Source organism: Solimonas flava DSM 18980, from assembly GCF_000426685.1.
GTDB classification, from domain to species: domain Bacteria; phylum Pseudomonadota; class Gammaproteobacteria; order Nevskiales; family Nevskiaceae; genus Solimonas; species Solimonas flava.
Genome location: NZ_AUFV01000003.1, coordinates 279,600 through 336,911 on the forward strand (window position 1 = coordinate 279,600; position 57,312 = coordinate 336,911).

Sequence of the window (57,312 nt, forward strand, 5' to 3'; positions counted from 1 at the left end):
CGAGGCCCGCCGAGTAGAGGAACGGCTTGAAGCCCGAGCCGGCCTGGCGGCGGGCCTGGATCGCGCGGTTGAACTTGTTGGCATAGAAATCGAAGCCGCCGACCAGCGCCTCGATGGCACCGTCCATCGGGTCCAGACCGACGAATGCAGCCTGCACGGCTGGCACTTCGGCGAGTCGCCAGCGCTCGCCGACGCGCCGCACGCGCACGATGTCGCCGGGTTCGAGCGGTTTCCTGGCGAGGTTGGCCCAGGCGAAATCGGCCTTTTCCAGCGTGACGAGGCCGTCGCGCGTCAGCAGTTTGATTTCATCCGGCGCGAATGACACCACCGCAGCGGCGATCAGCCCCGCGACCGGCGGCCGCGCATCGAGCGCGCGACCGAGTTCGCCGCGGCCGCTCTCGCTCAGCACATCGGCCGGCAGGCGTGCCTCCGGGCCGCGCCAGCCGTGACGTTCGTCGTAGTCGAGCAGGGCCTTGCGCAGCGCCGCGTTGGCGGCGAGCTGCTTGTTCGAATCGATCGTCGTGACGACCGTGTAGCCCTTCGTATAAGCGTCCTCGCCATACTGCTCGACCAGTTGCGCGCGCGCCATTTCGGCGACGTAGGCGGCATCGAGTTCGACCTTGGCCTGATACGGATGCACGGTGACCGGCTCGGCGAGCGCCGCCTCGTAATCGAGGGCCGAGATGTAACCGAGATCGCGCATGCGATGCAGCACGTAGTCGCGCCGTTCGCGGGCTCGCTGCGGATTGGCGACCGGATTGTCGCGCGACGGTGCCTTCGGCAGGCCGGCGATGACGGCAATCTGCGACAGCGACAGCTCGCGAAGGTCCTTGCCGAAGTAGACCAGCGCCGCGGCACCGACGCCGTAGGCACGCTCGCCGAGGAAGATCTTGTTGAGATAGAGCTCGAGGATTTCCTGCTTCGACAGCTCATGCTCGATGCGTGTCGCCAGCACGATCTCCTTGAACTTGCGCGTGAAGGTGCGCTCGTTCGTCAGGAACACGTTGCGGGCCAGCTGCATCGTGATCGTGCTGCCGCCCTGCGCTTTCTCGCCGGAACTGGCGAGCTTGAACGCCGCGCGCGTCAGCCCCTGCCAGTCGAAGCCCGGGTGTTCGAAGAAGCGATCATCCTCGGCCGCAAGGAAGGCGTGGACGACGTTCTGCGGAATGTCCTGGTACTTGAGCAGCGCGCGCCGCTCGGCGCCGAACTCGCCGATCAGCTTGCCGTCGCGGCTGACCACGCGCAACGGAACGGCCAGCTGCAGCTGGCGCAGGCTGTCGACCGAAGGCAGGTCTCGACCGAAATACCGGGCGGCGCCCCAGACCGCGACGGCACCACCGAGCACCAGCGCCGCGAGGGCCAGCGTCGTCGCGAGTATCCACCGTTTCATGCTTCACCTAAGGCCGCCAACGGGCCAGAACGCCCGCGCAGAGCGCGGCAATGTTTACTTAAGCTTCATAGAGTTGCCCGCAGAAGCTTGCGTTGCACCGGAAGAGCTTTCGGCTATAGTACGGTGCCGGGCCGGAAAAGTGTTTCGGGCTCGCGGGGGAAAGTCAACGCGGGTGGTACGAGGCTTTATGGCGATCAGACAATCGCTGTTTGGCGGGGGGGATCAGCACCTGATCGGCCTGGATATCAGTTCCAGCTCGGTGAAGTTGCTGGAACTGGCGCGTAAGGGAGAGCGGTTCCACGTCGAGACGTACGCCGTGGAACCACTGCCGCCGAATGCCGTCTCCGACAAGCAGATCGCGGAACCCAAGCTGGTGGCGGAAGCCATCGGCCGAGCCGTCAATCGCGCCGGCACGCGCACGCGCCAGGCAGCCGTCGCCGTTTCCGGCGCCGCAGTGATCTCCAAGATCATCGAAATGCCGGCGTCGCTTTCCGACGATGAGATGGAAGAGCAGATCCGCGCCGAAGCGGATCAGTACATCCCGTATCCGATCGACGAGGTCAACGTCGATTTCGAAGTCGTCGGCAAGAATGCCAAGAACGTCGAGATGGTCGACGTCCTGCTCGCCGCCTGCCGCAAGGAACAGGTCGACCAGCGCTGCGCCGCCATCGAGCTCGCGGGCCTCAAGCCCAAGGTCGTCGACATCGAGACCTATGCGCTCGAAAACGCCGCGCAGTTCCTCGAACACCAGATGCCCGACGGCGGCAGGGGCCGCACGATCGCGCTCGTCGACATCGGCGCCAACACCATGTCGGTGCTGATCCTGCACGATCGCCACACGATCTACACCCGCGATCAGGCTTTCGGCGGCCGCCAGCTCACCGAAGAAATCATGCGCCATTACGGCATGTCCTTCGAAGAAGCGACCAAGGCCAAGCGCGCCGGCAGCCTGCCGGAGGATTACGCCGCCGAGATCCTGCCGAACTTCATCGTCGACATGGCGATGCAGATCGACCGCTCGCTGCAGTTCTTCTTCTCGGCCGTCACCCAGTACACGCAGATCGACCAGATCATCCTGGCCGGCGGCTGTGCGCAGATCGAAGGCATCGACGCGCAGATCCAGGAGCGGCTGCAGATCCCGACGGTGATCGCCCGTCCGTTCGCGCAGATGAGCGTCGGCGCGCGCGCCAAGCCGGCCAATCTGGCGCGCGACGAAGCGGCGCTGCTGATCGCCTGCGGCCTGGCCTTCCGTGCGTTCGACGAGCCGAAGAAATGACGACCCGCATCAATCTGCTCGACTGGCGCAGGGAACGCCGCGAACGCCGCAAGCGCGAGTTCGCCTCGATGATGGGCCTCGGCCTGATCGCCGCCGTCGCCGTGGTCGGCGCCGCCTACGCGGCGATGACCAGCGCGGTCGACAACCAGAGCCACCGCAACGATCGCCTGCGCGCCGAGATCCGCGAGATGGACCAGAAGATCACGGAGATCCAGGAGCTCGAGAAAGTCCGCAACAACCTGCTGGCGCGCATGCGCGTCATCGAGGAACTGCAGGCCAATCGCGCTGCGACCGTGCATTTCTTCGACGAGATCGTCAACACGCTGCCGGAGGGCGTCAGCCTGACCGCGCTCAAGGAACAGGGTGACCAGGTCAAGATCGAGGGCATCGCCGATTCGAACGGCCGCATCTCGACCTACATGAAGAACCTCGATGCCTCGCCGTGGTTCGCCGATCCGCGGCTCGTCATCATCAAGAGCAGCGACAAGAATCGCCAGCGCAAGTCCGAATTCACGCTGGAAGTCAAAGCTCTCAACCGTCCTGCCGATAAGACCAAAGCCGCCGATGCGGAGGTGAGCGAATGAAGGCGCAGGACGTTTTGCGGCAGCTGCAGACGCTGGACGTCAACAATCCGGGCGCGTGGCCGATCTGGGCGCGTATCGGCGCCGCCGTGCTGCTGGCGATCGTGCTCAGCGCCGCCGGCATCTGGTTTCTGGTGCGACCGGTCAGCGAGGAACTGGACGCCGCGCGTCAGCAGGAGCTGACGCTGCGCAGTGACTTCGAAGCCAAGCAGAAGAAGGTTGCTGGCCTCGACGCTTATCGCGAGCAGCTGGCGGAGATGGAGAAGTCCTTCGGAGCGATGCTCAAGCAGCTGCCGAGCAAGGCCGAAGTGGCCAATCTGCTCAATGACATCTCGCAGACGCGCATCGCCAGCAGCCTCGAGGAAGAGCTGTTCCAGCCCGAGAGCGAGATCCCGAAGGAGTTCTACGCCGAGATCCCGAACAAGATCGTCGTCGTCGGCGATTACCACGAGATGGGCAACTTCGTCAGCGGCGTCGCCGCGCTGCCGCGCATCGTGACGATCGAGGACGTCGAGATCCGGCCGATCAACGCCAAGGCCGCGGGCGCCTCGACGCAGCTGCGCATGACGGCGACGGCCAAGACCTACCGCTATCTCGACGACGAGGAAATCGCCGTCCAGAAGAAGCCGGCGAAGGGGAAGAAGAAATGAGCCGCGCGCTTGCGTCATGTCTGCTCGTGGGCGGCTTGCTGGCGATGGCCGGCTGCGGCGGCGGCTCGTCCGATCTCGACCGCTACATCGCCGAGGTCAAGGCGCGCAAGACCAAGGACATCGAGCCGATTCCGCAGATCAAGCCGTACCAGCCGTTCGAGTACGTTGCCGATGAGCGTCGCGATCCGTTCGTGTTCGTCGAACGCGCTGCCGAGAACGCCAACCCGACAGGCCCGCGACCCGATCTGCGGCGCAACAAGGAACCGCTCGAGGAGTTTCCGCTCGATGCGCTGCGCATGGTCGGCATCATCTCGACGCCGGCGGGCACCTATGCGCTCGTCAAGGCACCGGACGGTGTCGTGCACCGCGTGGCGGTCCACAACCACATGGGCCAGAACTACGGCGAGATCGTCCGCATCAGCGAATCAGAAGTGAGCCTGCTCGAACTCGTGCCGGATGGTTTCGGCGGTTGGACGCAGCGCCCGGCCAGCCTCGCGCTGAGCCAGTAAGGAAATCCAGGGAGTCGTCATGCTGAAGCTCACCGCCCGGTGGTCCAAACAACTCGTCGGCCTGCTGCTGTTGTGCATCGCCGGCACGGCGCCGGCACAGGGCCCCGCCCGCCTGCTGCAAGGTCTCGACTACGCCGCCCAGCAGGGCGATCGCGTGCTGCTGACGCTGACGCTGTCCGACGTCGCACCGCAGCCGGCGGTGTTCACGGTCGACCAGCCGGCGCGCATCTCGATCGATCTGCCCGACACCGGGCTCGCGCTCGCCGATCACTATCGCAAGGTCGGAATCGGCAGCGTCTCGGCGGTGGCCGCGGTCGAGGCCGGCGGCCGCACCCGCATCGTCGTCGAGCTCGCGCAAAGCGCGCCGTACACACTGCGTGCCGACGGCAACAAGCTCTACGTCACGATCGACAACGCACAGCCGGCGTCCGGCACTGCGGCGGCGGCCACGCGCGTCGAGCCTGCCGGCGCCAGCAGCATCAGCAACATCGATTTCCGTCGCGGCGAACAGGGTGAAGGCCGCGTCGTCGTCAGTCTGAGCAACCCGCGCGCCGTCGTCGACGTGCGCGACGACGCCGGCAAGATCGTCGCCGTGTTCAAGAACACCAGCGTGCCCGACAAGCTGATGCGCCGGCTCGACGTGCTCGATTTCGCCACGCCGGTGAAGTACATCGACATCCGCCGCGACGGCGCCAGCACGATCGTCGCGATCACGCCGGTTGCCGGTATCAGCTTCGATCAGGCCGCCTACCAGTCGGCCGGCCAGTTCACCGTCGAGCTGCAGCCGCTGACCCAGGAGAAGATCGAGGCCCGCAAGCGCGACGAGCCGCAGTACAAGGGCGAGCGCATCTCGCTGTCGTTCCAGAGCATCGACGTGCGCGCGCTGCTGCAGATCATCGCCGACGTGGCCGGTACCAACATGGTGATCAGCGACGCGGTCAAGGGCGACATCGCGATGCGCCTGCAGAACGTGCCCTGGGACCAGGCGCTCGACATCATCCTGCGCAGCAAGGGCCTCGGCATGCGCCAGCAGGGCAACGTGATGATGGTGGCGCCGATCGACGAGATCGCGCAGCGCGAGAAGGCGGAGCTGGAGGCGCAGCGGCAGAAGACCGATCTGGCGCCGCTGCGCTCGGAGATCATCCAGGTCAACTACGCCAAGGCCTCGGACATGAAAGCGCTGCTCGGCTCCGACAAGACCTCGCTGCTGACCGATCGCGGCCGCGTCACGGTCGACGAACGCACCAACACCCTGCTGGTGCTGGAGACGCGCGAGAAGATCGACGAGATCCGCGCGCTGGTCGCCAAGCTCGACATTCCGGTGCGCCAGGTGCTGATCGAATCGCGCATCGTCATCGCCAACGAGGACTTCGCGCGCGAGATCGGCACCAAGTTCGGCATCAGCTCGACCGGCACGATCGGCAATACGCGCATCGGCCAGAGCGGCAACAACACCGGCTCGCGCGATGCCGCCAACGGCACGACGCCGTCGGTCGACGATTCGTACATCGTCAATCTGCCGTCCGGGACGACGGGCGCGCCGTCGATCGGCTGGTCGATCCTCGGCACCGATTTCCAGGTCGATCTCGAACTGCAGGCGCTGCAGACCGAAGGTCGCGGCGAGGTCATTTCGTCGCCGCGCGTCGTCACCGCCAACGGCAAGCAGGCCGTCATCGAACAGGGCCAGGAAATCCCGTACCAGACCTCGAGCGGCAACGCCGGCACCAATACGCAGTTCAAGAAGGCCGTGCTGTCGCTGACGGTGTCGCCGCAGATCACGCCGGACAACCGCGTGATCATGGACCTCAACGTGACGAGCGACAGCAAGGGTTCCGACGTCAACACCGGCACCGGCAACACGGCGCCGGCGATCGATACGCGCAAGCTCGATACCCAGGTGCTGATCCGCAGCGGCGACACGGTCGTGCTCGGTGGCGTGTTTCAGCGGACGGTGAACAGCAGCGCCTCCAAGGTGCCGCTGCTCGGCGACATCCCGCTGCTCGGTGTTCTGTTCCGCAACAGCAACAAGGAAGACGCCAAGCGCGAACTGCTGATCTTCGTGACGCCGAAGGTTCTGCAGGAAGGGCTCAAGGTCGAGTGAGCGACATCGCGAAACGGGGGCCGGAAGGCCCCCGTTTCGCGTCGGCGCGCCGATTTACCGGATAATCACGAACCGGCGCTCCGGCGCCGACCGGTTCCGTCCGACGCCCCCGCTTCCGCATGCGTATTGCCAGCTGCCGCAACATCTTTCTGGTCGGCCCGATGGGCGCCGGCAAGACCACGATCGGCCGGCGCCTTGCCGAGCTGCGCCAGCTGCATTTCGTCGACAGCGACCACGAGATCGAATCGCGCACCGGCGTCGACATCCCGTACATCTTCGAAAAGGAAGGCGAGGCCGGCTTTCGCCGCCGCGAAAAGCAGGTGATCGCCGATCTCGTGCTGCAGCAGGACATCGTGCTGTCGACCGGCGGCGGTGCGGTGCTCGATGCCGACAATCGCCGCGCCCTCGCCGCGCACGGCTTCGTCGTCTACCTGCACGCCAGCGTCGAGCAGCAGCTCGCGCGTACCGCACGGGCCGACAACCGCCCGCTGCTGCAGCATGCGGCCGACCGCCGCGCGGTGCTGAGCCAGCTGCTGTCAGTGCGCGATCCGCTATACCGCGAGATCGCCGATCTGGTGCTGCCGACCGACGGGCGCAGCGCCAAGGGCCTCGTGCACGAGATCGTGCAGCAGCTCGATCGGGTTCCCGCACCCATTTGATACGATGCGCGCCGCCGCCAGCCCCGCGAACATGGACACTCTCGACGTCGAACTCGGCCCGCGCCGCTACCCCATTCACATCGGCGCCGGCCTGCTGCGCCAGACCGCGCTGTACGGCGAGGCCGCGCAGCGGCCGCTGCGTCTGATCACCGACGAGCATGTCGCCGCGCACTACCTGCCGGTCGTGCGCGAGACGCTGCGGCTCGATGAAGCGCAGGTGCTCGTGCTGCCGGCCGGCGAAGCGACCAAGACGCTGGCCAGCGTCGAACGTGTCATGGACTGGCTGCTGGCGACGCGGCTGCCGCGCGACGGCTGGCTGGTCGCGCTCGGTGGCGGCGTGGTCGGCGACCTCGCCGGCTTCTGCGCTTCCATCTACCAGCGCGGCGTCGACTTCATCCAGATCCCGACCACGCTGCTGGCGCAGGTCGATTCCTCGGTCGGCGGCAAGACCGGCGTCAATCACCCGCGCGGCAAGAACATGATCGGCGCGTTCCACCAGCCGCGGCTGGTGCTCGCCGACACCGACACGCTGAAGACGCTGCCGCCGCGCGAACTCGGCGCCGGCCTCGCCGAAGTCATCAAGTACGGCATGCTCGGTGACGCCGCGTTCCTCGGCTGGCTCGAAGAAAATCTCGATGCGCTGCGCCGTCTCGACGAGGCCGCGCTGCGCTACGCGATCCGCCGCAGCTGCGAAATGAAGGCGGCGATCGTCGCGCAGGACGAGCGCGAATCGCTGGCCGGCGGCGCCGGGCCGCGCGCGCTGCTCAATCTCGGCCACACCTTCGCGCACGCGATCGAGACCTACACGCACTACACCGAGTGGCTGCACGGCGAGGCGGTCGCCACCGGCCTGTGCATGGCCGCCGATCTGTCGGCGCGGCTCGGCTGGATCGGCGCCGACGACGCGCGGCGCTGCGAACAGCTGATCGCGCGCGCCGGCCTGCCGGTACGGCCGCCGGCCGGCATGCGCGCCGACGACTTCCGTGCGCTGATGAGCCTCGACAAGAAAGTCGCGAGCGGCAAGCTGCGTCTGATCCTGTTGCGCCGGCTCGGCGAGGCGGTGGTCAGCGCCGACTTCGACCCGGCCGCGCTCGACGCGACGCTGGCGCAGTACAGCGCCTGAACGCATGCCGACCGAGCTCGCGCCCTACGCTGCCGACGAGACGCGTTCGCGCGGCCGCCGGCACGATGAAGGCGGCTCCGGCCATCGCAGCCAGTACCAGCGCGATCGCGACCGCATCATTCATTCGGCCGCGTTCCGTCGCCTCGAATACAAGACGCAGGTCTTCGTCAATCACGAGGGCGATCTGTTCCGCACGCGGCTGACGCATTCGGTCGAAGTCGCGCAGATCGCGCGCACGATCGCGCGCAGCCTGCGTCTGCACGAAGATCTGTGCGAGGCGGTGTCGCTCGCGCACGATCTCGGCCACACGCCGTTCGGCCATGCCGGCCAGGACGCGCTCGACGCCTGCATGAAGCCCTACGGCGGCTTCGAGCACAACGCGCAGTCCCTGCGCGTGGTCGACGAGCTCGAGGACAAGTACGCCGAATTCCGCGGCCTGAACCTGATGTTCGAGACGCGCGAGGGCATCCTCAAGCACTGCTCGAAGGCGCGCGCCGCGCAGCTCGGCGAGGTCGCCGAGCGCTTCCTGACCAACCGCCAGACCACGCTCGAAGCGCAGCTCGCCAATCGCGCCGACGAGATCGCGTACAACAACCACGACATCGACGACGGTCTGCGCGCGCGCCTGCTGACGATCGAGCAGCTGCGCAGCGTCTCGCTGTTCCGCCGCCACCACGACGAAGTGCTGGCGCGCTACGGCGCGATCACGCCGAAGCAGCAGCGGCACGAGACGACGCGACGCATCATCAACACCCTGGTCGTCGATCTGATCACGCATACGCAGCGCACGCTCGCCGAAGCGCGCATCGAAACCCTCGACGACGTGCGCGCGCAGCCGCTGCCCTTGATCGGCTTCTCGCCGGCGGTTCGCGCCGAGAACGACGAGCTGAAGCGCTTTCTCTACGAACAGCTGTACCGCCACCATCAGGTCTACCGCATGATGGTGAAAGCCAAGCGCGTCATTCATGCGCTGTTCGAAGCCTTCATCGGCGATCCCAAGCTGCTGCCGCCGGATTTTCACGCCGAAGCGCGCCGCCTCGAGTCCGACGAAGGCGAGCACGGCCGTGCCCGCGTGGTCGCCGACTACATCGCCGGCATGACCGACCGCTACGCGCTCGACGAGCACGAGCGCCTGTTCGATCCGCGGCGCCTGCGCTGAACATCGGCGCAGCGTGCCGGCGCATCCTCGAAGCGCTGGAACGCGTCGCGGCCGCCGCGGCCGCCGCGATCGATGCGCTCGAAGTCGCAGGTGCTGTTCGAGCTTGCGCGGCTAGCGGTCGTGCGCGGACCGCAGCGCGGCGTTTCTCGACGGGTCGAATGCGAGCCTCACGACGTCGTACAAGCGACGCGTCGCGTGCTTCGTCAGGGCGATCGACGGCGCCGCATGAGCAGCGCGCGCCAGAGGCCGCCGCCGAGCAGCACCAACAGCGAGCCGAGCGTCCACGCGCCGCCGCCATCGTCGTCGTACCAGGCATCCCAGTACGCGTCGGTCGAGTTGCGGTAGCCGGTATAGCCGCCGGCGCTGGTATAGGCCTGCACCGTGTAGCTGCGCGCGCTGGCCTGGTCGTAATCGACGACGGTCAGAAAGTAAGTGCCCGGCTGCGGATCGCGGATGTTGACGAACTCGTCGCCGCCGGGCGCGGCGCCGACCTGGGCGTCCGGCACGTCGTAGACGTACGGTCCCGAATCCGCCAGGCCGATGCTGTAGCCGGCCGGCTGGCCGTAGCCGACCAGCAGGTCGAGATCGTTGCTGCCCTGCACGCGCAGCGTCAGCGTGTCCTGGCCCTGCGGCAGTGCGTCCAGCGTGAAGGCGTAGGTGTGGAACTCGTCATAGGCATCACGGCCGATCGTCGCCTGCACCGGCACGCCGTTGGCGAGCGGGCCGAACGGCACCGAGGCGTGGCGCGTCGTTTCGTAGCCGCCGTCGTCGACCAGCTGAAGGTCGAAGTCGAGGCGCCGGTAAGCGCCGAGATCGGCCGGCACCGTCACCGCGAAGTCGGCGCTGCGCCGCTCGCCGGCGGCGAGGTCGCCGAACACGAGCGGCGTGTCGGCGACGACGGGCCCGCTGTCCGTCGACAGCACCCCGCGCACGTTGTGCGCCGCCTGCCACAGGTTCTCGATCGTCACGCGCACGACCGTCGTCTCGCCGGGATCGAGCGCGCCGTTGCCGTCGGGGTCGACCTGGAACGCGCGCAGCAGCAGCGCCGGCCGCGGCGCGAGATCGAGCGCTTTCGGCGCGTCGAGGCGGCCCGAAGCGGTGCGCGCGGCGACGCCGTCGCCGGCATCGGCGCCCTCGACGAGGCGGCCGATGATTTCGCGGTAGTCGGCGTTCGGATGGACCATCCAGGTCAGTGCGGCGAGACCGGCGGCGTGTGCGGCGGCGAACGAGCTGCCGCTGACGCCGGGATCGATCTGGTAGCCGCCGACGGTGGTGCTGGCGATCTGCAGGCCGGGGGCGGCGACCGGGACGCGGGTCGCGCCGTAGCTGCTGAAGCTGGCGATCTGGTCCTGGCGGTTGGTCGCGGCCACGGCCAGCACGTTCGGCAGATCGTAGTTCGCCGGGTATGAGAGCCGTGACTGGTCGAGATCGGCGTCCTCGTTGCCGGCGGCCGTGACCAGCAGGATGCCGGCGTTGCCGAGATCGGCGATCGCGTCGTGCTCGGCCTGCGAGTAGAACGGCGAGGCGAAGCCGGCGTTGATGATGCGCGCGCCGTGCGTGCGTGCGTAATCGAACGCGGCGATCTCGCTGGCGGTGTCGAAGTCGAACTGCAGCGGCATCAGGCCGACGTGCCAGGCGATGCCGGCGACGCCGATGCCGTTGTCGCCGACCGCGCCGATAATGCCGGCGCTGAGCGTGCCGTGGACCTGCCAGGACGCATCCGGATTCGGATCGCTGTCGTTGTTGTCGAAGTCGTAGCCCGGCACCAGATTGGCGGCGAGATCCGGGTGATGGGTATCGACGCCGTCGTCGACGATCGCGACGATCACCGAGCCGTCGCCGGTGCGGTCGGCGCTGCCGTCGCCGTCGTGGTCCCAGGCCGTGCTCAGGCCGAGATCGGCGCCCGGCACGCCGGGGGCACCGCCATCGACCTGGTTCGGCTGGCCGCTGTTGAGCAGTGCCCACTGCTCGGCGAAGTACGGATCCGAAGGCTGCACCGCCTTGCGCCGCTTGAGATAGTTCGGCTCGGCGTAGGCGACCGCCGGGTCGGCGCGCAGCAGCGCCAGCGCGTCCTCGACACGCATCATCGACGGCAGTTGCAGGCTCTCGACGCGGTCGCCGCGCAGGCTGCGCTTGGCCTGCAGGCCGAGACTCTGCAGGCGGCCGCTGCCGGCGGCGGCGGCGGTCTTCCATCCGACGATCACTTCGTCACCGCGATAGTCCGGCGCGAGCGTGGACGGCGGGCGCGCGGCGTAAACCGAGGCGCTGCTGCCGGCGAGCAGCAGCGCGAACACCAGGCCTTGTTTCATCGAGGACTCCCCTGTCGTCACGATCTGCGAGGCGTCCAGATTACGGCGTGCGCCGGGCCTTGCGTGTTGCAGCGTGTATCGCCGCGTGACGCCGCCCGCCTGCCCGCGGCTGCGCCGCGGGCGTCGTCGTCAGTGCCCGTCCTGGCGATGCCCCGAATCCTGCGGTCGTGGCTGCATCGGGTTGCCATGCGGGCGTTGTGGCTCGCTGCGCGGCGTCTGCGGTCGCGGTGCGCTGTCCGGCTGGCGCGGCTGCGCGTCGCGCGAAGGCTCGCGCTGCTGGACCGGCGGCGGGAACGACCGCGTCGGCGCGGTCGTCGGCTGGCGCTGCGGCGTCTCGCGTCCGCGTTCGGGCTGCTCGTCACGCGGAGTCTGCGGCCGGCGCGTGTCGCCGCCGGACGGTTCCGGCCGCTGGTGGTTCTGCCCCGCGGCCGGCTCGCGCGGCAGTCCGCCGCCCTGGACCGGCCGGCCGCCGCGATCGGCCGGCACAGCCGGGTGCGGGTCGCGGCGCGCTTCGCTTTCGTGCCGGCGCTGCTCGGCGGTCGCCTCGACATGGGTCTGGCGGGCATAGGCTTCGTCATCGCGGTTCGGCCGCGCGCGCGTGCCGCCGTCGCCGCCGTTGAAGCTGACGCGGCCGGTCGTGACGCGGTCGAGATCGCCGTCGCGATAGACGTGGCGCACGCGGGTCACGTCGACGCGGTTGACGACCTGGTTGTAGTAGAAGACGTCGCCGCGCCAGTAACCGCCGTAGTAGCCGCTGCCCGGATAGCCGTAGCCATAGTTGATGCCGCCGTAGTAGCCGACGCGCGGGCCCCAGTAACCGGGCGTCCAGGTGTAGTAGCCCTCGCGCCAGACCCAGTAGCCCGGCGTCCACAGCATGCCGACCGGCGCCAGCACCCAGGCGCCGGGCACCCAGTAATAGGCGTCGCCGTTCCAGGCCCAGTAGCCGGGCGTCCACACGTAGCCGGGCCCCGGGCACCAGGGCTGCTCGTAAACCGGCAGCGGTGGCGGGCCGACGTTGACCGAGATGAAGACGGACGTGCCAGCCGTCGCGGCGCGCGGCGCGAACAGGACGGCCGCGAGCAGCAGGGCCAGGAAGCGAAGTCGGGAGGCGGTCATGGCGCGGTCCTCGGAAGTGACCATCGCACGCTATGACAGCGCACTGAATGGCCGATGAAGTACACGCCACAGCTTTACGCGCTTCGCCGCCCCGGCGCACTGATGCCGCTCAAGGTCGGAACCAGTCCTCGACGCGCAGGCCGGCGAGGCCGGCGAAGGCGCTGGCGCTGCGCGTCACCAGCGCCAGCTCATGGGTCGCGGCGATCGCCGCCAGCTGGCCGTCGAGCGAGGACCAGCCGCGGCGCGCGCGTTCGCGTTCGTTGCGCGCCAGCCACAGCGCCGACTCGCCGTCGAACGGCAGCGTCGTCGGCCCGGAGGCCAGCAGCTCGGTCGCGAAGGCCTGCAGCTGCTGGCGCCGCTCGCCGTCGTGCATCAGTTCGAGGCCGCGCAGCAGCGCGTAGCTGGCCGGCGCGGCGATCGCGCACAGCGCCTGGCGCTGTTCGAACAGCGTGAAGACGCGGCGGTTGCCGTTCGGCCGCGTCAGCTCGGCCAGCACCGGCAGGTCGAGCAGATAGGCGAGCTTGGCCATGCGCGGGTGCTCAGATGTCGCGCCAGCGCTCGAGCTCGGCGGCGCTGATGCCCTCGATGCCGGCCGGCAGCTGCTCGCGCCAGTTGCGGGCCCAGGCGGCGAAGTCGACGGCCGCGGCGGCGGCCGCGCGCAGGCGCGCGTATTCGGCTTCCGAGAGCAGGACCGCGACCGGCTGGCCGCGCCGCGTGACCTGCACCGGCTGGCCTTCCTCGGCCTCGTACAGCAGCTCGGTCAGGCGGTTCTTGGCATCGGCGATGGAGACGGCTTTCATGGGCGGCCCTGCGCGTGCACTCGGCAGATGGCTATTTAGATGGCCATTTTATGGCCCGGCAAGTGATTGATTCAAATGGGCACAATTCCTGCTGCCGGTTTCCTCCCGGGTTTTCGCTTGCGAGCGGGGCCGGCGCTCCTTATGGTCCGCTCCCCCGCAACCGTTTGCGGACCGCCGGCGTGCGTGCGCGCCGGACTTCATCCAGGAGCAAGCCTTATGTTCGACAGCCAGCCCGTCGGCCTCTACCGGCCGGAATTCGAGAAGGACAGCTGCGGTTTCGGCCTGATCGCCCACATGGACGACCAGCCTTCGCACAAGCTCGTGCAGACCGCGATCACGGCGCTGGCCCGCATGACGCACCGCGGCGCGGTCGCCGCCGACGGCAAGACCGGCGACGGCTGCGGCCTGCTGATGAAGAAGCCGGACAAGTTCCTGCGCAAGGTCGCCGCCGAACTCGGCCTCGATCTCGGCCCCGGCGACTACTGCGCCGGCAACATCTTCTTCTCGCAGGACGCGGCCCGGCGCGAGCGCGCCCGCGCGATCCTCAAGGAAAGCCTCGAGCTGCAGGGCCTGAAGCTCGTCGGCTTCCGCGTCGTGCCGACCGACAACGCCGCGCTCGGCGAGGAAGCGATGAAGAGCGTGCCGTTCGTCGAGCAGGTGTTCGTCACCGCGCCCGGCGAGCTGCACAAGTTCGCGTTCGAGCTGAAGCTGTACAAGGCCCGCCGCCGCGCCGAGAAGCTGGTCGCCGCCGAGGGCGACGCCGAGTTCTACATCACGCACCTGTCGTGCCGCGTGCTGGTCTACAAGGGCCTGGTGATGCCCGAGTACCTGCCGACCTTCTTTCCGGACCTGGCGAGCCCGGAACTGGAATCGTCGATGTGCGTGTTCCACCAGCGCTTCTCGACCAACACGCTGCCGCAGTGGCGGCTGTGCCATCCGTTCCGTTATCTGGCGCACAACGGCGAGATCAACACCATCTCCGGCAACCGCAAGTGGGCGTTGGCGCGTGCCAAGAAGTTCCAGTGCGAATCGCTGCCGGACATCGAGGAGATCGCGCCGCTGGTGAGCATGTCCGGCTCCGACTCGCAGTCGCTCGACAACATGCTCGAAGTGCTGCTCGCCGGCGGCATGGACATCTTCGCCGCGCTGCGCGCGCTGATCCCGCCGGCCTGGCAGAACGTCGAGGATCTCGATTCCGACGTGCGCGCGTTCTACGAGTACAACTCGGTCAACATGGAGCCGTGGGACGGCCCGGCCGGCGTCGTCATCACCGACGGCCGCTACGCTGCCTGCTGCCTGGACCGCAATGGCCTGCGTCCGGCGCGCTACGTCATCACCACCGACCGCCACATCGTGCTCGCCTCGGAAATCGGCGTGCACGACTTCAAGACCCAGGACGTCGTCGAGAAGGGTCGCCTGCGTCCGGGCGAGATCCTCGCCGTCGACACCGAGTCCGGCGCGCTGCTGCGGCCGGAAGACATCGACAAGATGCTGGCCGCGCGCAAGCCGTACAAGCAGTGGCTGAAGTCGAAGATGAAGCGCGTCGAGGCCTCGCTGTCCGACGATCCGAACTCGCTCGACGTGATGCCGCCGGACACGGTCGCGACCTATCACAAGATGTTCCAGCTGACCTTCGAGGAACGCGACCAGGTGCTGCGTCCGTCCGCCGAGGCCGGCCAGGAAGCGGTCGGCTCGATGGGCGACGACACGCCGTTCGCGGTGCTGTCGGAACGGCCGCGCTCGCTGTACGACTACTTCCGGCAGATGTTCGCGCAGGTCACCAACCCGCCGATCGATCCGCTGCGCGAGCAGATCGTGATGTCGCTCGAATGCCAGCTCGGCGCCGAGAAGGGCATGTTCGAGGAGACGCCGGAACGCGCCGCGCGCCTGCTGATCGACTCGCCGGTGCTGTCGGAAGCCAAGTTCAAGAAGCTGCTGGCGATCGGCAACGAAGACCCGGCGTTCGCGAGCCACATCCTCGACCTCAACTACGACCCGGCGCTCGGCCTCGAAGCGGCCGTCGCCCACCTGTGCGAGGAAGCGGCGGCTGCGGTGCGGGCCGGCAAGGTCGTGCTGGTGCTGTCGGATCGCGCGATCGAGCGCGGCAAGCTGCCGATGCATGCGCTGCTCGCGGTCGGCGCGGTCAACAACTATCTGGTCCACGAAGGCCTGCGCTGCGACTGCAACATCGTCGTCGAGACCGCGACCGCGCGCGATTCGCACCAGTTCGCGTGCCTGATCGGTTACGGCGCCTCGTGCATCTATCCGTACCTCGCCTACGCGACGCTCTATGAAATGGTCCGCTCGGGCCAGATCAAGAACAAGCCGGTCGAGGCGCTCGCGCAGTCGTACCGCAAGGGCATCAACAAGGGCCTCTACAAGATCATCTCGAAGATGGGCATCAGCACCATCTCGAGCTACCGCGGCGCGCAGCTGTTCGAGATCGTCGGCCTGTCCGACGAGGTCGTCGAGCGTTGCTTCGCCGACACCGTGTCGCGCATCCAGGGCGCGCGCTTCGTCGATCTGCAGTCGGAGCAGCAGGAGCTCGCCGACATCGCCTGGAGCGCGCGCAAGCCGATCGAGCAGGGCGGCCTCTACAAGTTCATCTACGGCGGCGAGTACCACGCCTACAACCCGGACGTCATCGCCACGCTGCAGAAGGCGGTGAAGACCGGCGACTACGGCGATTACAAGGTCTACGCGCGCCACGTCAACGAGCGCCCGGTCGCCACGATCCGCGATCTGTTCAAGCTCAAGGACGCGCAGCCGGTGCCGATCGAGGAAGTCGAGTCGGTCGAGTCGATCCTCAAGCGCTTCGACTCCGCCGGCATGTCGCTCGGCGCGCTGTCGCCGGAAGCGCACGAGGCGCTGGCGATCGCCATGAACCGCCTCGGCGGCCGCAGCAACTCGGGCGAAGGCGGCGAAGATCCGGCGCGCTACGGCACCGAACGCATGTCGAAGATCAAGCAGGTGGCGTCCGGCCGCTTCGGCGTCACGCCGGAATACCTGGTCAATGCCGAGGTGCTGCAGATCAAGGTCGCGCAGGGCGCCAAGCCCGGCGAAGGCGGCCAGCTGCCGGGCGACAAGGTCAATGAGCAGATCGCCAAGCTGCGCTACGCGCGGCCGGGCGTCGCGCTGATCTCGCCGCCGCCGCATCACGACATCTACTCGATCGAGGATCTCGCGCAGCTGATCTTCGACTTGAAGCAGGTCAACCCGCAGGCGCTGGTCTCGGTCAAGCTGGTGTCCGGCCCCGGCGTCGGCACCATCGCTGCCGGCGTCGCCAAGGCCTACGCCGACCTGATCACCATCTCCGGTTACGACGGCGGCACCGGCGCCTCGCCGCTGACCTCGGTGAAGTATGCCGGCACGCCGTGGGAACTCGGTCTTTCGGAGACGCACCAGACGCTGCGCATGAACAATCTGCGCGACAAGGTCCGCGTGCAGACCGACGGCGGCCTGAAGACCGGTCTCGATGTCATCAAGGCGGCGATCCTCGGCGCTGAATCGTTCGGCTTCGGCACCGCGCCGATGGTCGCGCTCGGCTGCAAGTACCTGCGCATCTGCCATCTCAACAACTGCGCGACCGGCGTCGCCACGCAGAACCAGACGCTGCGCAGCGAGTTCTTCATCGGCCTGCCGGAAATGGTGATGAACTACTTCCGCTTCGTCGCCGAGGAGACGCGCGAGTGGATGGCGCGGCTCGGCGTGCGCACGATCAAGGAGCTGATCGGCCGCACCGATCTGCTCGAAGTGTCGGAAGCGACGACCGGCAAGGCGCGCAATCTCGACCTGTCGCCGATCCTCGAATCGGCCGGCATGGTGCTGCCGAGCGCGCAGTACTGCATGTTCAACAACGAGCCGTTCGACAAGGGCGAGCTGGCCGAGGCGATGCTGCAGGACTGCCTGCCGGCGATCGAGCACAAGACCGGCGGCATCTTCCACTACTCGGTGTCCAACCGGCACCGCTCGATCGGCGCGCGCCTGTCGGGTGAGATCGCGCGCCGCCACGGCAACCTCGGCATGGCCGACAAGCCGATCACGATCAAGCTCAAGGGCGCGGCCGGCCAGAGCTTCGGCGTCTGGAACGCCGGCGGCCTGCAGCTCGAACTCGAAGGCGACGCCAACGACTACGTCGGCAAGGGCATGGCCGGCGGCCGCATCGTCGTCAAGCCGCCGCGCGGCGCGCGTTACGACACGCGTGAGGCGGCGATCATCGGCAACACCTGCCTGTACGGTGCGACCGGCGGCACCCTGTACGCGGCCGGCATGGCCGGCGAGCGCTTCGCGGTGCGCAACTCCGGCGCGCACGCGGTCATCGAGGGTTGCGGCGATCACGGCTGCGAGTACATGACCGGCGGCACCGTCGTCATCCTCGGTCGCACCGGCGTCAACTTCGGCGCCGGCATGACCGGCGGCTTCGCCTACGTGCTCGACGAGAAGCGCACCTTCGTCGACCGCTACAACCACGAGCTGATCGACATCCATCGCGTCGTCTCCGAATCGATGGAAGCGCACGAGAACTATCTGCGCAAGCTGGTGCAGGACTACGCCAGCGTGACCGGCTCGAAGTGGGCGCAGACCATCCTCGCCGACTGGGCCGACTACGTCGGCAAGTTCTGGCTGGTCAAGCCGAAGGCGGCCGAGATCGGTTCGCTGATCGATTCCGTGCGCGCCGCCGCGTAAACGCACAGCACCCGAACCAGGAAGAACCCAGATGGGCGCCAAGAACGTCAACCAGTTCCTCGACCTGCCGCGGCAGGATCCGAAGAAAGTCCAGGCCGAAGTCCGTATCCACGACTTCCGCGAGATCTACGGTCATTTCCCCGCCGAGCAGGCCAAGAGCCAGGCCGGCCGCTGCCTGTCCTGCGGCAATCCGTACTGCGAGTGGAAGTGCCCGGTGCACAACTACATCCCGAACTGGCTCAAGCTGGTCGAGGAAGGCAATCTGTTTGCCGCCGCCGAGATGTCGCACCGCACCAACTCGCTGCCGGAGATCTGCGGCCGCGTCTGCCCGCAGGACCGCCTCTGCGAAGGCGCCTGCACGCTCAACGACGGCTTCGGCGCGGTGACGATCGGCTCGATCGAAAAGTACATCTCGGATGAAGCCTTCAAGCAGGGCTGGCGTCCGGACATGTCGAAGGTCAAGTGGACCAAGAAGAAGGTCGCGATCATCGGCGCCGGCCCGGCCGGCCTCGGTTGCGCCGACGTGCTGGTGCGCAACGGCGTCAAGCCGGTGGTGTTCGACAAGTACAGCGAGATCGGCGGCCTGCTGACCTTCGGCATTCCGCCGTTCAAGCTCGAAAAGGAAATCGTGCAGCGCCGCCGCCAGATCCTCGAAGGCATGGGCGTCGAGTTCCACCTCAACACCGAGATCGGCAAGGATCTCGCGTTCGACGCGCTGCTCAAGGACTACGACGCGGTGTTCCTCGGCATGGGCACCTACACCTACATGAAGGGCGACTTCCCGGGCGAGGATCTGCCGGGCGTGTTCGAGGCGCTGCCGTTTCTGGTCGCCAACATCAATCGCGTGATGAACCGCGCCAGCGATACCGATCTTGCCTACGACATGAAGGACCAGCGCGTCGTCGTGCTCGGCGGCGGCGACACGGCGATGGACTGCAACCGCACCTCGATCCGTCAGGGTGCGGAGAGCGTGATCTGCGCGTATCGCCGCGACGAGGAGAACATGCCGGGCTCCAAGCGCGAAGTCGCCAATGCCAAGGAAGAGGGCGTCGAGTTCCTGTTCAACCGCCTGCCGGTCGAGATCGTCGGCAAGGACAAGGTCGAGGGCGTCAAGGTCGTCTCGACCCGGCTCGGCGCGCCGGACGCGCGCGGCCGTCGCAAGCCGGAAGTGATCGCCGGTTCCGAAGAGATCATTCCGGCCGATCGCGTCGTCATCGCCTTCGGTTTCCGGCCGAGCCCGGCGCCGTGGTTCGGCGCACACGACATCGCGCTGCACGACGACGGCCGCGTCAAGGTCAACGGCGGTGCGCTCGGCCAGCGCGCCCCGGCGGCCCTGCCGGCCGCTCAGTTCAAGTTCCAGACCGGCAATCCGAAGGTGTTTGCGGGCGGCGACATGGTCCGCGGCTCGGACCTCGTCGTCACCGCCGTCTACGAAGGCCGCGAAGCCGCCGAAGGCATCCTCGATTACCTGAAGGTCTGAGGACGCCGCGGTCCGAAAGCGCGCCGCGGCCCACGTCGCCGCCGATGGCGGCGGGCATCGATGACGGGGTCCGCGGCCCGGGCCTCGTCGTCACCGCCGTCACGTCAGGCCGCGAAGCCGCCGAAGGCATCCTCGACGGTTTGAGGGGCTGGGGTCGTCGGGAGAAAACGCCGCGCACTGCGCGGCGTTTTTCGTTGGCGACGGTTCGGTTCTCAGCTCGCGTGCGAGCAGAACGGCAGGCCGGTCGCGAAGCGGCGGCCGAGTTCGCGCAGCCAGCCTTCGAAGCTGGGATGCCAGTCGAATGCGTGCAGGGTCGCGGCGATCGCGAACGCCAGCAGGGCCGCGGCGAGGTACGGGAAACGGCGCGTGCCGGCCGGGCCGCGCAGCGCGGCGAACGTGGCCAGCGCGCCGCCGCCGAGCAGCAAACCGAACACGATCTCGATCGGCGTGTGCGCGCCGAGCGCGTAGCGCGACCAGGCGATCGCCGCGATTGCCGCGACGCCGAGCAGCGTCAGCAGTCCGCGCCGCCACGCGCTGCCGTCGCGCACCGCGCACAAGGTGATGCCGCCGTACACGAACAGGCTGAAGCCGGCATGCCCGCTGGGGCTGTGCAGGGCCCAGCCCGGCAGCGGGCAGGCGAGGAAATAACCCTTGAGCAGCGAGATCGTGCCGACGCAGAGCAGCAGCGCGCCGGACCAGGCGAGCGCGGCGCGCCGGCTGCCCGCGCGCGCGAGCCACAGCGCGACCAGCAGCGCCAGCAGCGACAGGACGGCGGCGTTGCCGAATTCGGTGAGGCGCTCGAGCATGCGTGCAACACGTGGCGGAGAAGGTCTTGCAGTGTGCAGGATGCGCGCCAGCTCGCACCATGCGCCGCCTCACGCAAGCGGGTCTGCCGCTGCCCTCTCCGGGCCGGCGCCATAGCGGCGGCGCAGCCGCCAGCCGATCACCACCGCCGTCGCCAGCGGACCGAACCAGGCCAGCATCTGCGCCGACCCAGCGTATGCGGGCAGCAGGCGCCCGAGGCCGATACCGAGGAAGGCGATATGCGTCGCCACGCCGGCGCCGAGCATGCCGCTGTAATGCGCATGCAGCCACCAGCGCGGCTGTTCGCCGCGCGCCGCCGCACGCAGCATCTGCACGCCGGCGTACAGGCCGACGGCGGAGAAGCCGGACAGCAGCACGGCGCCGCGCTGCAGCCCGTACGCGAGCAGCGCCACGGCGGCGGCGAGGTTGAGCCAGGCGAGCGCGCGATGCCAGGGCCCGTGGTAGCGGCGCCAGTCGCCGCGCCAGCGGATCGCCAGCCAGGCGTTCAGACAGGCGGTCGCGGTGATCAGGAACAGGTACAGCATGAAGACGCCGAACGCGACATCGCCGGCGGCGAGGCGCAGCAGCGCCATCGGCAGCGCCGTGGCGCCGATGCCGATCATCGCCAGCAGGAAGGTGCGGCCGGCGAGGCGGTGCGTCGTGCCCCCCTTGCGCGCGAGGCCGGCGCTCCAGAACGAGAGCAGGGCGAGGCCGCCGATCACGGCGTGGACGGCGAGCAGGAACGCGTACATGGGGAACTCCGGCTGAGGACGAGGCCAGTGTCGCGATGCCGCGGCGCGCGCGGCAGATGACGAATGTCAGGCGCCGGGGGTGACAAAACTCACCTTCCGCCGCGCCGCGCGCCGATGCGACACTGCGCCCATGCGCGAGCGCTCCCCGATCCATCCGACTGCGTTCCGCGGCGCGCTGTCGCCGCTCAACGTCGCCGCCTACCTGACCTGGGCCGTGCTCGCGTGGAGCGCGGCGCATGCCTTCGTGCGCAGCGGCCGCGCGCTCGACGCGCAGGTCCTGCTCGGCGCCGCCGGTTCGCTGGCGGTGCTGGCGCTGTTCGTCTGGCGCGATCGCAGCGGCGCCTCCGGCGCCGCCCGCGCGGTGCGTCAGCAGCGCCTGATCGTCGCCCAGATTCCCTGCGCGCTGCTCGCCTGCTGGGGCCTGCGCGACGGCCTGCAGCCGATTCTGCTGGTGCTGGTCGCCGCGCAGCTCGCCGCCGTGCGGGGGCCGCGCGCCATCGTCGCCTGGCTGCTGCCGGCCAATCTCGCGCTCGGCGTGATTCTGGCGATGCGCTACGGCTGGCGTGTCGACGTGGCGATCTCGCTGGCGGCGATGGCCGGCTTCCAGGCTTTCGCCGCGCTGTGCGCCGGCTATGCCGCGGCCGCCGAGCGCGCGCGCGACGCCGCGCTGCAGGCGCAGGCGCAGCTGCAGGCGGCGCAGGTCCTGCTCGCCGAGGGCGCGCGCGGCGACGAGCGCCTGCGCCTGTCGCGCGAGCTGCACGACGTCGCCGGCCACAAGCTGACGGCGCTGAAGCTGCATCTGGCGCTGGCGGTGCGCCATCACGCCGGCGACGAAACGCTGCAGCTGTGCCGCCAGCTCGCCGACGAGCTGCTGCAGGAAGTGCGCGCGGTGGTCGGCACGCTGCGCCGCGACGAGGGCATCGACCTGCGCAGCGCGATCGCCGCGCTGGCGCTGCCGCTGGCCGGCGCCGGGCCGCGCATCGAGCTGCGTCTCGACGAGCAGGTCCACGTCGCCGATCTGCAGCGCGCGCAGACGCTGCTGCGCTGCGCGCAGGAAGGCCTGACCAACGCGCTGCGCCACAGCGGCGCGCGGCGCGTGCGCATCGGTCTGCGCGACGACGCCGGCGGGCTCGAACTGTGCGTCGAGGACGACGGCCGCGGCCCCGGCGACGCCGCGCCGGGCCACGGGCTGACCGGCATGCGCGAACGGCTCGCGGCGCTCGGCGGCCGGCTCGACTTCGGCCCCGCCGCGTCCGGCGGCACGCTGCTGCGCGTGCGGGTGCCGCCGCCATGAGGCGCCTGCGCGTCGCGCTCGGCGACGATCAGGCCCTGGTGCTGAGCGGCCTGGCGGCGCTGCTGCAGGAACTCGGCGGCATCGACATCGTCGTGCAGGCGCGCGACGGCGCCGAGCTGCTGCAGGCCTTGCAGCGCGAAGCGGCCGGGCACGGCGGCGTCGATGTCGTCGTCACCGATGTGCGCATGCCGCGCCACTCCGGCATCGAGGTCGTGCGTGCCTTGCGCGCGCGCGGCGACTACACGCCGGTGCTGCTGCTGACGACCTTCGACGAGCCGGCGCTGCTGCAGGGCGCGCGCGCCGCCGGCGCACAGGGTTTCATGCTCAAGGACGCCGCGCCCGAGGAACTGCAGCGGGCGATCGAACGCCTCGCCGCCGGCGACACGCTGCTCGCGCCGGTCAGCACGGCCGGCCTGCCGCTGGCGGCCAGCGACGCGGCGCCGGCGCGTCTGACCGGGCGCGAGATCGCCGTGCTGCGGCTGGTCGCCGGCGGCTACTCGAACAAGGAGATCGGCCGCGCGCTCGGCATTTCCGACGGTACCGTGCGCAATCACCTGAGCGAGATCCTCGCGCGCCTCGACGCGCGCGATCGCACGCATGCGGTGATGAAGGCACTGGCGGCGCGGCTGATCTGAGCCGCGCCGGCGCGGCGGCGCTCAGACGCCGATGCGCGCCAGGGCCTCGGCGATCAGACGATGCGTCAGCACCTCGGCGTCGACGCCGGTCGCGAGCGCGCGGCTCAGCGCCGCCGCCTGCCCGGACCACAGCGGCTGGAAGTCGCCGCTGCCGGCGGCCTCGGCTTTGGCGCGCAGCGGCGCGAGCGCGGCGCCGGCGAGCGGGAACGCCGGCGCATCGGCGCTGAGCGGGCCGAGCTCGCGCATCAGGCGGTTCATCAGGCTGCGCGCCGGCCGGCCGCTGAAGACATTGGTCAGCGCCGTGCCGTCGTCGCGCGCGCCGGCCAGCGCGGCGCGGTGCACGGCGGCGACATGAGCCTGCGGCGTGTAGAGATACGCGGTGCCGATCTGCACGGCCGCCGCGCCGAGCGCGAACGCGGCGGCGATGCCGCGCGCGTCGCCGATGCCGCCGGCGGCGATCACCGGCACCGCGACTGCATCGACGATCTGCGGCAGCAGCGCGAACAGGCCCGGCTGCGTGGCGACGTCGTCGCACAGGAACAGGCCGCGATGGCCGCCGGCCTCGGCGCCCTGCGCGATCACCGCGTCGACGCCGCGCGCCGCCAGCCAGCGCGCCTCGGCGACGGTGGTCGCCGAGGCCAGCACCGTCGCACCGGCGGCGCGCACGCGCGCCAGCAGCGTCGCCTCCGGCAAGCCGAAGTGGAAGCTGACCGCGGACGGCCGCAGCGCCTCGACCAGCGCGCAGGCCTCGGCGTCGAACGGCCGGCGGCTGGCGCCGGCCGCCGCGTCCGGATCGGCGCCGAGCTCGGCGTAATACGGCTGCAGCCGCGCTCGCCAGCGCGCGAGCGCCGCAGTGTCGTCCGGCGGCGGCGTGTGGCAGAAGAAGTTGAGATTCAGCGGCGCGTCCGGCAGCGCCGCGCGAAAGCGCGCGACTTCGTCGCCGATCTGCGCGGCCGACAGCATCGCGCATGGAATTGAGCCGAGCGCGCCGGCACGCGCGACGGCGAGCGCCAGCGCCGCGCCCTGCGCGCCGGCCATCGGCGCCTGGATCAGCGGATGCTCGATGCGCAGCAGCGTCGCGGCGCGACGCTCGGGCCAGTGTCGGTGCATGCGCGGGCTCCCGGCTCAGGCCTGCTGGCGGCGGCGGAACTCGGCGACCTTATGGCGGTTGCCGCAGACCGCCATGCTGCACCAGCGCCGCTTGTGCGACTTGGTGCGGTCGTAGAACCAGAGGATGCAGTCCGGGTGCTCGCAGCGGCGCACGAGCGCGAAGTCGCCCTCGACCAGCAGCTCGGCGGCCTGCTCGGCGAGCGGCGCGAGCCGCGCGCGCGGCGCCGTGCTGGCATAGGTCCAGACCAGGTGCGGCGCCGCGCCGCGGGCCCAGGCGAGCTGCGCGTAACTGCTCGCCTCGCGCAGGAATTCGTTGAGCACCGCCGGATCGCCGCGGCGGCCGGCCTTGCGCTGCTCGACCAGCGCGCGCACCGCCTCGCGCAGCCGGCGCGCCTCGGCGAGCAGCTCGCCGCGCGCATAGCGGGCCGTGCCGCCGCTGGCGCCGGCGCCGTAGCCGGCCTGCTCCAGCCAGCGCTCGACATCGGCGTCGCTCTGCCAGAAATCGACGGTCACGCCCTCGGGCCGCGCGACCGTGTTCAGCAGATCGAGCGCCGGATGGTCGCCGACGAAATAGGGCTGATGGCCGCTGGGCGGGGGAGGCAGGGACGACGGGACCGGCATGACGTTTCTCCGATGGCGCACTGTAACCTGCAATGTGGCTATTGACAAGTTACAAAACCCCGCTACTCTGGGCGCCGCAGTAACCGCTAAAACGCATTTAACAAGTTACAACGGAGCCCGTTCCATGCCTGCCGACAGCGTCGCCGCCGAGTCCGCCGCAGTGTCCGTCCACCATCGCCATGTCGACGCCGACGGCGTGCGCGTCTTCTATCGCGAGGCCGGCCCGGCCGACGCGCCGGTCGTGCTGCTGCTGCACGGCTTTCCCAGCTCCTCGCACATGTTCCGCGGGCTGATTCCGTTCCTGGCGCGGCACTACCGCGTGATCGCGCCGGACCTACCGGGCTTCGGCTTCACCGAAGTGCCGGCGGTGCGCGGCTACGTCTATACGTTCGAGGCGCTGGCGCGGACCGTCGACGCCTTCACCGCGGCGCTCGGGCTGCGCCGCTACGCGCTCTATGTCTTCGATTACGGCGCGCCGACCGGCTACCGCCTCGCGCTCGCCCATCCCGAGCGCGTCAGCGCGATCGTGTCGCAGAACGGCAACGCTTACCTCGACGGTCTCGGCGACGCCTGGGAGCCGATCCGGCGCTACTGGGCCGAACCGAGCGCGGCGCATCGCGAGGGCCTGCGCGAGATCCTGTCGCTGGCCGGCACGCGCTGGCAGTACGAGCACGGCGTGCCGGACGCGAGCCTGATCGCGCCGGAGGCCTATGGGCTCGACGCGCTGCTGATGCAGCGGCCGGGCAATGCCGAGATCCAGCTCGATCTGTTCCTCGACTACGCCAGCAATCTGGCGCTGTACCCGGCGTTCCAGCAGTACTTCCGCGACACGCAGGTGCCGCTGCTGGCGATCTGGGGCCGCCACGACCCGTTCTTCGTGCCGGCCGGCGCCGAGGCCTATCGCCGCGACAACCGCAACGCCGTGGTCGAGCTGCTCGACACCGGCCACTTCGCGCTCGAAACGCATGCCGCGCACATCGCCGCGCGCATCCGCGCCGTGCTCGGCGCCGCGATCGTCTGAATCCCGATTGCCGTTCCCCCCGAAGCAAAAGGAGCATTGCCATGAGCCGTCTCACCATCAGCCCCGTCGCCCAGGCCGCCGGCGACACCGCCGAGCTGTACGCCGGCCTGCAGCGCGCGATCGGCAAGGTGCCGAACCTGTACGCGACGATCGGCACGCACGCGCCGCTGGTGCTCGCGCAGGTGCTGCAGAACGGCGCCGCGCTGAAGCGCGCGTCGCTGACACCGCGCGAGCAGGAAGCGATCAATCTGGCGATCAGCGAGGCGACCGGCTGCGACTACTGCATCGCCGCGCACACGCTCGCCGCCAAACGCGCCGGCTACAGCGACGCGCAGGCGCGCGCGCTGCGCAGCGGCGCCTACGCCGACGACGCCCGCATCGACGCGCTGATCCGCTTCGCGCTGCGCCTGCTGCGCGAGCGCGGCACGCTGGCCGCCGAGCACGTCGAGGCGCTGCGCGCCGCCGGCTACACGGACCGCCAGCTGGTCGAAATCCCGCAGGCCGTCGCCGCGATCCTGTTCACGAACATGGTCAACCGCATCAACGACACGACGCTGGACTTTCCGGTGCCGGCCTGACGGTGCGCGCGTGGCCCGCCGGCGGACGGGCCACGCCCCGCGCGGCGACGCGCTGGGCTACGATGCGGCCCCCGCGCCCTGCCCGCACGCCTCCATGTCCGAAATCCTGCTGAATCCGAACGAGGCGCGCGTCGTCGCCTCGCTCGTCGAGAAGTCGCTGACGACGCCGCAGTACTACCCGATGACGGTCAACGCCATCATGCTGGCCGCCAACCAGAAGAGCTCGCGCAGTCCGGTGATGCAGCTCAGCGAGGGCGAGATCGGCAACGCGCTGAACCAGCTCGAGGAGCTCAAGCTGGTCGGCCGCGACAGCTTCAGCGGCCGCGCCCAGAAGTGGCGCCACCAGTTCCTGCACCAGATGCTGCTCAAGCCGCAGACCCAGGCGGTGCTGGTGACGCTGATGCTGCGCGGCCCGCAGACCATCGCCGAGCTGCGCGCCAACGCGTCCGGCCTCAACGGCCCGGGCGACGACGACGGCGTGCGCGCCGCGCTCGACGACCTCGCCGACCGTGCCCATCCATTGGTGATGCAGCTGCCGCGCGCGTCGGGCCAGTCGGCGGTGCGCTATGCGCATCTTCTGTGCGGCGCCGACGCGGTGCCGGCACCGGAAGCGGGCGCGGCAGCGCCCGAACGGCGCGCCGAGCCGGGCCGGATGGCCGCGCTGGAGGCCCGCATCGAAGCACTCGAAGCGCGGATTGCCGAGCTCGAACAACAGCTTGGCGTCAGCCCGCCGACCGCGGGCAGCGCCGGCTGAAGACCGCGGCCGCCGCCCGGCGGCCTGTGTCCAGATGTCAAACGCGCTGGCAGAGCGCGTGCGTATGAACGGCTGTCGTCCCCGCGCGGGACTCGCTTTGCGATCCGTTCATGGCGCTGTACCAGACCCGCATCGGTACCCGTGGCTACCGCTTCGACGATCTGAAGGCGGTGCTGGCCTGCGCGTCGCCGCGCCGCTCCGGCGACGAGCTGGCGGGCCTGGCCGCCGACAACGACGAGCAGCGCGTCGCCGCGCGCCGCGTACTCGCCGAGCTGCCGCTGCGCCACTTCCTCGACGAAGCGCTGGTGCCGTACGAGGACGACGAAGTCACGCGGCTGATCGTCGACACCCACGACACCGCCGCCTTCGCGCCGGTCGCCGATCTGACGGTCGGTGAATTCCGCGACTGGCTGCTGTCGTACGACGCGACCGGCGCGGCGCTCGGCGCGCTGGCGCCGGGCCTGACGCCGGAAATGGTCGCCGCGGTCAGCAAGCTGATGCGCAACCAGGACCTGATCGCGGTCGCCGCCAAGTGCCGCGTCGTCACCGCGTTTCGCACCACGCTCGGCCTGCCCGGCCGGCTCGGCTCGCGCCTGCAGCCGAACCATCCGACCGACGACCCGATGGGCATCGCCGCCTCGACGCTCGACGGCCTGCTGTTCGGCATCGGCGACGCGGTGATCGGCATCAACCCGGCGAGCGATTCGGTGCCGGACACCATTCGCCTGCTCGACATGCTCGACGAGCTGCGCCAGCGCTTCGAGATTCCGACGCAGTCCTGCGTGCTTGCGCACGTCACCACCAGCCTGCGCGCGATCGAGCGCGGCGCGCCGCTCGATCTCGTGTTCCAGTCGATCGCCGGCAGCGAAGCGGCCAACCGCGGCTTCGGCATCGACCTCGCCGTGCTGCGCGAAGGCCTGGCCGCGGCGCGCTCGCTGAAGCGCGGCACGGTCGGCGACAACGTCATGTATTTCGAGACCGGCCAGGGTTCGGCGCTGTCGGCCGACGCCCATCACGGTGTCGACCAGCAGACCATGGAAGTGCGCGCTTACGCGGTGGCGCGCGCCTTCGAGCCGCTGCTGGTCAACACGGTGGTCGGCTTCATCGGTCCGGAATATCTCTACGACGCCAAGCAGATCATCCGCGCCGGCCTCGAGGACCACTGCTGCGGCAAGCTGCTCGGCCTGCCGATGGGTGTCGACGTCTGCTACACCAACCACGCCGAAGCCGATCAGGACGACATGGACACGCTGATGACGCTGCTGGCGACGGCCGGCGTCAACTTCGTGATCGCCGTCCCCGGCGCCGACGACGTGATGCTCAGCTACCAGAGCCTGTCGTATCACGATGTCCTGGGCCTTCGGCATCTCACCGCGCGCCGGCCGGCGCCGGAGTTCGAAGCCTGGCTGGCCCGCATCGGCCTGCTCGACGCGAACGGCGCGCTGCCGCCGCCGGCGCGCGACGCGCGCGCGCTGCGCCAGCTGCTGGCGCTGAACGGCTGACAGGCGCGATGAACGAACTGCCGCCCGACCCGTCGCCCGACGATCCGCGCCAGGACCCGTTCGCGCGCTGGCGCACGGCGACGCGCGCGCGCATCGGCCTCGGCCGCGCCGGCGACGCCTTGCCGACCGCGGCGCTGCTCGATTTCCAGGCGGCGCACAGCCGCGCCCGCGACGCCGTGCACGGCCGCGTCGATTTCGACGCCATCGCCGCGCAGCTCGCCGGCACGTTCGCGGCGCCGCCGCTGCGCGTGCGCTCGCGCGCCGCCGACCGCGCCGTCTACCTGCGCCGTCCGGATCTCGGCCGCCGCGTGCACGCCGACGATCTTCCGCAGCTGCAGGCTGCGGCCGCCGGCGGCGCGGGTTTCGAGCTGGCGTTCGTGGTCGCCGACGGCCTGTCGGCGGCCGCCGTCAACGCGCACGCCGCGCCGCTGCTCGCGCAGCTCGCGCCGCGGCTCGCCGGCTGGCGGCTGGCGCCGGTGGTGCTCGCCAGCCAGGCACGCGTCGCGCTCGGCGACGAGGTCGCCGAGGCGCTCGGCGCGCGCCTGGTCGCGGTGCTGATCGGCGAGCGTCCGGGCCTGTCGGTCGCCGACAGCCTCGGCATTTACCTGACCTACGCGCCGCGCGTCGGCTGCCTCGACGCCGCGCGCAACTGCATCTCGAACATCCATGCCGACGGGCTCGGCTACGCGCGCGCCGCCGACACGCTGTGCTGGCTGCTCGACGAGGCACGGCGCCTGCGCCTGACCGGCGTCGCGCTCAAGCTCGACGCGCCGCCGGCATCACTGGGCAACAGCGGTACATCCATCACCTCTGGGGACATTGGGAGCAGCAGTCATGAGTGAAGAAACCAAGCCGGCGCTCAAGAAGAGCCTGAGCGGCTGGCATCTGTGGGGCATCGCCGTCGGCCTCGTCATTTCCGGCGAATACTTCGGCTGGAGCTACGGCTGGGCCTCGGCCGGCACGCTCGGCTTCCTGGTCACGACGGCGCTGGTCGCCGTGATGTACGCGACCTTCATCTTCAGCTTCACCGAGCTGACCACGGCGATCCCGCACGCCGGCGGACCGTTCGCGTACAGCTACCGCGCGTTCGGGCCGTTCGGCGGCTTCATCGCCGGCTTCGCGACGCTGATCGAGTTCGTGTTCGCGCCGCCGGCGATCGCGCTGTCGATCGGCGCCTATCTCAACGTGCAGTTTCCGGCGCTCGATCCGAAGCTGGCCGCGGTCGGCGCGTACCTGATCTTCATGACGCTCAACATCGCCGGCGTCACCATCGCCGCGACCTTCGAGCTGTGCGTGACGCTGCTGGCGATCTTCGAGCTGCTGGTGTTCATGGGCGTGGTCTCGCCCGGCTTCTCGTGGAGCAATTTCACCGCCAACGGCTGGGCCGGTGCGTCGACGTTCTCGGGCGCGGCGATCGGCGGCATCTTCGCGGCGATCCCGTTCGCGATCTGGTTCTTCCTCGCGATCGAGGGCGCGGCGATGGCCGCCGAGGAAACCAAGGAGCCGAAGAAGGTCATCCCGAAGGCCTACGTCGGCGGCATCCTGACGCTGGTGGTGCTGGCGTTCGGCGTGATGTTCTTCGCCGGGGGCGTCGGCGACTGGTCGAAGCTGTCGAACATCAACGATCCGCTGCCGCAGGCGATGAAGATCGTCGTCGGCGAATCGAGCGGCTGGCTGCACATGCTGGTGTGGATCGGCCTGTTCGGCCTGATCGCCTCGTTCCACGGCATCATCATGGGCTACTCGCGGCAGATCTTCGCGATGGCGCGCGCCGGCTACCTGCCGGGCTTCTTCGCCACCGTGCACCCGAAGCGCAAGACGCCGCACTGGGCGATCCTCGCCGGCGGCGTGATCGGCATCCTGGCGATCTTCTCGGATACGTTCATCCAGATCGGCGGCCAGCCGCTGACGGCGAACATCGTCACCATGTCGGTGTTCGGCGCGATCCTGCTCTACATCGTCTCGATGCTGAGCCTGTTCAAGCTGCGCCGCTCCGAGGCGACGCTGGAGCGGCCGTTCAGGGCGCCGTTCTATCCGGTCTTTCCGGCGATCGCGCTGGGCCTCGCCGTCGTGTTCCTGGCGACGATGATCTACTTCAACCAGGTCGTCTTCCTGCTGTTCCTCGGCCTGTTCGCGATCAGCCTCGTGTTCTACTTCCTCAGCAAGAACGCGCGCGCCGAAGCGCTGCAGGCCGACGCCATGCTGAGTGCCGCGCCGGGGCCGGCGCAGGGCTGAATCGGGCGCTCCCCGGCCGCTGGGTGAAACTCACCCGCGGCCGCCGCTGCCGGCTTGCACGCTTCTTGCTGAATGCAAGACGGTTGCTCGGGGAGTGCTGTAGCGGTATCGGGGCCGCGACGGGGGTCGCGGCCCCATTTTGCGAGGTGGGCCGATGCCGATCGCCCGGACTGTGGACGCCGCGCCGCCGCGGCACGTGCTGGCTGCCGCCGCGAGCGGCGTGACGCGTTTCATCGCCGCCGAGGGCGGCGATGCCGAGCGCGTGCTCGAACGCGCCGGCGTGCCCGCCGAGCGCATCGCCGATCCGCTGCTGCCGCTCGATCTCGGCGCCTACTGCGCGATGATGGAGCTGGCCGCCGCCGATACCGGCGACGCCAATTTCGGTCTGCGCTTCGGCCAGCAGTTCGAGCCCGAGCAGCTCGGCCTGATCGGCCATATCGCGCTCGCCGCGCCGACGCTCGGCGCCGCGCTCGACGCCTTCGCCGGGTTGTTCCCGTTCCACCAGCAGGTCACCGAAACGTGCTTTGCGCGCAACGGCGACACGCTGCGCCTCGAATACCGCATTCTCGACGGCCGCATCGTCGAGCGCCGCCAGGATGCCGAGCTGACGATGGGCATGTTCGCCAACGTGCTGCGCCGCTGTCTGGGCCGCGACTGGGCGCCGGACGAGGTGCAGTTCGAGCATCCGCAGCCGGGCGACACCCGCGAACACCGCCAGGCCTTCGCCGCGCCGGCGCGCTTCGGTCAGCGCAGCAACGCGCTGCTGTTCCGCTGCCGCGATCTCGAGCGACCGATGCCGGGCCGTGATCCGGCCGCCTTCGTCGCGCTGCGCGAGGAACTGCGCCGCGTCGCCGGCAGCACCGGCGCGCTGGGCTTCATCGACCGCGTGCGCGGCGAAGTGCGCTCGCGGCTGTCCAGCGGCTATCCGCATGTCGACCAGATCGCCGCGGCCCTTGGCCTCGCGCGCTGGACCCTGCAGCGCCGCCTCGCCGAGCACGGCTGCAGCTATGCCGGGCTGGTCGAGGACGTGCGCCGCGAGCTGGCGACGCGCTATCTCGCCGAACGCCATCTGCCGGTCGGCGACATCGCCGGCCTGCTCGGCTATTCCGAACTCAGCGCCTTCACGCGCGCCTTCCTGCGCTGGTTCGGTGTGGCGCCGACGCAGGCGCGCCGCCGGCAGGACGCACCGCTGTAGGCCAGCGCTTCGAATCGCCGGCGAGCGCTCCGGAACCGGCCGATCCTGCTGCGTGGCCGGACCGCTTCGATGAACGCCCTGTCCCGACGAGCGTCGGGAAGACGGAGTCGGTTCGCGCCATGCGCCGCGCCGGCGTTTCCGTCGCCGCTTCGCCCTCGCACTCCGCAGGCGCGCCGCACGGCCGCGATCGTCATTCCGGACGCAGCCCTTGGGCGCGCCCGCGTGCGCATGCCAGAATCCGCGCCGCCGAGTCGCGGCGATGATTCCGGAGCCTTCAGGCCATGCACGCCTTCCTGACCCTGCTGCGCCGTCGGTGGGTGGCTTTGAGCGTGACGGCCGGCGTGCTGCTGCTGTACACGCTGCTCGGCTTCCTGCTGGTGCCGCACGTCGCGCGCTCGGCGCTCGGCGACTACGTCGAGCAGCATCTCGGCCGCCACCTCGCGATCGGCGCGCTGCGCTTCAATCCCTACACCTTCGTGGTTGGCGTCGACGAGCTGAAACTCACCGAGGCGGACGGCACGCCGCTGCTCGGCTTCTCCTCGCTGCGCGTCGATTTCGAGCCGTGGACCTCGCTGTTCACCCGCTCGATCGCCTTCAAGGAACTGACGCTGGCCGGCCCCGACGTCAACGTCATCCTCGGCGCCGACGGCACGCTCAATCTCGCCAGGCTCGCGCCGCCGGCGGAGGAAGCGAAGCCGGCCGCAAGCGAAGCGGCGACGATCCCGCGCATCCGCATCGGCGCACTGACGGTCAGCGACGGCCGTGTCGTCTTCGAGGACCGCAGCCGGCCGCAGCCGTTCCGCACCGAACTCAAGCCGATCCGCTTCGCGCTCACCGATTTCCGCACGATCGCGGACTACCAGAACGTCTACCGCTTCGACGCGGCGAGCGCCGCCGGCGAGCGCTTCGACTGGTCCGGCCGGTTCACCGTGCAGCCGCTCGCCTCGCAGGGCGATTTCGGTGTGCACGGCCTGCTCGCCACGACCATCGCCGACTATCTGCAGGATCAGCTGCCGGTGCAGCTGCGCTCCGGCAGTGTCGATCTGAACGGGCACTACACGTTCGCGCTGCAGCCGGCGCTCGACGTCGGCGTGACGCTGCCGGCGATCACGCTGCGTGACGTCGCCGTCGCCGCGCACGATGCCGGCGACGGCGCGCCGCCGGTCGCCGTCCGGCAGCTCGGCATCGATACGCTGGCCTTCTCGCTCGCGCGTCGCGAGCTGACGATCAAGGCCGTCAACATCGACGGTGCGAAGCTCGACGTGCGTCGCGAGCGCGACGGCAGCCTCAATCTGATGAAGCTCGCCGGCGGCGGCAAACTACCCGCCGCTTCGTCCGCGCCTGCCCCGGCCCCGGGCGCGGCGCCGGCACCTGAGCCCGCCGCCCCCGCCGCCAACGGGGCGACAGCCGCGCCGACCGGCGCGCCGGCGCCGGCGCCGGCGATGCGCATCGCCGTCGCGCGCGTGCAGCTCAACGACGCCGCCGTCGGCTTCGAGGACCGCACGACGCGCCCGGCGGCGCACTTCACGCTGGCGCCGATCACGGCGAGCGTCGACGGCTACCGCAGCGATACGGACGCCACGCTCGATGTCGACGCGAAACTGGGCATCGACGGCCGCTCGCAACTGTCGGTGCACGGTAGGACGCGGCTGCAGCCGCTGAGCGCGCAGCTCGCGCTGCAGCTCGACGGCTTCTCGCTCGCGTCCGTGCAGCCCTACGTCGCGCAGGCGACCAACGCGACCGTGCGCAGTGGCGTGCTGGCCGTCAAAGGCGATCTCGACCTCGCGCAGGCGGCGGACGGCACGATGCCGCTGCGCTTTCGCGGCGGCGTGAAGGTCGACGACTTCCGCGCCAGCGGCAGCGGCAGCGGCGAAGGCAGCAAGGCGCACGACGATTTCGCACGCTGGCAGCAGCTGGCGATCGACGGCCTCGATTTCTCGCTGGCGCCCGACAGGCTCGGCATCGAGCGCGTCACGCTGACGCGGCCCTACGGTCGCGTCGTCATCAATCCCGACCAGACACTCAACGTCGCGCAGATCCTCAAGCCGGCGTCGCCGGCCGCCGCGAACGCCGCACCGCCGCCGAAGACGGCGCAGACGGCGAAGAACGGCGCCGCCGGCGCTTCGATGCCGATCCGCATCAAGGAAATCCGCATCAACGACGGCTCGGCCTTCTTTGCCGACCGCTCGATCGAGCCCTCGTTCGCCGCCGGCATCGTGCGGCTGCGCGGCAGCGTGAAGAACCTGTCGAGCGATCCGCAGGCGCGCGCGACGATCACGCTCGACGGCCAGGTCGACCGTTATTCGCCGGTCGAGATCCGCGGCACCTCGAGCTTGCTCGCCGCGACCGAGTACACGGACGTGACGCTCGCCTTCCGCAACATGGAACTCACCACGTTCAATCCGTACTCCGGCAAGTTCGCCGGCTACAACATCGCCAAGGGCAAGTTGACGACGGAGCTGTCGTACAAGATCCACCAGCGCGAACTCGAAGCCGAGCACCACGTGATCGTCGACCAGCTCGAATTCGGCGAGGCGACCAACTCCAAGGACGCCGCGCCGCTGCCGATCAAGCTGGCCGTGGCGCTGCTCAAGGATCGCAACGGCATCATCGATCTCGAACTGCCGGTGCGCGGCAACCTCGACGATCCGGACTTCAAGTACGGCAAGATCGTCTGGAAAGTGCTCGGCAACATCGTGACGAAGATCGTCACGGCGCCGTTCGCCGCGCTCGGCGCGCTGTTCGGCGGCGGCGAGGAGCTGTCGTACGTCGACTTCCCGGCCGGCGCAGCGACGCTGACGCCGCGCGCCGCCGGCAAGCTGGAGACGCTGGCCAGGGCGCTGATCGAGCGGCCGCAGCTCAAGCTCGACGTGCCGGCGGTCGCCGGCGAGCGCGACCGCGACGCGCTGGCGCGCAGCGCGCTCGCCGCGCGGCTGCCGGCCGATCTCGCTGACGACAAGGCGCGCCTGCGTGCCTTCGAGAAACTGCACAAGGAGCTGCTGAAGCAGTCGGTGAAATATCCGGACGGCACCGAGGAGACCGCGGCGCGCATCGCCTATGTCGAGCCGCTGCTGCTCGCCGCGCTGGCGCCGCCGGATGAGGCCCTGCAGAATCTCGCGCGACAACGTGCGGCGGCGGTGCAGGCGGCCTTGCTGGCGCATCCGGAGCTGAACGCCGAACGCATCTTTGTCACCACCGGCGAGCCGCCGGCCGCCGGCGACGACGGCCTGGTGCGATTGACGATGAAGCTGCGCTGAGGCTCGCCCGGCAACGAACCAGACGACCGACACCAGGAGGGCGACGATGGGTCAATACACCGCCGAAGTGCTGTGGACGCGCGACGGGCAGGATTTTCTCGACAACCGCTACAGCCGCCGCCATGTGTTGCGTTTCGACGGCGGCGTCGAGCTGCCGGGCTCGTCGTCGCCGCTGGTCGTGCCGCTGCCCTGGTCGGACGCCGCCGCGGTCGATCCGGAGGAGCTGTTCGTCGCCTCGCTGGCGAGCTGTCACATGCTGTGGTTCCTGTCGATCGCCGCCAAGCATGGCTTTCGCGTCGAGCGCTACGCCGACGCCGCCAGTGGCGTGATGGCGCGCGACGGCCAGCGGCGCTTCGCGATGACCGTCGTCACGCTGCGCCCCGCGGTGACGTTCAGCGACGAGCGCCGGCCGACGCGCGACACGCTGCTGGCGATGCACCACGAGGCGCACGAGCAATGCTTCATCGCCAACTCGGTGAAGACAGAGGTGCGCTGCGAGCCGGTGGTCGACTAGCGTCGACGGGTGAGTCCCGGCGGCGTCGATCCGCCGCTGCAAAGTCGGCGGAAGGTCGAGGCGCGGAGCGGCGTTCGCGCCGGCTCAGCGCAGATACGGCATCGCACGTCAGCGTGCCGGGGGCGCCGGCGCAGGCCGCCCCCGTGGTCTGGATGCGCTCCGCCGCATCGCTACCCGAACGCGGGTTTCACGGGCATCGACGATGCACTCGTTGTTCTGAACAGACGATGCCAGGCAGACGGACGTGTCCGCATGCGTGCGCATCGGCCATGCTCACGCGGCGCCGGAGACGCGAGGCTCGGCGCTCGACGCGGCTCGCTCGGTTTCGATCATCCGCTTCAGGATGCGGCGGACTCGAACAGGACCTCCGTCCGAACTGATCAGAACCGGATTCAGGCTGAAGAGGTCCGGCGTGCCCATCCGCTTCTGCACGGCATCGAGGACGGGGCCGTCCTCGTCGACGAAAGCATCATGCATGCCGGTGATCTTCATGCGGTTGTAGTCCGCGTCTTCTTCGAAGTGGTTGCGGCGCGTGGCAAAGAAGTAATGCGTAGTGCTGTCCGTTTCCGGTGTGCACGTGTGCAGGTCGTACTGGCTGGTGCAGGTATCGTGGGTCAGCGGAGCGCTCGGATCCTGCGTGGCGCCGATCGTCAGCTGGATGTGGGTCGGTGCGCGCCAGGCGACCCTCACAAAATGCCGGGCGCTGGCGCCGGGTTCCGGCAGGAACGCGTTGAAGATCATGATGGGGGGCGTCTGTTCCCACTGCCAGTGCACGCTGATCTCGCCGTCCGCTTCCTGCAGTTTTGGAATCTTCGGCGAGAGCTGCCCGCGCGTGGAGATGATCTCGCCGTGGAGGTGATCGACGTGCGACAGGTCCATGACGTTGTCGGTGATCAGCTCGTAATGGCATGGGCGGCGCATGTAGGTATGTGCGACGCCGTTCGGATGGCCGCGATCGAGCGGACCGTAGTCGGGCAGCGCCGAAGCATCGGCCGGTACGTCGCCCATCCAGATCCAGATGAAGCCGTAACGTTCGATCAGGGGAAAGGTGCGGACCTTCGCCGCTGCGGGAATGGCGCCATTGCCGTGCGGATTGTGGACGCACTGCCCAGCGGTATTGAACCGCAAGCCGTGGTACGGGCAGACCACGTTGTCGCCGTCGCGATGTCCCATCGACAGCGGCGAGAAGCGGTGCGGACAGCGGTCATGCAGCGCGACGGCCGCGCCGTCGCGCTGGCGATACATCACCACCGGCGTGTCGAGCAGGGTTCGCGCGAACAGCTTCTCGCTTTCCAGTTCGCTCGACAGCGCGGCGACATACCAGGTGTTGAGCAAGTATTTTCCGTTGTGCATGGGGTCTCCTCGAGGTATTTGCGGCTTCTGGTGCTGATCCACGGGCGCCGCCGGCGTGCGCGCCGCGCAAGAAAATCGCTTACAGGTCGACGACCAGCCGGGCGCTTCGGGCGCGAGAACAACAGGGCGTGAACCGGTCATTGCACGCGCGCTCGTCCTCGGTCAGGAACACGTCCCGGTGCTCCGGCTGCCCCTCCAGCACGCGCGTGATGCAGGTTCCGCAGATGCCCTGCTCGCAGGAGACCGGCACTTGCACGCCCGCTTCTCTCAAGACGTCGAGAACCGACTGCTCCGTGGCGACCCGCAGGACGCGGCCGGAGCGCGCCAGCACCAGTTCGAATGCGTCGCCTGCGCGATCCGCGACATCAGCCGAAAACCGCTCGGCGTGAATATTCGATTCCGGCCAGCCGGCGGCTCTGGCGCGGCCCATGACGTGGTCCATGAAGCCGCCGGGCCCGCAGACGTAGAGATCCAGGTCTTTCGCGGGCGAAGCCAGCAGCGCATCGGTATCCAGACGGCCGTCCTGCGGGGCGTCGTCGTAATAGAAGCGGACGTGATCGGCGTAGGCCGCGCTTCCTAGGCGGTCACGGTAGGCGGCGCGGCTGGCCGAGCGGCAGCAATAGTGCAGCTCGAAAGCTTTGCCGGCGGCGTGCAGCGTGTCCGCCATCGAAATGATCGGCGTGATCCCGATGCCTCCAGCGACCAGCAGGCTTCGCCGTGCCCCGGCAACCAGACGGAACAGATTGCGCGGGGCGCCGATCGTCAGGACCTGGCCTTCATGCAAGTCCTCGTGCACGCAGATCGATCCGCCTCGACCACCGGGATCGAGCAGTACGCCGAGTTCGTAGGTGCGCCCGGTCGGTGCGTTGCTGAGCGAGTACTGCCTGACCAGGCCGTTCGGCAGGTGCAGATCGATATGGGCGCCGGCATCGGCGGCCGCCAGCGGCTCGCCGTCAATGCGTTCCAGTGTGAGTCCCAGGATGCCGTCGGCCAGCATCCGGCGCCTGATGATGCGCGCCTGCGTGGTCGCGGCGATCGGTGAATCCGACATCCTCTCCTCCTGCTGTCATGGCGCCATCGACGAGCGCCTGCCGGAGAGGGAGCAAGAGCGAGGCCATCCGGCCTGGTTCGTTGAGAGTCCTTATAAAACAATGAATTGGATTGTCGGTCTCGGCGGCCGCGCGGTGCGTGCCTGAAAAGATCGTCTGAAATCAGCAACAATGGCTTTCTGATTTCAGACAACTTTTTGAAATCAAGGAACTCTGTGCGCCATGGAAAAGAAGATCGCCCGTCATCAGCGGAGCCCCGATGTCCCCGCCCTGAAACTCGTCGCTGCGACGGTCGACGACGCCGCGCTGGCCGAGCATCTGCGTTTCGATCCGGATCGTGGCGAGATTCTCCTGTTCGATCAGCGGATGCTGTTGATGCATGGCTATTCGCTGGCGGCCCTGCGGCACGAACTGATCGAACGGCTGGGGCTCGACAAGACGCGGGAGTTGTTCATGCGCCTCGGCTATCAGCAGGGCGTGGAGGATTCCAAAGGGCTTCGCCGTCAGGGCGGCGCCGGCGTGCCGGAGGCCATGAAGCTGGGGCCGCGACTGCGCGAGATCGAGGGATTCGTACGCAACCGCGTGGTTGAGCGCATGCAATACGACACCGAGTCCGGCGGCTTCTGGGGCGACTACCACTGGCAACACTCGTGGGAGGCCGAAACTCACCTGCAGCACTTCGGCATCAGTGGCGTCCCTGCCTGCTGGATGATGGCCGGCTATGCGTGCGGTTACACCACGGCCATGATGGGCCGTCCGGTCATCTGGCGTGAGATCGAATGCGTCGCGATGGGCCACGCCTGCTGTCGCGTCATCGGCCAGCCGGTCGAAGAGTGCGACGACGCCGACGATCTGCTGAGCTTCATGCGGGTCGAAGAGTTCGTCACGGTCCCGCGTCACCGGGAACCGGACGAGCACGGACGCGGCAAGGCTCCGGTCGGATCAGCGCTTCCGGACCTGGTCGGCGCTTCGGCCGGCTTCAATGCGGTCGCCTGGCGGCTCAAGCGCGTGGCGCAAACCGATGCGACCGTGCTGTTCACGGGAGAGAGCGGTGTCGGCAAGGAACGTTTCGCGCGCGCGCTGCACGCGATCGGGCCGCGCGCGTCGAAACCGTTCGTGTCGATCAACTGCGCGGCGCTGCCTCAGGAACTCGTCGAAGCCGAGCTATTCGGGGTCGAGCGGGGTGCTTTCACCGGCGCCAGCGCGTCCCGACCCGGGCGCTTCGAGCGGGCCGACGGTGGCACGCTGCTGCTCGACGAGATCGGCAGCCTGCCGATGCTGGCCCAGGGCAAGCTGCTGCGCGTCCTGCAGGAGGGCGAGATCGAGCGGGTCGGCGGCACGCAGATGCGCAAGGTTGACGTGCGCGTGGTCGCGGCGGCGAATCACAATCTGCGCGAGGAGGTTCGCGCCGGGCGCTTCCGTGAAGATCTGTTCTTCCGGCTCAACGTGTTTCCGATCGACATCCCGCCGCTCCGGGAGCGGCGCGACGATATACCGCTGCTGGTGAATGTCTTTCTGAACCGCTACGCGCGGCGCTTCAACAAGCACATCACGGGCGTCACGCGCGCCGCCAGCGAGGCGCTGTGGGCGTACAGCTGGCCCGGCAATGTTCGCGAACTCGAGAACATGGTCGAACGCGCCATCATTCTGGCCGACGACGGTGCCGGCATCGATGTCCAGCATCTGTTCTCCGGCGGCGAAGTGCTGCCGGGCCGCACGCTCGAATCCGCCGCCGCCAGGTCGGTGGAGCCGTCGCCGCCCGCGGCCGACACGGCGGACGACGCGCTGCTGCTGGAGCGGCTGCTCCGGCGTGCAGGCTCTCTGGACGCCGTGGAAACGCTGCTTTTGCAGCACGCGCTCGATACGTGCCGCGGCAATGCCTCGGCCGCGGCGCGCATGCTGAAGCTCGGGCGCGGGCAGTTCGAATACCGCTGGCGCAAAAGAAGGTCATCCGGCGAGTGACGCGTGCGTCGCTACGCTAAGGCCGCGCGCGCGACGCACGCGCATTGAAGCGCTGACGGCTCGGTCGGCGCGCACGAGGGACGGGACGTGCGCGAGCGCGCCTGACCGGTTCTGACCTCCGGCGCTACACCGGCAAGCGACGCTCGGGGAGTTCGTGCCCGGCACGTCCCGGCGCGGACGGAGCGATACCGGAGCGGTATCCGTGACGCCATCAAATGGTATTGGACGGTATTTCGATGCCTTATTAGTGTCGCAGCCAGTCGCCCGGTCCGACCCGGCGACAGACCAAAAATAGAAGATGCGGAGGAGGAGTCATGAGATTGCGCTCGACCGGGTGCATGGCGCGCGTTGCGATCGCCCCGATGTGTGTCGCCGCTTTGACGGCAAGCGGTGTGGCGGTGGCATTCGACATCGATATCGGCTCTCAGGATGCGCGCCTGTCCTGGGACAACAACGTGAAGTACAGCGCCGCATGGCGCCTCCACGATCCCAGCACGACCGTCGCCGGCGATCCGACGACGGCGCAGGTCAACACCAATGACGGCGATCTGAACTTCGATAAAGGCCTGATCTCGAATCGACTCGATCTGCTCAGCGCGATCGACTTCCGCTACCGGAAGATGTACGGCGTGCGCGTCAGTGGTCAGGCCTGGTACGACACGGTCTATCACAGCGACACCGACAATCCGGGCAATCAGGGCATCAACCAGATATCCAGGCCCGCCGACAAGTTCGTCGACGACACCGAAAAACTTCATGGCGGCATGGCCGAGCTGATGGACGCGTTCGTCTACGGCACCTTCGTCATGGGCGACAAACGGCTCAACGTCAAAGGCGGTCGCTTCACGCAGCTCTACGGCGAAAGCCTGTTCTTCGGTTCAAACGCCGTCGCGGCGGCGCAGACGCCGCTTGATCTGACGAAGGCACTGTCCGTGCCCAACGCGCAGTTCAAGGAGGTTGCGCGCCCGGTTGGACAGGTCAGCGCGCAGCTGCAGCTGAACACCCGACTGACGCTCGGCGCGTACTACCAGCTGGAATGGCGAAAGACCCGTCTGCCGGGCGTCGGCAGCTACTGGAGCTTCTCCGACTTCGCGGATGAGGGCGGCGAACGCCTGCTGCTCGGCCCGGACCTGTGGGTGCACCGCGGCGACGACATGGAGGCCAAGGACTCCGGGCAGGGCGGCATGCAGCTGCGCCTCAAGGCCGGCGACAGCGAGTACGGTCTCTACGCGGCGATCTTCCACGACAAGATGCCGCAGTTCTATGCCCGTCCGGGCGTCAATGCGGTCAGCGCCAACGACATCGGCGACTACCTGCTCGTCTACGGCGAGGACATTCGCCTCTTCGGTGCGTCCGTCAGCACGCTGATCGGCGAGACCAATGTGGCGGCGGAAGTCTCGTACCGCGACAACATGCCGCTCGCTGCAACCGGCGCAACGGCGATCGTCGGTCCCGATGCCGACAACAACGACCATCCCGCCTATCCCGTCGGCAGGACGCTGCATCTGAACGCTTCGGCGATCAGCGTCCTCGGCGAGAGCCCGGTATGGGACGGCGCATCGTTCATCGGCGAGTTCGCGTTCAATCGCGTGGTCTCGTATACCGACAACAAGGACGCGGTCGATCCGCTCGCGACGCGCAACGCGAGCGCGGTGCAGATGGTCTTTCAGCCGGAGTACTTCCAGGTTCTGCCGGGCCTCGATCTGCAGCTGCCGATCGGCCTGACCTACGGCATCAGCGGCCGCTCGGCGGTCAATGGCGTGCTGTTCCCGTCCGATCACGGCGGCACGCTCAATGTCGGCGTCAAGGGCAGCTACCGCAAGCTCTGGAGCGGCAGCGTCAATTACTCGCACTACTTCGGAGCGGACGGCGCCATCATCCGGCCCGCCGCCGCGCCGGCCCTCTCTTACAACAACTTCTATGGCGACCGCGACTACATCTCGGTCTCGATCGAGCGCGCGTTCTGACCGATCGCCGAGGATTCTGAGGAGAACCCAAGCATGAATATCCGAAACACTGTGTTCACGGCTGCCGCGGCCGCGCTGTTCTGCACCGGCCTTGCGCGGGCGGCAGTCGGCGCCGACGAGGTGGCGACCCTCGGCACGACCTTGACGCCCCTGGGCGGTGAAAAGGCAGGCAATGCCGACGGCTCGATTCCCGCCTGGAGCGGCAAGCCTCTGCAGGTCAGCGGCGCCAGCGTCGGCGACGTGCCGAAGGCTGTGTTCCCGGGCGAAAAGCCCCTGTTCTCGGTCAGCGCCGCGAACATGGAGAAGTATCGCGACAAGCTGAGCGAGGGCACGGTCGCGCTGATGCAGCGTTATCCGTCCAGCTTCCGCATCGACGTCTATCCGACCCATCGCACCGCGGTGGCGCCGCAGTACGTCTACGACAATACGAAGAAAAACGCGGCGAGCTGTCAGGCCGTCGATGGCGGTAAGACGCTGAAGGGTTGCTACGGCGGCATTCCGTTCCCGATCCCGAAGTCCGGCGTCGAGGTCATCTGGAATCATCTTCTGCGCCTCGAACCGGAATCGGTCGATCTGGGTGCGCGCAACGTCGTTGGTACCGCCGACGGCAAGCGCACACTGGCGACCCGCATCGACGAGTCGTTCCAGCATCTGTACTACTACCGCGATGGTTCGGCCGATACCTGGAACGGCGAGTACTGGATCCAGCGCTTCAACACGACGGATCCGCCGTTCAAGCGTGGTGAATCGCTGGTGATCCACGACAGCATTGATCCCGCGACGCCGCGTCAGGCCTGGCAGTATCTGGTAGGTCAGCGCCGCGTGCGGCGTGCCCCGACCGTCGCCTACGACACGCCGGATTTCGTTGCCTCCGGCGCGAACTACTTCGACGAGGTCATGGGGTTCATGGGCCATCCCGACCGCTATTCGTGGAAGCTCGTCGGCAAGCGCGAGATGTACGTGCCGTACAACGCCAATCAGGCCGTGACGGTGTCGCAGGACGAGGCCTTTTCCGCCAACCACCTGAACCCTGCCAACGTTCGCTGGGAGCTGCACCGCGTCTGGGAAGTGGAGGCCACGGTCGCGCCCGGCAAGCGACACGCGGTGCCGAAGCGCCGCTTCTACTTCGACGAGGACAGCTGGGTGATGCTGCTGATGGACGGCTACGACGCCGAAGGCAAGCTGTGGCGCACCTCGCAGGTGACGCCGTTCTACGTGCCGAAACTGCCGGGTCTGCTCATCAAGCCGGTCATCATCTTCAATCTCGAAGCCAAGACCTTCAGTGCCGTTCAGTCCCTGAACGGCGAGTACTACAAGATCGTGGATCGCAAGCCGGAAAGCTACTTCACCGGCGAGGCGGTGGCTGCCGAGGCGGACCGCTGATTCGCAGCGATTTTTCGTGATGCCCGCTGTCCGGATGAGTCCGGACAGCGGGTCGTCGCCGCCCCCGTCATCCGATGAACGCCACCATGCTTGCCAAGTCGCTACGCTGCTGCGCGCTGTGCCTGTACCTGTTGTCCTGGGAGCACGCGGCAGCGGCCTCGAAAGTGGTTCCCGATCTGCTCGATCAGTCGGCCCAGGCCAGCGTCAGGGCGCGCAACGCCGTCACGCTCGCGGTCGCAACGGCCGGCAGCCGGCTTGTCGCCGTCGGCGAGCAGGGCACCGTACTGCTGTCGGACGATAACGGAAACAGCTGGAAGCAGGCGGACGCCGTGCCGGTCAGCGTGGCCTTGACCGGGGTGCAGTTCGTGTCGCCGGACGAGGGCTGGATCATCGGCCACGGCGGCGTCGTCCTCCACACCGCCGATGCGGGCAAGACCTGGCAACGGCAGCTCGACGGCCGCCGCATCGGTGAGCTGGCGAGCGAGGAGGCCCGCGCGCTCGAATCCGACGACGCTGCGCCGAAATGGCTGGCGCGGAATGCCGAACGCCTCGTCGAGGATGGACCCGACAAGCCCCTGCTCGGACTGTACTTCGCCGACGCGCGGCACGGTCTCGTCGTGGGTGCCTATGGTCTGGCGCTGCAGACCGACGACGGCGGCAAGAGCTGGCGATCGATCATCGGACGTTTTGCGAACCCGCGCGGTTTGCACCTATACGCGATTACCCCGATAGCGAACGGCTTTCTGGTCGCCGCCGAGCAGGGGAACGTCTTCTTGTCGACCGACGGCGATTCGTACTTCGCGCTGCTGAAGTCGGCCTACCCGGGCACCTACTTCGGCGCGCTGGCCCTCGACGGTGAGCACGTTCTCGCCTTCGGTCTGCGCGGCAACGCCTGGGCATACGGGCTCCCGGATCAAAGCTGGACACATGTCGCGCTGCCGGATGCCGCCACGCTCACCGCCGGGCTGAAGCTGCCCGGCGGGGATGTCGTGCTGGCCGATGAAGGCGGTCGCCTGTTCCGGTTGCGCGGCGGCGCTGCAAGCGCCGTCGCCCTGCAAGGCGCGGCCGCTGGCGGCATCAGCGGAATGACGCGAACGACGGATGGCGCGCTGGTCCTGGCCAGCATCCGCGGACCGCTTCGTGTCGAACTGAAGTCCGCCGTTGCGGAGGTTGAATGATGGGCCATTCCTCGCTGCCGTCGACCGGTGAAGTCGTTCGCGATCTGGCGGATTTCGATCAGCGCTCCGGCACCCTGCCTGAGCGGCTGCTTTTCAACAACCGCGGCCTCATCGTGCTGCTGTGCCTGGCCGCGACCTTGGTGCTCGGATACCAGGCGCTGGGCCTCAGATTGAATGCCGCCTTCGAGAAGATGATTCCGACGCGGCATCCCTACATCGTCAACTTCCTTGCGCACCGCGACGAGCTGTCCGGCATGGGAAACACGCTGCGCATCGCGGTCGAAGCCCCGACAGGGACCATATTCGACGAGCACTACCTCGAAACCCTGCGGCGCATCAACGACGATCTGTTTCTGTTCCCCGGCGTCGACCGGCCGTACATGAAGTCGCTGTGGACGCCTTCCGTGCGCTGGACCGGCGTCACGGAAGACGGTCTCGACGGCGGCCCGGTCATTCCCGACGGCTACAGCGGCTCGCAAAGCGACCTCGACGCGGTGCGCCTCAACGTCGAGCGCTCCGGCGAGATCGGCCAGCTGGTCGCCGCCGACTACAAGTCCAGCATCATCCTCGTGCCGTTGCGGGAGAGCGGCGCCGAACGAATCAACTACCAGGAGTTTTCCAAGAAACTCGACGATCTGCGCGCACGATACGAGAAGGAAGGCGTCCGGATTCACATCATCGGTTTCGCCAAGCTGGTCGGTGATCTGATCGACGGCATGGTTCAGATCCTGGTGTTCTTCGCGCTCGCGATCGCCATCTGTGCTGCCGTGCTGTTCTGGTACACGCGCTGCGTGCGCAGCACGTTTCTGGTCGTGCTCTGCTCGCTCGTCGCCGTGATCTGGCTACTCGGTCTGCTGCCGACGCTCGGCTATGAGCTCGATCCGTACTCCGTTCTGGTGCCGTTCCTCGTCTTCGCGATCGGCATGAGCCACGGCGCCCAGAAGATGAACGGCATCATGCAGGACGTCGGCCGCGGTACCCACAAGCTGGTCGCTGCGCGCTTTACGTTCCGCCGGCTGTTCCTGGCCGGCTTGACGGCGCTGCTTGCGGACGCCGTCGGCTTCTCGGTGATGATGGTGATCCAGATTCCCGTCATCCAGGATCTGGTCGTTGCTGCGTCGATCGGCGTCGCCGCCCTGATCTTTACGAATCTGGTTCTGCTGCCGATCCTGCTGTCGTACACCGGCGTCAGCACCGCGGCCGCGAAGCGCAGCCTCGCCGCCGACGTTGCCGATACTTCCGACAAGACGCATCGCAAGCATCGGTTCTGGGCGTTCCTGGATCTGTTCACGCAGCGTCGCTGGGCAACGGCCGCCATCGTCGTGGCGGCTGTGCTCGGCGTCGGCGGGTCCGTCGTCAGCAGCAAGCTGAAGATCGGCGACACCGGAACGGGCGCGCCCGAGCTGAGAGCGGACTCGCGCTACAACCGCGACAACCGGTTCATCGTCTCCAGCTACGCCGCCAGCAGCGACGTCTATGTCGTGATGGTGACGACCCCTCAGTACGCCTGCGCTCACTACTCGACGCTGCTGGCCGTCAATGCGCTGGAGCAGCGGCTCCGCCAGTTGCCGGGCGTCGAGAGCACGGCGTCGCTGGCCGGGCTCGCCAAGGTGCACAGCGCCGGCATGAGCGAGGGCAGCCTCAAGTGGTACGAGATTCCGCGCTCGCAGGACATGCTGAACGCCATCATCGTTCGCGCGCCGCGCGAGATGTTCAATCAGAACTGCGATCTGCTGACGATCTACGCGTACCTGAAGGATCACAAGGCGGATACCCTGACGGCGGTGGTCGACACCGTCGAGGCATTCGCGAATCAGTACAACTCCGACGAACTGCACTTCCTCAACGCGGCGGGCAGCGCCGGCATCGAAGCGGCGACGAACATCGTCGTGCGTCGTTCGAATTTCGAAATGCTGATTCTGGTCTACGTGGCGGTGATTGCGCTGGCCTTCGTTGCGTTCCGCTCGTGGCGAGCGGTGATTTGCGCGGTCCTGCCGTTGATGCTGACGTCGGTGCTTTGCGAAGCGCTGATGGTGGCGCTGAACATCGGCGTGAAAGTCGCCACGCTTCCGGTGATCGCGCTGGGTGTCGGCATCGGCGTCGACTACGCGCTGTACGTGTTGAGCGTCACGCTTGCCGGCCTGCGCCGCGGGCAATCGCTGTCCGAGGCGTACTACGCCGCCTTGCTCTTCACCGGGCGGGTCGTCGTCCTGACCGGCCTGACGCTCGGCATTGCGGTGGCGACCTGGGCCTTCTCGCCGATCAAGTTCCAGGCCGACATGGGCATCCTCCTCGCGTTCATGTTCATCTGGAACATGCTCGGCGCCTTGATCCTGCTGCCTGCGCTCGGACACTTCTTGCTGAAGCCGTCGCCGCAGGCGGCGACCGAAGCGCTCGCCGCGAATCGCCTGGCCTATACCTGAGGGCCGGACCATGCCGATCCTGACCATCCACCTCGCCGAAGGACAGTACAGCCAGGTGCAGTGCAAGCGCCTGCTGGCAGAGGCGAGCCGGATCTACGCCGAGATCCTCAAGAGTCCGATCGAGCGTGTGCGCGCCGTCATCGAACTGCATCGGCCGTCGATGGCAGCGGTGGGCGGCATCCCCGTCGATGAAAGCGGCGTTCGGGCGCCGTACTTCCACTTCCTGGTGCTGAAGGGGCGGCCGCTCGAAGAGCGGCAACGGCTGCTGCAGCGGTTCACCGATCTGATCGTGGAGATCCTGGAAGTGGACCGGAGCCTGGTGCGGGGCGGCTGCTGGCCGATCGAGCCGGAAAACTGGGCCATTGCCGGAATCCCGGCCTCGACGGTGCGGGCGTCCGAGCTGGCCGGGCGCACCACCGGCGCCTAGCCGCCGTCCTGGGCCGGGCGGTCGTTGCCGCGCTTCGCCTTCTGGCGATAGGCGAGCTGCGGACGCGTGATGCCGAGCGTCCGTGCGGCCGCGGCGAGGTTGCCGTTGTGCGCCCGCAAAGCACTCTGGATCAGCATTTCCTCGATCTCGTCGAGCGTCGTCGAATCGCCGTTGTCGGCGATGCCGGCCAGCAGTTGCGTCACCTTGCGCTGCACACGGCCGCCGAGCATCCCGTCCGTTCCGAGCCCGCCGGCCGAGCCGCGATTCGGGCTGCCGAGATCGCCGTCCGCACGCACGCCGAGATAACGCGGCTCGACGCGTTCGCCGCCCGAGAACAGATGGAAGGAGTCGATGGCGCCCTCGTCGGGGGCCATGATCACGCCGCGCTCGACCACGTTCTCCAGTTCACGGACGTTGCCCGGCCAGTCGTAGCTGAGCATGGCGTCGATGGCTCTGGCGCTGAAACCCGACACGCGGCGCTTGTGCAGTGCCGAGAACTTGCGCAGGAAGTGGTTCATGAAGACCGGAATGTCTTCGAGGCGGTCGCGGAGTGCCGGGACGGTGATCGGAAAGACGTTGAGCCGGAAGAACAGGTCTGCGCGGAAGCGGCCGGCCTGCACCTCTTGCTTGAGATCCAGATTGGTGGCGGCCACCACGCGCACGTCGACCTTGATGGTCTTGCTGCCGCCGACGCGCTCGATCTCGCGCTCCTGCAGTGCGCGCAGCAGCTTGCCTTGCGCCGTGCTGCTGAGAATGCCGATTTCATCGAGGAACAGCGTGCCGCCGGCGGCACGCTCGAAGCGGCCGGGCCGGCTCTGGGCCGCGCCGGTGTAGGCGCCGCGCTCGACGCCGAAAAGCTCGGATTCGATCAGCGTCTCCGGAATGGCGGCGCAGTTGATCGCGACGAACGGGCCGCCGGCGCGCGGGCTGATGCGGTGCAGGCTCTTGGCCAGCACCTCCTTGCCGACGCCGCTCTCGCCGAGGAAGAGGACGGTGGCCTGGGTGTCGGCGACGCGCCGCAGCTTCTGACAGGCGGCGCTGAATCCGGCCGATACGCCCACCACCTCGGCGTTGTCGAGGATGGAGGCGCCGCTGTGCGCCGCCTTGCTGGCGAGGCCATCGGTGATGAGGTCGGCGCGCAGCGAGTCGAGTTCGAGTTCGGCGTCCGTCCATTCGTCCGCGGGCTTGCCGACGATCCTGCAGCAGTCGGCGCCCTGCGCCTTGCATTCCACTTCCTTGAACAGGATCGGCCGGCCCATGAAGCGGCTGGTGAATCCGGATGCGTAGCCGGTCTGCATCCAGCAGACCGGCTCGGTGCCCAGGCCGTACTGCCGGATGTGCTCCTCGGCCTCGGCGGAGGCGCTCCACAGGTATTCGCCGTAGAACTTGCCGTTCTCCATGTCCACGGTCGTCCGCACCGGCGTCACCGTGCCGACGCCTTCGAGCATGTGCAGTTGCGGGCCGACGAGGACGGCCTCGACGGCGCCCGCATTCGCCCGCAGGCGGTGCGCCAGTTCGGCGTCGTGCGATCCCGAGTTGTGGCCCATGCGGGTCAGCAGGCCGCGGGCGCGGTCGCTGCCCAGCGTCTCGATCAGCTCGCGGCGAAGTACGCCGAAGCCCGAGGCGTGGAGCAGCAGCATGCGCTGGTCGTCGAGCCAGATATGGCCGTCTTCCGGCGAGAAGTGGATGCGGGAGACGAGGTCGCGGTTATCCGGCATGGCCGACGGATCCGGATTCGTTGCCGGACTCGCCAGCGATCTTGGCGTTGCGGAGGACATGGCGTTACCGCTGGTTTACGAGATGAAAGACAGGGCTGTGAGCCCCGCGCAAGCAATTTCTTCGAAGAGCCGCATCGATTTTCATGATGCCGGCGGACGTCAAAATGACGGTCTAATCTATCAAATAGTCACTTGACAGCAAGCCGCCCTGTCTCCTGATGCCGCCAGATCCTTTTCAGGAGCGCTAAAAATTTAGCTTAAACATGGTGGTTGCAATTTCTCTCCGCTCGCTCTGGCGCCGCTGGCACGGCGAATGCCACGTGAATGGGACTGAGCCGCAGCCATAGCGGCCTACAAAACGGAGGAGAGATCCGATGCAGGCGCATAACGCCCGTTCATTGCTCGACGGCGTCGACACGAAAATCAGATTCGTGCGACGCAACCGCGTCAACGATCACGGCTATGTCGAGTTCTCGTTCGGCATCGGCAGCCCGGACCTCATGGTCGAACTCGTGCTCTCCGAGCGGGCTTACGCCGAGTTCTGCAAAACCAACCAATGCATCGAACTCACCCCGGCGCAGTCGCTGGCCGTCGACTTGGAACAAGCCAAGTGGCGGTACGGCAAGGCCGGCATCACCGAATAACCACAGGCCATCAGTCGAGAGAGAGCCATGTCCGTCGATATCAGGACCAATAGCGTCAAGCCCATCCGCAACACTTTCGCGCATCTCGCGCGGCGCTTCGGCGACAAGCCGGCCAGCCGCTATCAGGAGATCGCCTACGACGTGCAGTCGGAGGTGAACTTCCACTACAAGCCGCTGTGGGATCCGGACGGTGAGATCTACGACAAGCGTCGTACCGCGATCACCATGGCCGACTGGTACGCGCTGAAGGATCCGCGCCAGTTCTACTACGGCAGCTACACCACGACGCGCGCCAAGCAGCAGGACGCGCTCGATCGCCAGCTGGATTTCGCGGAGAAGCGCGATCTGCTGCGTCAGCTGCCGGAAGAAGTCCGCGCGCAGATCGTCTTCGCGCTGCTGCCGCTCCGCCATTACGAGTGGGGCGCCAACATGAACAACTGCTTCATCTCGGCCTATGGCTACGGCACGGCGATCACGCAGGCCGCGATCATGGCGACGACCGATCGCCTTGGCATGGCGCAGCATATTTCGCGCATCGGCCTGCTGGTCGACGGCAACTCCGGCGAATCGCTGACCCGGGGCCGTGCGCTCTGGATCGACGATCCGGCCTGGCAAGGTCTGCGCCGCCGGATCGAGCGCTTGTTCGTCACGCGCGACTGGTTCGAGGTCATGGTCGCCCAGAACCTGGCGCTGGATGGTCTCGTATATCCGTTTTTCTTCCAGCAGTTCGACAAGCACATCGCCGCCAGCCACGGCACCGGCCTGTCGACGCTGACCGACTATCTCCTGCGCTGGCACGAGGAGACGGCGAAGTGGGTGGACGCCACGGTGAAGACCGCTGCCGCCGAGAACGAGCAGAACCGCGCGGCGATCGTCGGCTGGTTCCTCGCCTGGCGCGAGGCGGGCATCGATGCGCTCAAGCCGATTGCCGAACGCGTCCTCGGCGATGCGGCGGAAGCGGCGCTCGGCGCCGTCGCCGCCCAGCTCGACGCGCGTGCCGCGAAGCTCGGCCTGAAGGTCTGAGGCAGGCCCATGTCCAACATCCAGCCCGTCTTCATCGCGCTTCAGGCCAACAACGACACCCTGCCGATCATCGAGGCGATCTGCAGTGACAACCCGCAGGCGCAGGTCAACGAGTATCCGGCCATGGTCAAGATCAATTGTCCGGGCCGCATGGTGATCCGTCGCAGCTCCGTCGAGGAGCGCATGGGCCGCGACTTCGATCTGCGCGAGCTGCAGATCAATCTGATCTCGCTCGCCGGTGAAGTGGACGAGTCCGAAGACGAATTCGTGCTGTTCTGGAAGGCCTAGCCCGCCGCCCCTTATTCAAAATATTACGCAGGAGAGAAACATGGCCGCCGACGGTGATCTCAAACCGATCAAGAAGCTGAGCCTCAAGGAGAACTACGCGCTGCTGACGCGTGGCCTGGGCTGGGAACCCACGTACGAGAAGAAGGAGGAAATCTTCCGCACGATCGACTTCGAGGGCATCAAGATCCACGACTGGGAGAAGTGGGAAGACCCGTTCCGCCTGACGATGGATGCCTACTGGAAGTACCAGGGCGAGAAGGAGCGCAAGCTCTACGCCATCATCGATGCCTTCCAGCAGAACAACGGCCAGTTCAACGTCACCGATGCCCGCTACGTCCAGGCGCTGAAGCTCTTCCTGAACGGCATCGTCGGCCTGGAGTACGCCTCGCACCGCGGCTTCAACATCCTGGGCCGCGAGTTCCCGGGCGTGGGTCCGCGCATCGCCGCGCAGATGCAGGCGATCGACGAACTGCGGCACGCGACGACGCAGATCCATGCGATCAGCCACTACAACCGCTTCTTCGAGGGCATGGCGGATTTTCCGCACCAGTTCGATCGCGTCTGGTATCTGTCCATCCCCAAGTCGTTCTTCGAAGACGCCGTCTCCAGCGGCCCCTTCGAGTTCATCGTCGCGATCTCGTTCGCGTTCGAGTATGTGCTGACCAATCTGGCGTTCATGCCGTGGATGTCCGGCGCCGCTTTCAACGGCGACATGTCGACCGTCTCCTTCGGATTCTCGGCGCAGTCCGACGAGGCGCGGCACATGACGCTGGGCATCGAGGTCATCAAGTTCCTGCTGGAGCAGGATCCGGACAACGTGCCGCTGGTCCAGAAGTGGATCGACAAATGGTTCTGGCGCGGCTATCGCCTGCTGGCGCTGCTCGCGACGATGATGGACTACATGCTGCCGAAGCGCGTCATGTCATGGTCGGAAGCCTGGACGATCTACTACGAAGAGAACGGCGGCGCCCTGTTTGCCGATCTTGCGCGCTACGGTATCCGGCCGCCGAAGTACGCCGACGTCACGATCAAGGAAAAGCAGCGCGTCAGCCACGAGATGTGGAGCATCTTCTACTCGGTGCGCAACGCGGTCGGCTTTCCGGTCTGGCTGCCGTCGGCGGAGGAGATGGACTGGTTTTCCGAAAAGTATCCGGACACCTTCGACCGCTACTACCGGCCGCGCTTCGAGCACTGGCGTGAGCTGGAGGAAAAGGGCACGCCGTTCACCAACATGACCCTGCCGCAGCTCTGCCAGGTCTGCCAGTGGCCGTGCATCTACACGGAGCCGGACGACCCGACCGAGTTCGTGCACCGCGAGACCGAGTACCAGGGCGAGACCTTCCACTTCTGTTCGGACGGCTGCAAGGACATCTTCTGCAACGAGCCGGAGAAGTATGTGCACGCCTGGCTTCCGGTGCACCAGATCTATCAGGGCAACTGTTTTCCGGAAGGTGCCGACCCGACTGCGCCGGACTTCAATCCGCTGGTCGCGGCGCTGCAGTACATGGGCATCAAGCCGGGCGTCGACGGCGGTCTCATGAGTCAGCACGTCGATGCAAGCCGCTGGGAGCAGTGGACCAGCCGCCCCGCGAACCTGCACGAAGGCGCGATCACGCAAGCCGTCCGCAAGACGACCTGAACGCCACCACAGGAGGAGACAAGCATGCCCGTCAAGGCAATCAAGCCGGGTTACCACGGCGAGTTTCGGGACCGCGTCGAGAACTTTCGCGGCCAGCAGCTGCTGAACATCTGCTGGGAGAAGCACACGATGTTCGGTTGGCCGATGTGCATCCCGGTGCCGCCGGAAATGCCGTTCGGAGCACTGCTCGAGCAGGTGCTGCCCGGCATCTATGGCGCACACCCCGACTTCGCCCGCATCAAATGGAACGAGGTGCAATGGTCGAGCGCCAAGGGTCCATTCACGCCGGATCCGTCGAAGTCGATGGTCGAGCACGGCTTCAAGCACAAGACGCAGATCCGCTTTCGCACGCCCGGTCTCGACGGACATAACGGAGCCGGCTGATCGTGAGCTATCAACTGACCATTGAGCCGCTCGGCCAGACCATCGAGGTCGCCGACGACCAGACGATGCTCGATGCCGCGCTGCGCGCCGGCATCTGGCTGCCGCATGCCTGCTGCCACGGGCTTTGCGCCACCTGCAAGATCACCGTGAAGGAAGGCGACATCGAGCACGGTGACGCCTCGCCGTTCGCGTTGATGGATTTCGAGCGCGACGAGGGCAAGGCGCTGGCCTGTTGCGCGACGCTGCAGTCGGACGCGGTGATCGAGGCCGATATCGACGAGGACCCCGACGCGATCGTGATCCCGGTCCGCGACTTTCACGGCACCGTGACGCGGATCGATGCGTTGACGCCGACGATCAAGGGCGTCCACGTGCAGCTCGACGAGGCCATCGAGTTCCAGGCCGGGCAATACATCAATCTCGCGATCCCGCTTCCCGGCCAGGCCGTGACGCGCGCGTTCTCGCTCGCCAGCCAGCCTTCCGCGGGGCGCGACATCGAGCTGAACATCCGCGCCGTTCCCGGCGGCGTCGGCACCGGATTCGTGCACAAGGATCTGGCCGTCGGCGATCGCCTGACGCTGTCCGGGCCCTACGGCCGGTTCTTCGTCCGCCAGTCGGCCGGCGTTCCGATGATCTTCATGGCCGGCGGTTCGGGGCTCTCCAGTCCGCGCAGCATGATTCTCGACCTGCTCGAAAGCGGCAGCGATCTGCCGATCACGCTGGTCTACGGCCAGCGCGTCCGCGAGGAGCTGTACTACCACGACGAGTTTCTCGCGCTTGCCGAGAAGCATCCGAACTTCCGCTACGTGCCGGCGCTTTCCAGCGAGGCGTCGGACAGCGGGTGGACCGGCTTTCGCGGTTTCGTGCACGAAGCGGCGCTGGCGCACTTCAACGGCGACTTCCGCGGCCACAAGGCCTATCTGTGCGGCCCGCCGATGATGATCGACGCCTGCATCAGCGCCCTCATGAAGGGTCGTCTCTTCGAGCGCGACATCTATCACGAGAAGTTCATCTCGGCGGCCGATGCCCAGCAGAACCGGAGTCCGCTGTTCCGGAACATCTGAGGCGGCGCGGAATTACCGGTCCCGTATCGCCGCAGCGGGGAAAAGGTATTAGACGGTATAGGGCGAGGCCACTACCGTGAAAATCGGCGCCATCGTCTGCGGACGATGCATGACTGCCCAATGGCAAGTGGTTGCCGGATAACGGCCCGCATGCCGTGACGATTACCTAACGAGAGCCGGCCGTCCAGGCCGGCGTTTGGAGGAAGTGAAAATGGCTCTACGAGGCTTGCTGCGGGTCGGCGAAGTCGCGATCCGCGTGATGGACATGAAACTGTCGCGTCGTCACTACGGCGATCGCATGGGACTGCACGAGGTGATGGAGGATGCCGACGGCCGGGTCTACTACAAGGCCTGGGACGAGCACGACCATCATTCGATCGTCCTGCGGCAGGCCGACTCGCCGGGCCTGGACTACTTCGCGTTCAAGGTCTACGACGACAAGACCCTGACCGATCTCGAGCCGAAGATCCGGGCGTTCGGCCTCGAAGTGAAGCACATCGCCGCCGGCGTGTACCCGAAGAGCGGCCGTCGCCTCGAATTCATGCTGCCGAGCGGCCATCGCATGCAGCTGTATGCCCACAAGGAACAGGTCGGCAACACCCTCGGCTATCTCAATCCCGGTGTCGTGCCGGACGAGCACGTCATCCGCGGCTTCAACATCAACCGTCTCGATCACGTGCTTCTCGGCGGCACCAACATCGACGACAACGTCCGCCTGTTCACCGAAGTCTTCGAATTCGACCTGTCGGAGAAGCTGATCGACCACGAGTCCAAGGCTTCACTTGCCGTGTTCCTGTCCGGTTCGACGAAGCCGCACGACGTCGCGTTCGTCCTGCAGCCGGAGCCGGGTCGCTTCCACCACGTGTCGTTCCTGCTGGAATCGGCGCATGACGTGATCAAGGCCGCCGACAGGATCGGCAAGTACCGTATCCCGGTCGATGTCGGTCCGAACCGGCACGGCGTGACACGCGGCGCGACGATCTACTTCTTCGATCCGTCGGGCAATCGCAACGAAGTCTTCGCCGAAGGCTACGTCCACTATCCGGATACGCAGACCCTCGTCTGGGACACGACCGAGCTTGGCGCGGCGACCTTCCACCAGGACTTCACGCCGCGCGAGAGCTTCCTCACCGTGCTGACCTGAGCGTTGGCCATGAGCGAAAAGGAGGTCGCGGTCGTCGTCGGCGGCACCGGCGCCATGGGGCAGGTCATCGCCAGGCGTCTGGCGGCTGCCGGCTTGAGGGTCGTCGCGGTCGGCCGCTCGGCTGCGTCGCTGCAGTCTTTGACCGCGGCAGATCCGAACATCGAGGCCTGTGCCTGCGACATCTCGGACGATTCGGCCATCGACGCCATTCGCGCCGCCGCCGACGGCGTGGTGCGAATGGTCGTTCACGGCCCGGGCGTTGCGACGGCCGGCGGCGTGCTGGCCGTGCCGACGGCGGCGCTCGCCGACGCCGTCAACATCAAGGTCGGCGGCATGTTGCGCCTGGTGCGCGCCGTCGACGCGCGTCTTGTCCGCGGCAGCCGGCTGGTCGCCATCGGCGGGCACTATGGCTTCGAGCCGACCGCCTATGCGGCGACGGCCGGCGTTGCCAATGCGGCGCTGGCCAATCTGACGAGGCAGCTGTCCTGGGCGTACGGCGAGCGCGGCATCACTTCGCATCTCGTGGCGCCGGGGCCGGCCGACACCGACCGCCTGCGCCGGGTGGCGTCGGCACGCGCCGCGCGCGACGGACTTTCGGAGGACGAGGTGCTGCGCGACATGCAGCGCGAGTCGGCGATCGGCGCCTTCACGTCGGTGACGGAAATCGCCTGGATGATCGCGACCCTGCTGGCCCCGGAAGCCGATGCCCTCGCCGGCAGCACCCTGTTCATGGACGCCGGCCGGCGGCGTGGCCTGCCGTAGCCGCCGCGCCGCGCGGCGGACTCAAGATGCCGCGCGGGCAATCTTCGGCGAACGCGTCTTCTGCGCGCGGGCCACTGCGAGAAAGGCCTTCAGCAACGGCGATTCGTCGTCGTCGCGGTGAATCATGTACAGGTCGAATACCGCGCCGTCCTTCTCCCGCAACGGCACGTAGACCACGCCGGGCAGATTCAGATTGCACGCCGAATCGACCACCAGGCTCAGCCCGGCACCGGCGGCGACCAGGGCGACGGCCGTCACCACGTCGTCGACTTCCTGAACGATGTTGGGTGTGAGATTGCGCTGATGGAACATGCGCAGCAGATGATCGATGAAGCCGCCGCGCGACGCCCGCGGATAGAGGATCAGCGGCTGGCCCTGCACGTCCGCCAGCGCCACCTTTTCCTGCCTGGCGAACGGATGCGCCGCCGGCACGGCCAGATGAAGGCGCTCGGTCAGGATCGTCTCCCAGACGAGACCGACTTCTTCGCTGAAGAAACGATTGAAACCGACGGTGATGCGGCGTTCGGCGAGGGCCTTGATCTGACCCTGCCGGTCGATGTTGTGCAGGACGATCTGCACCTGCGGGTGCTGCTTTCGGAAGCTCTGGATGATGCGCGGAACCACGTCCAGCGCAGCCGAACCGAAGATGCCGATGTCGAGGCGTCCGAGTTCACCCTGACTCGCGAGACGGACGCGGTCGAGGGCCTGCTCGGTCAGCGTGAGGATATTCCGTGCATCTTCGAAGAACAGCTTGCCCGCTGCAGTGAGCGCCACGCCGCGCGGATGGCGTACG

The 57,312-nt window shown here is 68.0% G+C and carries 49 protein-coding genes (2 of these 49 running past the window's edge); 36 read left to right on the forward strand and 13 right to left on the reverse strand.

Features of this window, described 5'->3' with window-relative positions; translation table 11 throughout:
• Positions 1-1,390: the 5' portion of a penicillin-binding protein 1A gene (locus K343_RS0106350; RefSeq protein ID WP_028007332.1), read on the reverse strand. Its footprint begins 980 nt before the window's first position; 1,390 of the gene's 2,370 nt are visible here — the first part of the coding sequence; its start codon is at positions 1,388-1,390; the stop codon falls past the left edge of the window.
• A gap of 187 nt (positions 1,391-1,577) precedes the next feature.
• Here K343_RS0106350 and K343_RS0106355 point away from each other — a divergent pair, with 187 nt between their 5' ends.
• From K343_RS0106355 to K343_RS0106395, 8 genes are all read left to right on the forward strand, one after another.
• Positions 1,578-2,666 (forward strand): pilus assembly protein PilM, encoded by a 1,089-nt coding sequence (locus tag K343_RS0106355; protein WP_051278003.1) that lies wholly within the window; start codon positions 1,578-1,580, stop codon positions 2,664-2,666.
• Positions 2,663-3,250, forward strand: a complete 588-nt coding sequence (locus K343_RS0106360) for a PilN domain-containing protein (RefSeq protein ID WP_028007334.1) — start codon at positions 2,663-2,665, stop codon at positions 3,248-3,250. The genes K343_RS0106355 and K343_RS0106360 overlap by 4 nt, the downstream gene beginning before the upstream one ends.
• A complete protein-coding gene (locus K343_RS0106365) occupies positions 3,247-3,897 on the forward strand; it encodes a type IV pilus inner membrane component PilO (protein ID WP_028007335.1) in 651 nt (216 codons plus the stop codon). Before K343_RS0106360 ends, K343_RS0106365 begins: the two co-directional genes overlap by 4 nt.
• Positions 3,894-4,406, forward strand: coding sequence for a pilus assembly protein PilP (locus K343_RS0106370; protein ID WP_028007336.1), 513 nt, complete (start codon positions 3,894-3,896; stop codon positions 4,404-4,406). Before K343_RS0106365 ends, K343_RS0106370 begins: the two co-directional genes overlap by 4 nt.
• A gap of 19 nt (positions 4,407-4,425) precedes the next feature.
• A complete protein-coding gene (locus K343_RS0106375) occupies positions 4,426-6,507 on the forward strand; it encodes a type IV pilus secretin PilQ (protein ID WP_028007337.1) in 2,082 nt (693 codons plus the stop codon).
• A 119-nt stretch (positions 6,508-6,626) separates the two neighbouring features.
• Positions 6,627-7,166: a shikimate kinase AroK gene (gene aroK, locus K343_RS21215; RefSeq protein ID WP_043112209.1), complete on the forward strand. Its 540-nt coding sequence runs from the start codon at positions 6,627-6,629 to the stop codon at positions 7,164-7,166.
• 31 nt (positions 7,167-7,197) lie between these two features.
• The gene (gene aroB / locus K343_RS0106390) at positions 7,198-8,289 is read left to right on the forward strand and encodes a 3-dehydroquinate synthase (protein ID WP_028007338.1); all 1,092 of its coding nucleotides are present in this window, start codon (positions 7,198-7,200) and stop codon (positions 8,287-8,289) included.
• A gap of 4 nt (positions 8,290-8,293) precedes the next feature.
• The gene (locus tag K343_RS0106395) at positions 8,294-9,448 is read left to right on the forward strand and encodes a deoxyguanosinetriphosphate triphosphohydrolase (RefSeq protein WP_028007339.1); all 1,155 of its coding nucleotides are present in this window, start codon (positions 8,294-8,296) and stop codon (positions 9,446-9,448) included.
• 203 nt (positions 9,449-9,651) lie between these two features.
• Here the strand turns inward: K343_RS0106395 and K343_RS0106400 are convergent, their stop codons facing one another.
• From K343_RS0106400 to K343_RS0106415, 4 genes are all read right to left on the reverse strand, one after another.
• The gene (locus K343_RS0106400; RefSeq protein WP_028007340.1) at positions 9,652-11,757 is read right to left on the reverse strand and encodes a S8 family serine peptidase; all 2,106 of its coding nucleotides are present in this window, start codon (positions 11,755-11,757) and stop codon (positions 9,652-9,654) included.
• Between the two features lie 129 nt (positions 11,758-11,886).
• Complete coding sequence (locus K343_RS24370) at positions 11,887-12,873, reverse strand: YXWGXW repeat-containing protein (protein ID WP_211226176.1); 987 nt, start codon at positions 12,871-12,873, stop codon at positions 11,887-11,889.
• A 109-nt stretch (positions 12,874-12,982) separates the two neighbouring features.
• Positions 12,983-13,402 (reverse strand): PIN domain-containing protein, encoded by a 420-nt coding sequence (locus K343_RS0106410; protein WP_028007341.1) that lies wholly within the window; start codon positions 13,400-13,402, stop codon positions 12,983-12,985.
• 10 nt (positions 13,403-13,412) lie between these two features.
• Positions 13,413-13,673, reverse strand: a complete 261-nt coding sequence (locus tag K343_RS0106415) for a type II toxin-antitoxin system Phd/YefM family antitoxin (protein ID WP_020647824.1) — start codon at positions 13,671-13,673, stop codon at positions 13,413-13,415.
• 216 nt (positions 13,674-13,889) lie between these two features.
• On the opposite strand from K343_RS0106415, the gene gltB reads away from it, so the two are divergent.
• Together gltB and K343_RS0106425 are read left to right on the forward strand one after the other, a co-directional pair.
• Positions 13,890-18,359 (forward strand): glutamate synthase large subunit, encoded by a 4,470-nt coding sequence (gltB, locus tag K343_RS0106420; protein ID WP_028007342.1) that lies wholly within the window; start codon positions 13,890-13,892, stop codon positions 18,357-18,359.
• A gap of 31 nt (positions 18,360-18,390) precedes the next feature.
• On the forward strand, positions 18,391-19,839 hold the full coding sequence (locus tag K343_RS0106425; RefSeq protein WP_028007343.1) for an FAD-dependent oxidoreductase: 1,449 nt from the start codon (positions 18,391-18,393) through the stop codon (positions 19,837-19,839).
• A 212-nt stretch (positions 19,840-20,051) separates the two neighbouring features.
• On the opposite strand, the gene K343_RS0106430 is transcribed toward K343_RS0106425, so the two are convergent.
• Entirely contained in the window at positions 20,052-20,645 is a 594-nt protein-coding gene (locus K343_RS0106430) for a phosphatase PAP2 family protein (protein WP_028007344.1), read from the reverse strand.
• A gap of 69 nt (positions 20,646-20,714) precedes the next feature.
• Positions 20,715-21,395 carry a hypothetical protein gene (locus K343_RS0106435; protein ID WP_028007345.1) on the reverse strand — a complete coding sequence of 227 codons (681 nt, stop codon included), beginning with the start codon at positions 21,393-21,395 and terminating at the stop codon, positions 20,715-20,717.
• A gap of 130 nt (positions 21,396-21,525) precedes the next feature.
• Here K343_RS0106435 and K343_RS21225 point away from each other — a divergent pair, with 130 nt between their 5' ends.
• Both K343_RS21225 and K343_RS0106445 read left to right on the forward strand, forming a co-directional pair.
• The gene (locus K343_RS21225) at positions 21,526-22,689 is read left to right on the forward strand and encodes a sensor histidine kinase (RefSeq protein ID WP_051278005.1); all 1,164 of its coding nucleotides are present in this window, start codon (positions 21,526-21,528) and stop codon (positions 22,687-22,689) included.
• Positions 22,686-23,324 (forward strand): response regulator, encoded by a 639-nt coding sequence (locus tag K343_RS0106445; RefSeq protein WP_028007346.1) that lies wholly within the window; start codon positions 22,686-22,688, stop codon positions 23,322-23,324. The genes K343_RS21225 and K343_RS0106445 overlap by 4 nt, the downstream gene beginning before the upstream one ends.
• 21 nt (positions 23,325-23,345) lie before the next feature.
• Here K343_RS0106445 and K343_RS0106450 read toward each other — a convergent pair whose 3' ends face one another.
• Entirely contained in the window at positions 23,346-24,434 is a 1,089-nt protein-coding gene (locus tag K343_RS0106450; protein WP_028007347.1) for an NAD(P)H-dependent flavin oxidoreductase, read from the reverse strand.
• Between the two features lie 15 nt (positions 24,435-24,449).
• Positions 24,450-25,055 carry a CGNR zinc finger domain-containing protein gene (locus K343_RS0106455; RefSeq protein ID WP_051278006.1) on the reverse strand — a complete coding sequence of 202 codons (606 nt, stop codon included), beginning with the start codon at positions 25,053-25,055 and terminating at the stop codon, positions 24,450-24,452.
• Between the two features lie 124 nt (positions 25,056-25,179).
• Here K343_RS0106455 and K343_RS0106460 point away from each other — a divergent pair, with 124 nt between their 5' ends.
• From K343_RS0106460 to K343_RS0106500, 9 genes are all read left to right on the forward strand, one after another.
• Positions 25,180-26,076, forward strand: a complete 897-nt coding sequence (locus tag K343_RS0106460) for an alpha/beta fold hydrolase (protein ID WP_043112210.1) — start codon at positions 25,180-25,182, stop codon at positions 26,074-26,076.
• A 41-nt stretch (positions 26,077-26,117) separates the two neighbouring features.
• Positions 26,118-26,654, forward strand: a complete 537-nt coding sequence (locus K343_RS0106465) for a carboxymuconolactone decarboxylase family protein (protein WP_028007350.1) — start codon at positions 26,118-26,120, stop codon at positions 26,652-26,654.
• 94 nt (positions 26,655-26,748) lie between these two features.
• Positions 26,749-27,408, forward strand: a complete 660-nt coding sequence (locus K343_RS21230) for a YceH family protein (protein ID WP_043112211.1) — start codon at positions 26,749-26,751, stop codon at positions 27,406-27,408.
• Between the two features lie 110 nt (positions 27,409-27,518).
• Entirely contained in the window at positions 27,519-28,910 is a 1,392-nt protein-coding gene (locus K343_RS0106475; RefSeq protein WP_028007351.1) for an ethanolamine ammonia-lyase subunit EutB, read from the forward strand.
• An 8-nt stretch (positions 28,911-28,918) separates the two neighbouring features.
• A complete protein-coding gene (gene eutC / locus K343_RS0106480) occupies positions 28,919-29,752 on the forward strand; it encodes an ethanolamine ammonia-lyase subunit EutC (protein ID WP_028007352.1) in 834 nt (277 codons plus the stop codon).
• The gene (gene eat / locus K343_RS0106485) at positions 29,745-31,145 is read left to right on the forward strand and encodes an ethanolamine permease (RefSeq protein WP_028007353.1); all 1,401 of its coding nucleotides are present in this window, start codon (positions 29,745-29,747) and stop codon (positions 31,143-31,145) included. Before eutC ends, eat begins: the two co-directional genes overlap by 8 nt.
• 154 nt (positions 31,146-31,299) lie before the next feature.
• Complete coding sequence (qhpR, locus tag K343_RS0106490; RefSeq protein WP_051278007.1) at positions 31,300-32,340, forward strand: AraC-like transcriptional regulator QhpR; 1,041 nt, start codon at positions 31,300-31,302, stop codon at positions 32,338-32,340.
• A 281-nt stretch (positions 32,341-32,621) separates the two neighbouring features.
• Positions 32,622-35,597, forward strand: coding sequence for a DUF748 domain-containing protein (locus tag K343_RS0106495; protein WP_028007355.1), 2,976 nt, complete (start codon positions 32,622-32,624; stop codon positions 35,595-35,597).
• Between the two features lie 46 nt (positions 35,598-35,643).
• A complete protein-coding gene (locus K343_RS0106500; RefSeq protein WP_028007356.1) occupies positions 35,644-36,111 on the forward strand; it encodes an OsmC family protein in 468 nt (155 codons plus the stop codon).
• Between the two features lie 273 nt (positions 36,112-36,384).
• Here K343_RS0106500 and K343_RS0106505 read toward each other — a convergent pair whose 3' ends face one another.
• Positions 36,385-37,464 (reverse strand): aromatic ring-hydroxylating dioxygenase subunit alpha, encoded by a 1,080-nt coding sequence (locus K343_RS0106505; protein WP_028007357.1) that lies wholly within the window; start codon positions 37,462-37,464, stop codon positions 36,385-36,387.
• A gap of 79 nt (positions 37,465-37,543) precedes the next feature.
• Positions 37,544-38,515, reverse strand: coding sequence for a PDR/VanB family oxidoreductase (locus K343_RS0106510; RefSeq protein ID WP_043112212.1), 972 nt, complete (start codon positions 38,513-38,515; stop codon positions 37,544-37,546).
• A gap of 220 nt (positions 38,516-38,735) precedes the next feature.
• Between K343_RS0106510 and K343_RS0106515 the strand changes: the two genes are divergently transcribed.
• From K343_RS0106515 to K343_RS0106540, 6 genes are all read left to right on the forward strand, one after another.
• On the forward strand, positions 38,736-40,475 hold the full coding sequence (locus tag K343_RS0106515) for a sigma-54-dependent Fis family transcriptional regulator (protein ID WP_084615731.1): 1,740 nt from the start codon (positions 38,736-38,738) through the stop codon (positions 40,473-40,475).
• Positions 40,476-40,813: 338 nt separating this feature from the next.
• Entirely contained in the window at positions 40,814-42,442 is a 1,629-nt protein-coding gene (locus K343_RS0106520) for a DUF1302 domain-containing protein (protein ID WP_028007360.1), read from the forward strand.
• Positions 42,443-42,475: 33 nt separating this feature from the next.
• Positions 42,476-43,825 carry a DUF1329 domain-containing protein gene (locus tag K343_RS0106525; RefSeq protein ID WP_028007361.1) on the forward strand — a complete coding sequence of 450 codons (1,350 nt, stop codon included), beginning with the start codon at positions 42,476-42,478 and terminating at the stop codon, positions 43,823-43,825.
• Positions 43,826-43,899: 74 nt separating this feature from the next.
• On the forward strand, positions 43,900-45,003 hold the full coding sequence (locus K343_RS0106530; RefSeq protein ID WP_051278008.1) for a YCF48-related protein: 1,104 nt from the start codon (positions 43,900-43,902) through the stop codon (positions 45,001-45,003).
• The gene (locus K343_RS0106535) at positions 45,000-47,426 is read left to right on the forward strand and encodes an efflux RND transporter permease subunit (protein ID WP_028007363.1); all 2,427 of its coding nucleotides are present in this window, start codon (positions 45,000-45,002) and stop codon (positions 47,424-47,426) included. The genes K343_RS0106530 and K343_RS0106535 overlap by 4 nt, the downstream gene beginning before the upstream one ends.
• Positions 47,427-47,436: 10 nt before the next feature.
• Entirely contained in the window at positions 47,437-47,853 is a 417-nt protein-coding gene (locus tag K343_RS0106540) for a tautomerase family protein (RefSeq protein ID WP_028007364.1), read from the forward strand.
• On the opposite strand, the gene K343_RS0106545 is transcribed toward K343_RS0106540, so the two are convergent.
• Complete coding sequence (locus K343_RS0106545; protein ID WP_028007365.1) at positions 47,850-49,571, reverse strand: sigma-54-dependent Fis family transcriptional regulator; 1,722 nt, start codon at positions 49,569-49,571, stop codon at positions 47,850-47,852. The genes K343_RS0106540 and K343_RS0106545 overlap by 4 nt on opposite strands.
• On the opposite strand from K343_RS0106545, the gene K343_RS24375 reads away from it, so the two are divergent.
• The 9 genes from K343_RS24375 to K343_RS0106585 all read left to right on the forward strand — a co-directional run bounded on the left by K343_RS24375 (position 49,570) and on the right by K343_RS0106585 (position 56,519).
• Positions 49,570-49,767 (forward strand): hypothetical protein, encoded by a 198-nt coding sequence (locus tag K343_RS24375; RefSeq protein WP_154662461.1) that lies wholly within the window; start codon positions 49,570-49,572, stop codon positions 49,765-49,767. The two genes, K343_RS0106545 and K343_RS24375, sit on opposite strands and share 2 nt — an antisense overlap.
• A gap of 178 nt (positions 49,768-49,945) precedes the next feature.
• Positions 49,946-50,215 (forward strand): phenol hydroxylase subunit, encoded by a 270-nt coding sequence (locus tag K343_RS0106550; RefSeq protein WP_051278009.1) that lies wholly within the window; start codon positions 49,946-49,948, stop codon positions 50,213-50,215.
• Positions 50,216-50,242: 27 nt separating this feature from the next.
• The gene (locus tag K343_RS0106555; protein ID WP_028007367.1) at positions 50,243-51,238 is read left to right on the forward strand and encodes an aromatic/alkene monooxygenase hydroxylase subunit beta; all 996 of its coding nucleotides are present in this window, start codon (positions 50,243-50,245) and stop codon (positions 51,236-51,238) included.
• Between the two features lie 9 nt (positions 51,239-51,247).
• Positions 51,248-51,526 (forward strand): MmoB/DmpM family protein, encoded by a 279-nt coding sequence (locus K343_RS0106560; RefSeq protein ID WP_028007368.1) that lies wholly within the window; start codon positions 51,248-51,250, stop codon positions 51,524-51,526.
• Positions 51,527-51,566: 40 nt separating this feature from the next.
• Positions 51,567-53,165: an aromatic/alkene/methane monooxygenase hydroxylase/oxygenase subunit alpha gene (locus K343_RS0106565; RefSeq protein WP_028007369.1), complete on the forward strand. Its 1,599-nt coding sequence runs from the start codon at positions 51,567-51,569 to the stop codon at positions 53,163-53,165.
• Positions 53,166-53,189: 24 nt separating this feature from the next.
• A complete protein-coding gene (locus K343_RS0106570; protein ID WP_028007370.1) occupies positions 53,190-53,549 on the forward strand; it encodes a phenol hydroxylase subunit P4 in 360 nt (119 codons plus the stop codon).
• A 2-nt stretch (positions 53,550-53,551) separates the two neighbouring features.
• Positions 53,552-54,613 (forward strand): NADH:ubiquinone reductase (Na(+)-transporting) subunit F, encoded by a 1,062-nt coding sequence (locus K343_RS0106575; RefSeq protein WP_028007371.1) that lies wholly within the window; start codon positions 53,552-53,554, stop codon positions 54,611-54,613.
• A gap of 211 nt (positions 54,614-54,824) precedes the next feature.
• A complete protein-coding gene (locus K343_RS0106580) occupies positions 54,825-55,757 on the forward strand; it encodes a catechol 2,3-dioxygenase (RefSeq protein WP_028007372.1) in 933 nt (310 codons plus the stop codon).
• A 9-nt stretch (positions 55,758-55,766) separates the two neighbouring features.
• Entirely contained in the window at positions 55,767-56,519 is a 753-nt protein-coding gene (locus tag K343_RS0106585) for an SDR family NAD(P)-dependent oxidoreductase (protein ID WP_028007373.1), read from the forward strand.
• A gap of 21 nt (positions 56,520-56,540) precedes the next feature.
• Here the strand turns inward: K343_RS0106585 and K343_RS0106590 are convergent, their stop codons facing one another.
• Positions 56,541-57,312, reverse strand: the 3' portion of a protein-coding gene (locus K343_RS0106590; RefSeq protein ID WP_028007374.1) for a LysR substrate-binding domain-containing protein. The gene runs 158 nt beyond the window's last position; only the last 772 of its 930 coding nucleotides appear in the window; its start codon lies off the right edge, out of view — the gene reads right to left on this strand; its stop codon occupies positions 56,541-56,543.

Bases quoted from the DNA above. Each gene is read 5' to 3' on its own strand.
- K343_RS0106355 (WP_051278003.1), top strand. From the start codon at position 1,578: ATGGCGATCAGACAATCGCTGTTTGGCGGGGGGGATCAGCACCTGATC.
- K343_RS0106360 (WP_028007334.1), top strand. From the start codon at position 2,663: ATGACGACCCGCATCAATCTGCTCGACTGGCGCAGGGAACGCCGCGAA.
- K343_RS0106365 (WP_028007335.1), top strand. From the start codon at position 3,247: ATGAAGGCGCAGGACGTTTTGCGGCAGCTGCAGACGCTGGACGTCAAC.
- K343_RS0106370 (WP_028007336.1), top strand. From the start codon at position 3,894: ATGAGCCGCGCGCTTGCGTCATGTCTGCTCGTGGGCGGCTTGCTGGCG.
- K343_RS0106375 (WP_028007337.1), top strand. From the start codon at position 4,426: ATGCTGAAGCTCACCGCCCGGTGGTCCAAACAACTCGTCGGCCTGCTG.
- aroK (WP_043112209.1), top strand. From the start codon at position 6,627: ATGCGTATTGCCAGCTGCCGCAACATCTTTCTGGTCGGCCCGATGGGC.
- aroB (WP_028007338.1), top strand. From the start codon at position 7,198: ATGGACACTCTCGACGTCGAACTCGGCCCGCGCCGCTACCCCATTCAC.
- K343_RS0106395 (WP_028007339.1), top strand. From the start codon at position 8,294: ATGCCGACCGAGCTCGCGCCCTACGCTGCCGACGAGACGCGTTCGCGC.
- K343_RS0106400 (WP_028007340.1), bottom strand. From the start codon at position 11,757: ATGAAACAAGGCCTGGTGTTCGCGCTGCTGCTCGCCGGCAGCAGCGCC.
- K343_RS24370 (WP_211226176.1), bottom strand. From the start codon at position 12,873: ATGACCGCCTCCCGACTTCGCTTCCTGGCCCTGCTGCTCGCGGCCGTC.
- K343_RS0106410 (WP_028007341.1), bottom strand. From the start codon at position 13,402: ATGGCCAAGCTCGCCTATCTGCTCGACCTGCCGGTGCTGGCCGAGCTG.
- K343_RS0106415 (WP_020647824.1), bottom strand. From the start codon at position 13,673: ATGAAAGCCGTCTCCATCGCCGATGCCAAGAACCGCCTGACCGAGCTG.
- gltB (WP_028007342.1), top strand. From the start codon at position 13,890: ATGTTCGACAGCCAGCCCGTCGGCCTCTACCGGCCGGAATTCGAGAAG.
- K343_RS0106425 (WP_028007343.1), top strand. From the start codon at position 18,391: ATGGGCGCCAAGAACGTCAACCAGTTCCTCGACCTGCCGCGGCAGGAT.
- K343_RS0106430 (WP_028007344.1), bottom strand. From the start codon at position 20,645: ATGCTCGAGCGCCTCACCGAATTCGGCAACGCCGCCGTCCTGTCGCTG.
- K343_RS0106435 (WP_028007345.1), bottom strand. From the start codon at position 21,395: ATGTACGCGTTCCTGCTCGCCGTCCACGCCGTGATCGGCGGCCTCGCC.
- K343_RS21225 (WP_051278005.1), top strand. From the start codon at position 21,526: ATGCGCGAGCGCTCCCCGATCCATCCGACTGCGTTCCGCGGCGCGCTG.
- K343_RS0106445 (WP_028007346.1), top strand. From the start codon at position 22,686: ATGAGGCGCCTGCGCGTCGCGCTCGGCGACGATCAGGCCCTGGTGCTG.
- K343_RS0106450 (WP_028007347.1), bottom strand. From the start codon at position 24,434: ATGCACCGACACTGGCCCGAGCGTCGCGCCGCGACGCTGCTGCGCATC.
- K343_RS0106455 (WP_051278006.1), bottom strand. From the start codon at position 25,055: ATGCCGGTCCCGTCGTCCCTGCCTCCCCCGCCCAGCGGCCATCAGCCC.
- K343_RS0106460 (WP_043112210.1), top strand. From the start codon at position 25,180: ATGCCTGCCGACAGCGTCGCCGCCGAGTCCGCCGCAGTGTCCGTCCAC.
- K343_RS0106465 (WP_028007350.1), top strand. From the start codon at position 26,118: ATGAGCCGTCTCACCATCAGCCCCGTCGCCCAGGCCGCCGGCGACACC.
- K343_RS21230 (WP_043112211.1), top strand. From the start codon at position 26,749: ATGTCCGAAATCCTGCTGAATCCGAACGAGGCGCGCGTCGTCGCCTCG.
- K343_RS0106475 (WP_028007351.1), top strand. From the start codon at position 27,519: ATGGCGCTGTACCAGACCCGCATCGGTACCCGTGGCTACCGCTTCGAC.
- eutC (WP_028007352.1), top strand. From the start codon at position 28,919: ATGAACGAACTGCCGCCCGACCCGTCGCCCGACGATCCGCGCCAGGAC.
- eat (WP_028007353.1), top strand. From the start codon at position 29,745: ATGAGTGAAGAAACCAAGCCGGCGCTCAAGAAGAGCCTGAGCGGCTGG.
- qhpR (WP_051278007.1), top strand. From the start codon at position 31,300: ATGCCGATCGCCCGGACTGTGGACGCCGCGCCGCCGCGGCACGTGCTG.
- K343_RS0106495 (WP_028007355.1), top strand. From the start codon at position 32,622: ATGCACGCCTTCCTGACCCTGCTGCGCCGTCGGTGGGTGGCTTTGAGC.
- K343_RS0106500 (WP_028007356.1), top strand. From the start codon at position 35,644: ATGGGTCAATACACCGCCGAAGTGCTGTGGACGCGCGACGGGCAGGAT.
- K343_RS0106505 (WP_028007357.1), bottom strand. From the start codon at position 37,464: ATGCACAACGGAAAATACTTGCTCAACACCTGGTATGTCGCCGCGCTG.
- K343_RS0106510 (WP_043112212.1), bottom strand. From the start codon at position 38,515: ATGTCGGATTCACCGATCGCCGCGACCACGCAGGCGCGCATCATCAGG.
- K343_RS0106515 (WP_084615731.1), top strand. From the start codon at position 38,736: ATGGAAAAGAAGATCGCCCGTCATCAGCGGAGCCCCGATGTCCCCGCC.
- K343_RS0106520 (WP_028007360.1), top strand. From the start codon at position 40,814: ATGGCGCGCGTTGCGATCGCCCCGATGTGTGTCGCCGCTTTGACGGCA.
- K343_RS0106525 (WP_028007361.1), top strand. From the start codon at position 42,476: ATGAATATCCGAAACACTGTGTTCACGGCTGCCGCGGCCGCGCTGTTC.
- K343_RS0106530 (WP_051278008.1), top strand. From the start codon at position 43,900: ATGAACGCCACCATGCTTGCCAAGTCGCTACGCTGCTGCGCGCTGTGC.
- K343_RS0106535 (WP_028007363.1), top strand. From the start codon at position 45,000: ATGATGGGCCATTCCTCGCTGCCGTCGACCGGTGAAGTCGTTCGCGAT.
- K343_RS0106540 (WP_028007364.1), top strand. From the start codon at position 47,437: ATGCCGATCCTGACCATCCACCTCGCCGAAGGACAGTACAGCCAGGTG.
- K343_RS24375 (WP_154662461.1), top strand. From the start codon at position 49,570: ATGGCCGACGGATCCGGATTCGTTGCCGGACTCGCCAGCGATCTTGGC.
- K343_RS0106545 (WP_028007365.1), bottom strand. From the start codon at position 49,571: ATGCCGGATAACCGCGACCTCGTCTCCCGCATCCACTTCTCGCCGGAA.
- K343_RS0106550 (WP_051278009.1), top strand. From the start codon at position 49,946: ATGCAGGCGCATAACGCCCGTTCATTGCTCGACGGCGTCGACACGAAA.
- K343_RS0106555 (WP_028007367.1), top strand. From the start codon at position 50,243: ATGTCCGTCGATATCAGGACCAATAGCGTCAAGCCCATCCGCAACACT.
- K343_RS0106560 (WP_028007368.1), top strand. From the start codon at position 51,248: ATGTCCAACATCCAGCCCGTCTTCATCGCGCTTCAGGCCAACAACGAC.
- K343_RS0106565 (WP_028007369.1), top strand. From the start codon at position 51,567: ATGGCCGCCGACGGTGATCTCAAACCGATCAAGAAGCTGAGCCTCAAG.
- K343_RS0106570 (WP_028007370.1), top strand. From the start codon at position 53,190: ATGCCCGTCAAGGCAATCAAGCCGGGTTACCACGGCGAGTTTCGGGAC.
- K343_RS0106580 (WP_028007372.1), top strand. From the start codon at position 54,825: ATGGCTCTACGAGGCTTGCTGCGGGTCGGCGAAGTCGCGATCCGCGTG.
- K343_RS0106585 (WP_028007373.1), top strand. From the start codon at position 55,767: ATGAGCGAAAAGGAGGTCGCGGTCGTCGTCGGCGGCACCGGCGCCATG.